Origin of the sequence: Accumulibacter sp., assembly GCF_032229525.1 — a bacterium.
In the GTDB taxonomy this organism is placed as follows: domain Bacteria; phylum Pseudomonadota; class Gammaproteobacteria; order Burkholderiales; family Rhodocyclaceae; genus Accumulibacter.
Window position 1 is genome coordinate 29052 of sequence record NZ_JAVTWB010000107.1, and the last position, 43562, is coordinate 72613.

The following is a 43562-nucleotide window of genomic DNA, read 5'->3' on the forward strand; positions in this document are numbered from 1 at the left end:
CGAGCATGGTCAACCTGGCCGATCCTCACCACGCCGCGCGGCATGGGTCTCTCCGCTGAGACCATGACCTCGGTTGCGGGCAACAAGCGCGGTGTGTGGCCAGTCGCGCGCCCGAACAAACTCATATCTCGTCGGGAAACTCTTCATCCTGAAAGCGCGCACGAATCTCGAGCGCTTCTACCTGCCGGGCGATGAACGCGGCAACACAGTCCGGGTCGAAATGTACATTGGCCCCTTGTTGGAGGAAGGAGAAGGCTTGTTCCGGTTGCCACTGTCGCTTGTACGGGCGGTCGGAGACCAGGGCGTCAAAAACATCGGCTACCGCAACGATCCGACCAAAGAGCGGGATGGCCACTCCCGCCAAACCATTCGGATAACCCGAGCCGTCGAACTTCTCGTGATGCGCGAGAGCAATCGAGGCAGCCGCTTGCAAGACTGTCGATTCACTGCCATCGAGCAGTTCGAAGCCAAGACGCGCGTGCCCCTTCATGATCGCGAACTCCTCCGGCGTCAACTTTCCCGGTTTCAACAGAATGGCATCCGGGATACCGATCTTGCCGATATCGTGCATCGGTGCAGCCTGCAGAATGAGCTCCTGATCGGCCGCGGAAAGGGCCAGCTCGTCGGCGATCAGGCGTGAGAAGCGCGCCATGCGCTGGATATGTGCGCCTGTTTCCGGATCGCGACACTCGGCGGCGCGCGACATGCGAAACAGCAACTCCTGTTCGCGGGCGTATACCGCTGCCGTTGCCTTGGCCACCTCTTCCGCCAGCCAGGAAGCGCGGTCGGCGAGGTGACGCCGGCTGGTATTGAGCGCCAGCATGTTGCGCACGCGGGCGGAGAACTCCATCCGGTCGACCGGTTTGGTCAGAAAATCCGTCGCACCAATGCCGAGCGCCTTGTAGCGCACGTCCTTGTCGTCATTGGCGGTGATCATCAGCACCGGCAGCTCGCCGCGACCAGGGACCTTGCGCAAACGAGCAATGAACTCCAGGCCATCGAGATCGGGCATCATGTAGTCGACAATGATCAGGTCCGGCAGGTTGTCCGAGCACCACTGCAAGCCCTTGGCTGACTCCTGAAAAAGCAAAGCCTCACAGTCGCCCAGTTTGGCGACCAAGGCCTTCAGCAGTACCAGATTAATGTCGCTGTCATCGACAATGGCGATTCGGTTCATTCTGTGCCCTCCCCGCGCTCCCCGCGTTCGGGTGAGTATAGCAAGAGCGCACCTAAGGGATGAACGACCACTCGATCTGATCACTGCGTTCGACGTGCGCCGTCATCGCCCGGCACAGACTGATGAACTCGCGCATTCCTGCGGTCTGAAATTTTCGCTGATGCCAGAGAAAGTGAAAATGCCGCCGCAGGTCAAGTTCTGGTGTTTCGATAGCCACCAGGCTGCCGCGCCGAAAAGCCTCGCGCAGGGCCAGGCGCGAGATGCAACCGATCCCCAGGCCGAACTCCACTGCCCGCTTTATCGCCTCGGTGTGCTCCAGTTCCAGCCGGACTTTGAGCGGCGAATGGTGATGGCGTAGCGCCTGATCAAGCGTCTCACGCGTCCCCGAGCCCGCTTCACGAACAATCCACGATTCCTCGGCCAGTTCGGCCAGCGTTGCCGAGCCCTGGCGCGCCAGCGCGTGCGTGGGCGCACAGAACACCACCAGCTCGTCGGCCACCCACGGTTCGACGACCAGTTCCGGGTGCCGGCAACTGCCTTCGATCAGCCCGAGATCCAGTTCGTGGCGCGCCACCTGATCGACGATCGTCGTCGTGTTGTGCACCTTGAGATGCAGCGTTCCCTCGGGGTGGCGGGTCAGAAAGTCGGCAACGATCAGCGTGGCGAGATAGTTGCCGATGGTCAGTGTCGCGCCAATCCGCAGCTTGCCGTAACCGGCATGGCCTTCGAGTCCACTTTCGATCGCCGCTGCCCGTTCGATCAATTCGACCGCCTGTGGCAGTAGCGCCTGGCCGAGCTCGTTCAAACGCAAGGACTTGCCGAAGCGGTCAAAAAGCTGCGTCTCGTACTGCCGCTCGAGCTCGCCGAGCGCCGTGCTGGTTGCCGACTGTGACAGGGAAAGCTCTTCGGCAGCACGCGAAACGCTCTCATGCCGGGCCACTGCCACAAAGACGCCGATCTGGCGCAAAGTGAATCGCATCTCTATATCTAATGTGCGGATATGTGTTATTCAAACAATCTGTTTTACAAATATAACATGGCGAACTACGATTGCCTCTGTCAACAGGACTCCAAGGTCAAATTCATGAGCACTTTCTCAGCCCAACAGGTTCTTTCGGTTCATCACTGGAACGAAACGCTGTTCAGTTTTCGCACCACCCGCGACCCTGGCCTACGCTTCATAAACGGGCAGTTCGTGATGATCGGCCTGCCGCAGGAGGGGCGCCCGCTGACACGCGCGTACAGCATCGCCAGCGCCAACCATGACGAATACCTGGAGTTTCTGAGCATCAAGGTGCCGAACGGCCCGCTGACCTCGAAGTTGCAGCATCTGGTTGTCGGTGACGAAATCGTCGTCAGCCGCAAGCCCACGGGCACTCTGGTTCTGCGCGACCTGCGCCCGGGCGAGAACCTCTACCTGCTGTCGACCGGTACCGGCCTGGCACCGTTCATCAGCCTGATCCAGGACCCGGAGACCTACGAACGCTTTGACAAGGTGGTGTTGATCCATGGCGTTCGCTGGCAGAAGGACCTTGCCTACAGCGACTTCATCAATCGTGACTTGCCGCAGCACGAGTTTTTTGCCGATCTGGTTCGCGACAAGCTGATCTACTACCCGACCGTGACCCGTGAGCCTTTCCGCAATCACGGCCGGATCACGGAACTGGTCAATAGTGGCCGCCTCTTCTCCGACATCGGCCTGCCGCCTTTGGATCCCGCTCGCGACCGCGCCATGCTCTGCGGCAGCCCGGCGATGCTCAAGGACTGCTGCGAGCTGCTCGATAGTCGTGGTTTCGAGGTGTCGCCACATATTGGCGCGCAGGGTGACTATGTGATCGAGCGGGCTTTCGTCGAAAAGTAGAGCTCTTGTTCGTAGCCACACTCAGCGACGATCGGCATTGACCGCGCTCAAGGAAATACTGGTCGCACGTCCCTACGGCGCGTCGTGTGCTGCGGGCTGTCGAATTTCTTTACAGATGGAGCGGTCGGCAGCCGGAGTAGAGAAGAACATCGTTTTTAATTCATGCGGATACTAATACTGGCACGATAATTGCTCCTTTAGTGTCGCGGACCTTTCCGAGGTCCACACTAAGCGACGGGACAAACACCTGAGCTCGCCGATGGTCACCACTATTGAGGAGTGCCACATGATGATATCAAGACTTGGGAAGTTTGCCCTGCCAACGATGGTGGCGGCTGTACTTGGCGCAGCCAGTGGCAGCGCCGTTGCTGCGCCCTGTCTCACCAACCCCACCGATACCGTCGGCAACCCTGTTTTTGGCGCGACCGTGCAGACCTTTTTGAACCTGGGTATCAGCACGGCTACCACCTGTATTGAAAACAGCGTATGGAGCGATCCGGCCAACTTCGGGCTGGGCACCTACCTCAAGGGCGCGGAGGGTCAGGGCTTTGGCTATGATCCGACGACCTTGGGGCTGTACGACGGTAGTACCACCGGGGTTGGCAACGCCAATGCGCGCGACTTCTACTGGGTGCAAGACACTAGCCCGAACGCCAACCTTAACGGTATTGCTGGCAGCGCGCCCTCAACCGGCATCATCTGGGATCTCGGGGGACAGGCCAATCAGCTTGCTGTATTCGTGTTCGTCGACCACGGCCCGGTGCCTGGCGAGGTGCTCGAAAACACCGCTTGGTTGTCGAACGATCCGAACGCAACCGACGCCGGCTGGACCCAGGCATTGCTGGTGCACGTGTATGGTGGCGGGTGGTCGCCCGATCCCGCCATCGCTGACGGTTTCGTGGCCGTTTACCAACTCCCCAACGCCGCGACCTTCCGTTACGCGTCGGTCACCTGGGGTGGACCCGGTGCAGTTACGCGCGATGGCGATAACGAAATCGACGCGGTCGGCGGTCTTGACTTCAACGGCGGTGGCGTCACCAACGTGCCCGAGCCGTCGTCGCTGGCATTGCTGGGAGTTGCCCTGGCCGGCCTGGTACAGCGGCGTCGTGCGGCGCGGTCCGCTCGCGCGCAGCACCAGTAGAGCACCCAACAGCACACGTCCCGGCTGCTCGAACGAACCCTTCGCGTTCTCGCGAAGGGTTTTTTTGGTGCGCCCAGCATGGGCGCACTCTTGCGGGTGCAAGTCCCGTCGTAAGTTGATCACAGCAAATGAAGTGAAGCGCAACTGCACGGGGGTGACCAAGTGTGGTGAGGACGCGTGCATCGAAGCTGCGAGCCGATGAACAAGAACCGGATAGAAGGCGCTGCGGAGCAGGGCGAGCGGGCACGTAAGCGCGAAGCTCTCGTGATCAAGGCGAAGTGGCGTAGATCCTGCGGTTATGCAGCGAAGGAGTGCGGCCCTTACCTGGGGAGATCTCGCCTTGTGCCTGAAAGGGCGACGGTGTCGAGCCGGAGCGAGAAGGCAGCAGCGGTCGTAGTCGCCCGAGGCGTGGCCGGAGAAGGCCGAGACCAGAGGTGAAGGACCAAACGAGAAGGAGTGTCTAGCCGCATGTTGATGCAGCAGGTATGGCGTCAGATGCCCGCGCAAGCGGGGCGAGTGGGCGTAGCGTGCGGTGAAGCTGCGCGTGATCCTGCCAGCGACCAAGTCTGCGATCCGCGACATGAACGGGCAAACACAGGGTCAGTGCTGCTTTCGACAGCACTGACGAGAGAGAACCTGCGACAGGCACTGAAGCGGGTGCGGGCCAACAAGGGCGCAGCGGGCGTAAGCGGTCTGAATATTGACCAGACAGCAGGTCATCTGGTGACCACGTGGCCGGCGGCAACTGGCACGCGGGGGCCATTGCTTCGTGCGCTACGCCGACGATGCAAACCTGTACGTTCGTAGCCACCGTGCGGGTGAGCGGGCGATGGAATTACTGCGCAGCCTGTAGGCCCACAACTACACTTGACGGTCAATGAGACCATGAGTGCAGTCGCTCGCGGATTCGGGCGCAAGTTCCTCGGTTTCAGCTTTTGGGTGGCCCCCAGGGGGGAGATCACGTGCAAGGTCGCCGCCAAGCTTTTGGCGACGTTCAGGCAGCGAATCAGGCAACTGACTGGCCGTTCTGGCGGTCGCAGCGTGGTTGAAGTGGTGGAAAGACTGCGCCCCCCTGTGGGCTTGGCTGGAAAGCCTATTTCCGGTTGGCGCAAACCCCGCGCATCTGGCAGACGCTGAAGGAGTGGATGCGTCAGCGGCTGCGGGCGGATCCAGCTCAAACATTGGAAACGAGCTCCGACCATGTACCGGGAGTTGAAAGCGCTCGGTGCGACGGCAAGTGCCGCGCGCCAGGTGGCTGGAAACTCACGACGCTGGTGGCGAAACAGCGACCGGCTACTGAAGACCGTGCTGAACATCCCCTACTTTGATCGCCTCGGGGTACCCCGGCTCTCCTGACCTCAACTTCTCGAACCGCCCGGTGCCGGACCCGCATGCCGGGTGGTCTGGCAGGGGCGCAGCCGCGATGGCTACCCCCGATGCCGATTCATGGAAACCCATCGTGATGTCGCCGGTGCGCGCAAGTGGCCGCCACGAACAACCAGTCTCGGGTAGACTTGCGCTTTCCGGACGGCTCGCATCCTGCGTCCACTGACCGCCTGTACCCGCCTGTAGCACTTTCCCACCTCTGGATCGATAAGCAAGACCATGGCTCAATACGTATTCACGATGAACCGCGTGGGCAAGATCGTCCCGCCCAAACGGCAGATCATCAAGGACATCTCGCTCTCTTTCTTCCCCGGCGCCAAGATCGGCCTGCTCGGTCTCAACGGCTCGGGCAAGTCGACGGTTCTGCGCATCATGGCAGGCCTCGACCAGGACATCATCGGTGAAGCGACACCGATGCCCAATCTCAAGATCGGCTACCTGGCGCAAGAGCCAGAACTCGACCCCGAAGCGACCGTCCGCCAGGAAGTGGAATCAGGCCTTGGCGAGGTTTTTCAGGCACAGACCAAGCTGGAAGCGGTGTACGCCGCCTACGCCGAAGCCGATGCCGATTTCGACCAGCTTGCCGAGGAGCAGGCGCGTCTGGAGGCGATCCTCGCCACCGCCGGCTCCGACCTCGGTAGTCAGCTCGAGCTGGCCGCCGACGCCCTGCGCCTGCCGCCCTGGGAGGCCCTGGTCAAGACACTTTCCGGCGGCGAGAAACGTCGCGTCGCGCTGTGCAAGCTGTTGCTCTCGCAGCCCGACATGCTGCTGCTCGACGAGCCGACCAACCACCTCGACGCCGAATCGGTCGAGTGGCTTGAGCAATTCCTGGTGCGCTTTCCGGGCACGGTGGTCGCCGTTACCCACGATCGCTATTTCCTCGACAACGCCGCCGAGTGGATTCTCGAACTCGACCGTGGCCAGGGCATTCCGTGGAAGGGCAACTACTCGAGTTGGCTCGAGCAGAAGGAAGCGCGCCTGGAAACCGAGTCCAAGCAGGAAGCCGGCCGCATCCGGACGATGAAGCAGGAGCTGGAATGGGTACGGCAGAGCCCGAAAGCGCGGCAAGCCAAGAGCAAGGCCCGTCTGTCACGTTTTGAAGAACTGAGCAGCGTCGAATACCAGAAGCGCAATGAAACGCAGGAAATCTTCATCCCGGTCGGCGAGCGCCTTGGCAGCAAGGTGATCGACTTCAAGGATGTCAGCAAGTCATTCGGCGACCGGCTGCTGATCGATAAACTCAGTTTCAGCGTCCCGCCCGGCGCCATCGTCGGCATCATCGGCCCCAACGGTGCCGGCAAATCGACCCTTTTCCGGATGCTGGTGGGCAAGGAACAGCCGGACTCCGGTGAAGTAGAGATCGGCAGCACGGTCAAGCTCGCCTACGTCGACCAGAGTCGTGATTGCCTCGACGGCGACAAGACCGTTTTCGAGGAAATCTCCGGCGGCGCCGACATTCTGACCGTCGGCAAGTACGAGACGCCGGCGCGCGCCTACATTGGTCGCTTCAATTTCAAGGGATCCGATCAGCAGAAGCACGTTGGCCAGCTCTCCGGCGGCGAGCGCGGCCGCCTGCACATGGCCAAGACGCTGATCGCCGGCGGCAACGTCCTGCTGCTCGACGAGCCATCCAACGACCTCGACGTCGAAACGCTGCGTGCCCTCGAAGACGCCCTGCTCGAATTCGCCGGCAGCGTGCTGGTCGTTTCGCACGACCGCTGGTTTCTTGACCGCATTTGCACGCACATCCTGGCCTGCGAAGGGGATTCGCAATGGATCTTCTTCAACGGCAACTACCACGAGTACGAGGAGGAAAAGCTACGTCGGCTCGGCGAGGAGGCGGCGAAGCCCAAGCGCATCCGCTACAAGCCGATTACGCGCTAATCACCGGCGTCCGACCGCAACGTTGGCCGGCGCCCCGGCCCTTGCGGGTGGACGCTTGGCGACGAGCGGAACGATGCCCTGGCGCCGTCGTTCGTGGTTTGCTAAATGCTCATCGATGGCCTTCGGATCAACTCCCGGGCAGGCTCAGGCGGTCCAGTCGCAAGCGCTGGCGCTCATCGAACAGGCGTCGGGCAGCAAAACTGACTGCGACGACGGTGCCGAAACCGGTCCCGCCGGCGATCAGGAACATCACCAGGATCTGGTACTTGACCGCTTCGACCGGCGGCGTGCCAGCGAGTATCTGACCGGTCATCATGCCGGGCAGACTGACGATACCCGCAGCGGACATGGCGTTGATGATCGGAATCAGACCGACGCGGATAGCCTCGTGTCGGCTGTCGGAAATCGCCCGTTGCCAGCTCTGACCAAGCGCCAGCCGGGTCTCGATGATCTGCCGTTTCTGTGCCGCATCCTGGGTCAGGCGATCGAGTCCCAGCGAGATGCCATTCATGGTGTTGCCGAGAATCATCCCCAGCAGCGGTATCGCGTATTGCGGCGCATACCACGGGCTAGTGCCAATCACCAGCACCAGGGCCATCACGGTGACGGTGAATGAAGAGACGAACATTGACAGCGTGCCAACGCCGAATCCCCACCAGCCGATGAATCGGCGTTTCTGGCGTACCATCACCTCCCGCCCGGCGACCACGATCATCACCCCCGCCATCAACGACACCCAGAGCAGATGGACATGGTCGAAAAGAACCTTGAGCACCAAGCCAATCAGAAATAGCTGGATGGTACTGCGGGCAGCCGAGGCGAGCAGTTGTCGCTCGACGCCGAGTCGCATGCGCAGCGACAGGCCCGCGAGGGCCAGGATCAGCAGCGCGGCGACCGCGAGGTCCAACGGGGAAAGGGTGATCACGCTCATCGCAACAGGCTCTGCTCCAAGGTGCCATTGCGCAGGACAAAGCTGCGTTGCGCGACGCGGTCTGCCTGATCGGCATCGTGACTGATCCACAGCAGCGCTGCCTGCCGTTGCCGTCGATAGTCGTCCAGCAAGGCCTCCACCCTGCGCGTGCTCTCCTGGTCGAGATTGCCGGTCGGCTCGTCCAGTAATAGAGCGGCCGGACCCTGCATCAAGGTGCGCAACAAGGCGAGCCGCTGTCTCTCGCCGGTCGAGCATCGGGACACCTCCCAATCGATTGCCGCGTCGGGCAAGCCGAGCTGTTCCAGCCAGGCCGCATTGACGCCCTGGTCGAAGTGGTCGCGAACGTGCTCGGACCACCACTGGCTTTCCGCGACGACCAGGGCGACGGAACGTCGCCAACCCGGGGCAGGCAGGGTCGCGCAGGCGTCCGTATCAAGGTAGGCCTCGCCAAGGTGGGAATCGAGGTCGGCGATCGCCCGCAACAGCAGGGTCTTCCCGCTGCCGGAAGCGCCCAGGATACAGACGCATTCACCGGCGCCGACAGAGAGCTCGATCGGGCCGACATGGCGAGTCCGCAGTTGATGAAGACGAAGGCTGGCCACGACTTACACTCACCTCATCGGGCATTCGATGCACGGGAACGTGAAGGAATAGCTCGCGCAGCCTGGTCTCGATACGGCGTGATGCCGATTGCCACCCGCTGCGCGGGTAGTGAAGTGGTGATTGTAGGGGCAATCGTTGCCATAATGGGTCGAGTTCGGTCGCGGCAGCGTCGATCAAGAGGTGCTGCCCAGCGGCTGTGCTGCGTCGGTGACCAGCGGCGGCGGGTGGACGAAAACAAGCGCGGGAGATGATCATGAAGATCCGGAAGATTCATCACGTGGCCTACCGCTGCGTAGACGCCAAACAGACGGTCGAGTGGTACGGCAGGTATCTCGGCATGGATTTCATTCTGGCAATCGCCGAGGATCAGGTGCCGTCGACCGGGGAACCCGACCCGTATATGCACATCTTCCTCGATGCCGGCGGCGGCAACGTTCTGGCCTTCTTCGAACTGCCGACCCAAGCACCGATGGATAGAGACCGCAATACCCCGGCGTGGACTCAGCACATTGCTTTCGAAGTCGAATCGATGGCCGATCTGTTGGCTGTCAAGCAGCGCCTGGAGGCCGACGGTATCGAGGTCGTGGGGATCACCGATCATACCCTGTTCAAGTCGATCTACTTCTTCGACCCCAGCGGCCATCGCCTCGAGCTGGCCTTCAATACCGCCACGGCGGCGATGATGGACAGGTTGGACGCCGTGAAATGGGAGATGATCGAGGAATGGGCGAAGACCCGAAAGGCGCCGAAACACGCGGCGTGGATGCATGATGGCAGCCATCTCGCCTGATCGCGGCCCGTTTCCCTGCACCGCCGCCAGAACAGAAGATGCCATCCACCGTGCGCTTGCGAGCCTGTTGCCGGCACGCAAAACGAACACGCCTGGTCTGCTTCAGACGTCTTTGACGTCAGCGTTTGCCGAGTCGCCATGCAAGCTTGGGCAGGCATTCGCCTTGACCGGCAAGCGCGATCTTTCTATGCTGTGAAGGTACGCTGCGGTCGCGCAGGCGACCTCGGAACTCACTCACTGACCGAACCATACCAGCATCGACACAAGGGACCATCATGACCAACGAAAACACCACGACCAAGAGAAAACCTGCCGCCAGGAAGACCGAGACCAAGCCAACAACGGCTGCCGCCACGGCTGCCAAGGCGCCGGCGGCTGTCAAAGCAGCGCCAGTCGCCGCCGCCAAGAAAGCACCGGTGCAGAAGGCCGCCCCGGCTGCGACTCAGGCCAACGCCACGCAGAGCGCTACAGCTCAGCGCAGTACGACGGCCGCCAAGCAGGCGACGCCGCCACCGGGTGCCGAGGAACGCTATTGCATGGTCCAGTCGGCAGCCTATTTCATCGCCGAGAAAGATGGTTTTCAAGGCTGCGCCACCGACTACTGGATGCGTGCCGAGCGCGAAGTTTCGGCCCAGCTCGGAGAATCGTAGGCGTAGCATCATGGCCTCTGCGTCGCCGAGTGCCTTTCACCGTTAGGGGATTCAACGTATGCGCAAGCGAGTCATCACCGATGTCCAGAAGGTTGCCGCTCAAGCGACTGGAGACTGGCTGAAGCTTGAAGACCTGGCCGAGGTCGAAATCAGCTCGGAACACAGCGACCATCCCATCGAGTCAGCGCTGGTGCCCGACGGGGGCGTTGGTTGGCGTGCCGCCGTGCCCGGCAAACAGACCATTCGTCTGCTCTTTTCGCCGCCGCAAGCGGTGCGGCGGATTTGGCTCTCGTTTGTCGAATCGACGGTGCAACGCACCCAGGAATACGTTGTGCGCTGGTCGGCCGACGGTGGGCAGTCGTTCCGGGAGATCGTCAGGCAGCAATGGAATTTCAGCCCGGAAGGCGCCAACAGTGAAACTGAAGACCACCAGGTCAATCTTGGCGCGGTGACCGTGCTCGAATTGATCATCACCCCGGATCTCGGTAACGAGCAAGCCTTCGCTTCTCTGGCGCAGCTGCGTATCGCCTGACTATCCGCGCCCCTTGGTGACCCGTTCAGCTGGCTGCGTTCAGGCTCACGTGGTCGCCGCCGCCGGCCGTAAAGCAGGTCACGGCTTCCCGACCGGCATGTGGCGCCAAGCCACTGCGGTAGCTCCAGGGCGTCTGCCGTATCGCCTGTGGGTCTTCTCCGGAGCGCGCGCCCTGCTTGCGCTGGCGCGTTCCGCGCAGTCACACAAGATGCATGTGCACGAACGTCGGACTCGCCAGCTTGATACAATGGCGGATTGACCCTGTCGCAGGCTCCCGACGATGAAACGCAACCGCTTCTCTTCCCGCAAGCGTATTTCTGCTGATGCCACCGAACTGGGTCGCCTGGCGATCGGCCTCGCCGAGTCGGGCAGCAAGCTCGAGGACCTGTTCTGGCAGAACTGCCTTGCCGAAATTCTCAACCGGCTGTTCCAGGACGGTGCCGAGGATGACCTGACCGCCGCGCTCGACCGCCTGTTCGATACCCATGCGATGGCCCATGACGATCTCGCCGACATCGTCGAGTCGCACGCCGAGTCGTGCGTGATGTCGAATCAGGGCCAGGAGTTCGACGTTCTGCTGCTGGCCGTGCCCGTGCTGGGTTGGTCGCGCTTTTCAATCCCGGCTGCCGCGATCCCGAAGAATACGCTGCAGACGCTGAAGGTCCACCTTGGTGCCCATGTTCTGGCTGGCGGAACCCGGCTCGCCGTCGCCGACTACCTCTACAGTCCGGACCAGCTACCACACAGTTTTGTCGAAACCTGGCAATTGATGCAGGAGCTGGGGACGGCCGCACTCGCCGGCACGGACCTCAACGTCAACGCATTGGCCATGCCGGAAACCAACCGCTTCCTCTCCGACACCCGCTACCTGGTCGCTGCCCTGGTCGTTGCGCGCGGCATGCCGCTTTTCCGCTGGAACGAGGTGGACAAGACGACTCGTGAAATAGCCCTCAAGGAATGGGTGCGGCAGGGCGGACCCAGCCTCGAACCGCTGCTCACTGGCTGCGCCTATCAACCGTTGCTGGCTGATGCCTATCACGCTGCTTGCCGAGCCGCCGACAGTGCGTCGCGCCCCTACTCGCTGAATGCCTCGGTCGCCTTTCTGCAAGCCACCCTCAACCTGCAAGTAGAAGAACTGCGCGCCGTGGTTGGCGGCTTCCACGACAAGCGACTCGAAGAGTACCGAATCGGCTTTGGCCCCTGCGACAGCGACGTGATTTACCACGGCGTCGTCTGGCCACTGCTTGGCGTGGAAGATGAAACGACCGATGTCGCCGGCGAAATAGAAACGGTGTTGCGCAAAACCGGCCTCAAGGAAATCAGCGTGCTCGACCAACAGTTTCCCTACGAGTTCTGTGACGACTGTGGCGCCCCCCTCTATCCCAACGTCGAGGGTGAGACGGTACACGCCGAGATGCCGGAACAGAACGACGCGCCCTCGCAGACACTGCACTGAACGCCTACCCGATCCCGCTATGAGCAACAGCGATTTGCTGCAGCGCAGCCTTGCCGCCGTTTGGCACCCATGTACCCAGATGAAGCAGCACGGAGCGGCTGCCGACGCCTTGCCGATGGTCCCGATCGCCAACGGCAAGGGTGTCTGGCTATACGACTTCGATGGCCGGCGCTATCTGGACGGCATCAGCTCGTGGTGGGTCAATCTGTTTGGCCACTGCAATCCGCGGATCAATGCGGCGCTACGCGCGCAGCTCGACGAACTGGAGCATGTCATTCTCGCCGGCTTCACGCATCGGCCGGTGATCGAACTTTCCGAACGTCTCTCGGCACTTTCTGGCGGCGCACTCGGCCATTGCTTCTATGCTTCCGACGGCGCATCGGCGACAGAAATCGCGCTCAAGATGTCGTTCCACTCCTGGCGCAACCGCGGCCGCGAAGAAAAACAGGAGTTCCTCTGTCTGGCCGGCAGCTATCACGGCGAGACCGTCGGCGCCCTGGCCGTGACCGATGTCGCGCTGTTCAAGGACGCCTACGCGCCGCTGATCCGCCCGGCCAGCACCGTGATGACGCCCGATGCACGCCTGGCGGAGGAAGGTGAAACAGCGGTCGACGTCGCCCGGCGCGCGGCCACTGCCCTCGAACGTCATCTCGAACAGCACCATCGCCGCATCGCGGCGCTGATCGTGGAGCCGCTCATCCAGTGTGCCAGCGGCATGGCGATGTACGATCCCGAGTACCTGCGGCTCGCCAGGGGCCTGTGCGACCGCTATGAGGTTCATCTGATCTGTGACGAGATCGCCGTCGGTTGTGGCCGCACCGGCACTTTTTTCGCCCACCAGCAGGCGGGTATCAGACCGGATTTCCTGTGCCTGTCGAAAGGCATTTCCGGCGGTTATCTGCCGCTATCGATCGTGCTCACCACCGACGATGTCTACGCTGCGTTCTACGACGACCGCCTCAGCCGGGGCTTTCTCCATTCCCACTCCTACACCGGCAACGCGCTGGCCTGCAGGGCAGCCCTGGCGACGCTCGACATCTTCGCCGACGACGGGGTGATCGAGGCCAATCGCTCGCTCGCCGCGCATCTCGCCCGCTGTCTGAGTCCCCTGGCCAAGCACCCGCAGGTGCGCCATCTTCGCCAGCGCGGCATGATCGCGGCGTTCGACGTGCTCAGCGATGACCCACAGTTCTCGGAACGCTTCTACCGCCAGGCGTTGGCCAACGAAATCCTGCTGCGGCCGATAGGCAACACGATCTATTTCATGCCTCCCTATGTGATCAGCCACGAGGAATGCGAGTTTCTCGTGGCGCAAGCCATCGCCACGCTCGACGTCGCGCTGCACCGATGATTGTGGACCAACTGCAAAGCGAGCTGGAGGCCCTGCAAGGCGACGGCCTAAGACGCCATCGCCGCACCCTCGAGCTCCCCTGCGGGCCGCAGGCCCGCGTTGATGGTCATCCTCTGCTCAGCTTCTGCAGCAACGACTACCTCGGTCTGGCCAATGACCCGGCGCTGATCGACGCGGCCTGCGCCGGCGCCAGAGCCTGGGGCGTCGGCAGCGGCGCTTCCCATCTGGTCAGCGGCCATCTCGTCCCGCACGCGGTACTCGAGCAGAAACTCGCCGATTTCACCGGCTTCGCCCGCGCCCTGCTCTTCTCAACCGGCTACATGGCCAATCTGGGTATCGTCCCGGCACTGGTCGGGCGCACGGACGCGGTTTTTGCCGACCGTCTCAACCATGCTTCGCTGATCGACGCCGTGCAACTCTCACGCGCTGACAGTCAGCGCTATCCGCACGGCGATCTGGCAGCGCTGGAGCGCCTGCTCGCGGCCAGCTCTGCCCGCCGCAAACTGATTCTCACCGATGCCGTGTTCAGCATGGACGGCGATCTCGCGCCGTTGCCCGGACTGCTCGAACTCGCCGAGCGCTTTGATGCCTGGCTGGTGGTCGACGATGCCCACGGCTTCGGCGTACTCGGCGCACAGGGACGCGGCAGCGTCGCGCACTTCCAGCTGCCGGCCAGCCGGCGCCTGGTCTACATGGGCACCCTCGGCAAGGCGGCTGGCGGGGCCGGCGCCTTCGTTGCCGGTGACGCAACGCTTGTCGAATGGCTACAGCAGCGCGCCCGAACCTGCATTTTCACGACCGCCGGCAGCCCGGCTATCGCTTGTGCGCTGGCCACCAGCCTTGAACTGATCGCTGATGGCGATGCACGGCGTAATCGGCTATGGCAACTCAGCGCGCAGTTGCGCGACGGACTGGCCGACACGCGATGGCAGCTTCTGCCCTCGCCGACAGCGATCCAGCCGGTGATCATCGGCGACAACCACGAAGCCCTGCGCGTCGCCACCGAGCTCTACCAACGCGGCCTGTGGGTACCGGCGATCCGACCACCGACAGTGCCCAGAGGGACCGCGCGCCTGCGCGTGTCGCTGACCGCGGCGCATACACCGGAGCAGGTCGCCCGCCTGATAGACGCGCTGCGAGAGCTCGCGTGATGCAGATCGTCGGCACGGGCCCGGATCTCGCCCTGATCCACGGTTGGGGGCTGGGCAGCTGGGTCTGGCAAGCATTGCTCGAACCCTTGTCAGGTCGCTGCCGGGTACACCTGGTCAACTTGCCCGGCTACGGACGGGCGCCGGCCGATGGTGGCGATTTCGCGGCCACAGCTCGGGCCATGATCAACGCCCTACCCGAAGGGGTGACGCTGTGCGGCTGGTCACTTGGCGCAATGCTGGCAATGCGCGCGGCGCTGCTGGAGCCGGAACGTGTGGCCGGGCTGATACTGGTGGGTAGCACAGCCCGTTTCACGCGACGCGCCGATTGGCCGGCGGCGCAGGCGCCGGCTCTGCTCGACAGTTTCCTGGCCAGCGTCAGACAGCGGCCGGAGCGAGCGCTGCAGCGCTTCGTCGCCTTGCTCGGTCAGGGTGACGCCGAGGCGCGGATGATCACGCGCACACTCCTTGCCGGCCTGCGCCAGGCGCCGGTGCCGGACGCCGAAGTGCTGAGCCGTGGCCTGGAGTGGCTGCGGGACATCGACTTGCGTCTGCTGGTACCAGCCATCGCTACGCGCAGCCTGCTCATTCACGGCGAGAACGACTCGCTGAACCCAGTGGCAGCGGCAAGCTGGTTGTCGCAAGCGCTGCCGAACGCCAGCCTGGAGATTCTTGCGGAGACCGGTCACGTGCCCTTCCTCGCTGACCCGGATCGTTTTGTCCGACTGGTGAACGATTTCTGCCATGCTGCTGCCGCCTAAACCGCGTGTTCGCGAGTCCTTCGAGCGTGCGGCAGCCTCGTATGACGACGCCGCCCTCTTGCAGCGGCAGGTCTGCGAACGCCTGTTGCTGGAGCTCGCACCGTTTCCCGAGCCAAGCCACATTCTCGATGCCGGCTGTGGCACTGGCTACGGCTCGCGCTTGTTGCGCGCGCGCTGGCCCGCGGTGCACATCACGGCGGTCGACTTCGCCACGACCATGCTCGCCGCAGCGCGTGACGATGCCGACATTTGTCTGGCCGCCGACATCGAGGCCTTGCCCTGCAAGGACGATTGCTTTGCTGCCTGGTGGTCCAATTTGACCGTGCAGTGGTGCGATACGGACAGTGTGCTGGCTGAAGCGCACCGCGTCTTGCAACCCGGCGGGCAACTGGCGCTGAGTACGCTCGGCCCCGACACCTTTTGCGAACTGCGCGAGGCCTTCGCCGGCATCGACCGCCACCGCCACACGCTGAGCTTCAGTGAACCGGCTGCCATCAGCGAGGCTCTGTCGCGTGCCGGCTTTTCCGCCATCAAGCTCTACCGGCAGACGATCAACCTGCACTACCCTGATCTGAAGAGACTGCTGCGAGCGATCAAGGAGATCGGCGCCAACTCGGTCGGCGATGGTGCGCGTAGCGGCCTGCTCGGCCGCGGGGCCTGGCAGCAGGTACAGGCGGCCTACGAGCAGCATCGCACGCCAGCCGGCCTGCCCGCGCGCTACGACGTGATTCTCGCCTACGCCAGAAAGTGAGGGAGCACATGCAAGCGGAGCCCGTGCACCACCAGGCCGCCTGGTTCATCACCGGCACCGATACCGAAATTGGCAAGACCTTCGTCGCCTGTGCCCTCTTGCACGCACTGCGCAACGCCGGGCTGAGCGCGGTCGCGATGAAACCGATCGCCGCCGGCTGCGACGATCAGGGACGCAATGACGATGTCGAGCGCCTGCTCGCGGCATCGTCACTGCAGCCACCGCGAGAGTTGGTCAATCCGTACTGCTTCCAGGCCGCAGTCGCACCGCACATCGCCGCCGCGGAGGAAGGACGACGCATCGAGCTGCCGCATATCGCCGCCACTCTCCGGCAACTGCAGGCCATGGCCGACGCGGTTCTGGTCGAAGGTGTTGGCGGTTTCTGCGTTCCGCTCGGCAGTACCTACGACACCGCCGATCTGGCAGCGACGCTCCAGCTGCCGCTGATCCTGGTCGTCGGCATGCGGCTTGGCTGCATCAACCATGCCCTGTTGACCCAGCAGGCAATCGCTGCCCGGGGGCTGACTCTGGCTGGCTGGGTGGCGAATCGAATCGACCCGACGATGTCACGCTTCAGCGAAAACCTGGCCGCTTTGCAGGCACGGCTGACCGCACCGCTGCTCGGCGTTGTCGAACATGGGACGACGCCCGAGCAAGCCGCGCTGATGCTACAAGTGCCCAATGGGGTGCGCCAACCGTAACACGGAGCAAAAAAAAGCCCGACCTGAATGGTCGGGCTTCTCTGCATTCTGAAACGCTACAGCAGACTGCAATCAGGCACGTTCAAAAATCACCGCAATACCCTGGCCACCACCAATGCACATGGTAACCAGCGCGTACTTGCCGCCGATGCGCTGCAGCTCGTAGATCGCCTTGGTGGCAATGAAAGCGCCGGAGCAGCCAACCGGGTGACCGAGGGCAATCGCGCCGCCGTTCGGGTTGGTCTTGACCGGATCGAGGCCGAGAGCCTTGTTGACCGCGATCGCCTGCGCAGCGAAGGCTTCATTGGATTCGACCACATCCATCTGGTCGAGCGTCAGGCCGGCTTTCTTCAGTGCCAGCTTGGTCGCCGGGATCGGGCCTTCACCCATGATCTCGTTCGGCACGCCAGCAACGGCGTAGGAAACCAGGCGAGCGATTGGCTTCTGACCGGCCGCCGCTGCGACATCGGCAGCGGCCAGCACCATGAAAGCGGCGCCGTCGTTGATGCCCGAGGCGTTACCGGCGGTAACCGTTCCGTCCTTGATGAAAGCCGGCTTCATCTTGCCCAGGGTTTCCATCGTCGTCGAGGACTTGACGTGCTCGTCGGTGTCGAAAATGACCTCGCCTTTGCGCGTCTTCATGACGATCGGCACGATCTGCGACTTGAAGCGGCCTTCGGCGATGGCAGCGGTGGCGCGGCGGTGCGATTCGACGGAAAGCGCATCCTGCTCTTCACGGCTAATGTCCCATTTCTTGGCCAGGTTCTCGGCAGTCACACCCATGTGACCGACACCAAAGGGATCGTTGAGCGTCGCGACCATCATGTCGATGGCCTTGGCGTCACCCATACGGGCGCCCGAGCGCATCGCCGGCAGCATGTAAGAGCCACGCGACATGACCTCGACACCCCCGCCGACACCATAGTCCGAGTCGCCGAGCCGGATGTTCTGAGCACTGGTCACAATCGCCTGCAGTCCCGAGGCGCACAGGCGATTGACCGCCATCGCCACCGAGTCCATCGGCAAGCCCGCCTGAATCGCGGCGACGCGAGCAACGTAGGCAAAGCGCGCATCGGTCGGGATGCAGTTACCGACGGTGACGTAGTTGATCTGCTGCGGATCGACACCTGAGCGGGCGATCGATTCTTTCATCACCGCGCCGGCCAGTTCATGCGGTTCCATGTTGGCGAGGGAACCACCGAAGGTGCCAATGGCCGAACGGGCTGCGCTTAGTACAACGACTTCTCTGCTCATGAAGAAACTCCTGTAATTAATCGATCAACCGCCTACCAGACTGGCAAGCCCCAACAAAAGCAACAACAACAACCACACTACGAGTGCTCGCCAAACCAGACCTACGGCACTCTCCATGAAGTCAACATCCGCTTCATCACCGCTACCGATCTCTGCCCGGTCGGCGATCTCGCCGGCTTCGAGTACCGGCCTGCCCAAGCGAACCCCAAGTGCCCCAGCGCCGCTGGCCAGCACGATCCCCAAAGCATCATCCGGCCACTTCTCGGCCTGGGTACGCCAGCAATAAAGAGCATCCTCAAAATTGCCAACGACCGAGAAACTGGCTGCCGTTACCCGCGCAGGCAGCCAGTCAATAATAGCAAAGCTTCGCCTTGCGAAGCTCCCGAAGTCACCATACTCCGGGTCGTCGCGTCGACCCCAGGCATCGGCAAAGAAAGCGCTGGCGCGATACAGGACCGCGCCACAAGGGCCTGGCAACAGAAGAAAACACAGCAGCACGCCGAATACGTGGCGATGCGACGCGCAAAGGGCCTCCTCGATGGCCAGTCGGGCAACATCGGAGGAGGAAAGACCCTCGGCCGGATGGCCGCGCCACTCGGCAAGCAGTGCACGCGCACGTACGACCTCGCCCATGCGAAGCGCCAGCCGAATGTCAGTATAATGGTGACTGAACTGTCGGAAACCCATCGTCAGGTAGAGAACGAACACGTTCCAGATCCAGGCGAGGAGCGGGTTGAGGTAGGCCAGCACCGCAGCGATGGCGCCGGTAACGAGCACCAGCCCGCCGACGCCAATCAGCCAGGCGATGATTCCATGCTGGCGCCCTCCCGCGTTTAGGCGGCTCTCGAGGAAGCTGGACAGTCGAGCTAGCGGCACATGGACAAATCGACGGTAAGGTAGCGGCCGTAGCTGCTCCAGCAGCAGAACGGCAAGCAGGGAAAAGAGGCTCATCCCGACGTCCTGCTTGAGGGGCGCGGTGGGTGTTTGATGGTTCGCACTCACTCATTGGTCAATCGGGCACCATACCATAGTTCACCGGGGCTTGCAGGACGTGCCCCTCTGTCGCGAGCTGGCTCTGGCGCTTGTAGGAAGCTTTTCAGAATGGAACTGTCGTCGGTATTCAGCAAGACTGCGAAGGGTTTCGAGGAGATCTCGACGCGAGCCCATCGTCTGCCCTCACGAGTGCGCGCAATGCTGATCATGATTGACGGCCAGCGCACGGGGAACCAGTTGCTGGCGCTCAGCACGTCGACTGTGGACGGGAAGAAGCATCTCGCAGCACTACTGGATGGTGGCTTCGTCCGGGTACAGTTGACGTCGACCAGCGCAAACGCTGACCGACCGGCGTTACCAGACGAGGATATCAGTCTCGCCAAGAGCTATGTGATCCGCAGTTTGCACGAGTTGCTGGGTGCTAACGCGCATGGACTGGCGGCAGAGATTGATAAAACGACCACGCCGGACGAACTGCGGCAGCATTTCGGCAAGCTGCAAGCCGCACTTGGCGCTGCTGCCGACCAGAAAAAAGCGGCACAATTCCTCGAAAAAGTGGCGCTGGTACTCGATTAACGAGAGGCGATCTCAAGAGCTCGGTAGAGGGACATGATGATCCCGGCCGTTGCGCCCCAGATGAAGTAATCACCGTAAGGCATTGCGTAATAGTGACGCAGCTTGCCACGGTAATGAAGCGAGTGCTGCTGGTGGTTGGCCGGATCCATCAGGAACGACAGGGGAACCTCGAACGCCTCGGCGACTTCGAATGCGTCGAGGCACAGGTCAAACGGTGGTGTCACCATGGCCACGACCGGTGTGACACGAAACCCGGTACTGGTACGGTATTCAGGCAGGTAGCCGACAATTTCCACGTTCGCTGGTGACAAGCCGATCTCCTCAGCCGTCTCGCGCAGGGCCGTATGGGCCGGCGACGAGTCCGCTGACTCGCAACGGCCTCCCGGAAAACTGATCTGCCCCGGGTGATCTTTCAAATGCGCCGTACGCTGGGTCAGCAGTACGGTTGGCTCACCCATGCGCTGCACGATCGGGAAGAGCACCGCCGCCGGCATCAGTTCCTCGTCCCCGACCCCGTCTTCGAGCACGAAGGAAGCAGGTGATGGCTCGGCCAGCAAAACCTGTCGCAGAAGATCGAGATCGACAGCGCTGCTGGCAGCGGCTGGCGGCGGACCCGACAGAGCTTCAGCTGCTGACGACACAGTCGCCTTCCTTCTCGATCTCTGCATGGACTGCGGCAAGGGCGTCGCGCAGTGTCTCGTCGGGCAGGGCATTGATCGTGGTGGCCACCAGATCTGCCGACTTCACCGCGCCGAGCGGCAGAAGACGGCTGTCCAGAGACGCAATCAGTGCGGCAGTCGCGCCGACCACCTGGAGCAGCGACTGCCGCTCACCCATCAGAATATCGAGCTCGCGGCTCAACATGCTCACTCTTTCGCTGTGCTGACGCATGATAACTACTCCTAGTAGCGCTTCCTGAGGGTCATTGTCTGACCATCACGCTGCATCTCCAAACGGTTCAAGAACGTCATCCCGAGCAAGGCGACCGGCATGTCCTGTTGGTGTACCAAGGCATCCACACCATGCACGACAATCTCGCCGACACGTACGGTATCGAGTTTGACGCGGGAGACCGCCGCTACACCATTGGCCGTGTTGACCATCCCCGGCTGCCCTTTGCTGGCATCAATGCCGACCCGGCGCGCATCGCTCGCGCCTAGCGAAACCATGGTGGCACCGGTGTCGACCAGAAAGCGAACAGTCGTTCCGTTGACGTTTCCGGTGGTCACGAAATGACCACTCCCGTCAGCGGTCAATACCGCCCGACCGCCGCCCGGCTCTGAAGCCTGCGAGACGACGTTCTGACCGACACGCAGCACACGTTTCTTTCCTTGCGTCTCGATGGTCGCCGTATCACCGCCGACCGATAGCACTCTGACGCCTTCGGTGGTTTCTGTGCCAACTACCACCGTTCGTGGTGCGCCGCCGTCGATGCTGAGCAAGGCCTTGCCTGGAAACACGCCCGCCAACCCGACGTCGACTGCGTCGACTGACGCGCAAACAAGCACCAAGCTCAGTGCCATAGCCTGCCGACACCGTGCGCAGCTACGCTGCCCGTCAACTCTCGCGAAACACCAACGGCTCATTCCGCCCCCTTCCCTTGCCTCCCGCATCTAGCCATGAGAAGTTCAATGGATCAAGGCATTCTGCCACGTTTCACCAGCGATGCCCGCTTCTCAGCGTAGCGCCGCCTGACGAAAGACGCTGCGCTCGACAAGCCAAGCCAATCAGGCGGGATGAGGATCCAGGGAGAAGGACCGGTACGCCTGTGTCAGACAGGCACACTGGCCGCAAGGCGCTTTCAGTAAGCCGCCGTCAGCCTACGTGGCCGATGCTCCCCCGGATGTCGCTGAAGCTGCAGGTATGGTGCAGGCAAATCCGCTGTGCCGCGCCGGGCGCGCGGCGATCAGCGAAAGACGAGAACGGGGATTTTCGAGTGAGTGAGGACCTTGTGGGTTTCACTACCCAGCAGCAGTGCGCTGATCCCGCGACGGCCGTGCGAAGCCATGAAGATCAGATCGCAGCCCGATTGAGTCGCACCATCAATGATCGCCTGATAGGGGATGTCACTGGTCAGGGACAGTTTATCCACCTTGACGCCAGCGTTCTGGCACAGTTCGACGACGAAGTCGAGAACCTGTTGGGCCTGCTGCTCGGCCAATTCGGCGAACTTCTCGGGTGTCGTCGGATCGATCAGGGCGCCTTCGCCGTAGTAGCTGACCGGGTACTCCGGTTTGGCGAAGAACGCCGTAATGCGTGCACCTGCCTCCTTGGCGAACGAGACCGCGCGGCGCGCCGTTTCCTTCGAAAGATCGGAACCGTCGACAGGAACAAGAATGTGCTTGAACATGGTGTCTCCTTCACATGATGCTAGGGACCAACTATAGATACGAAGCATCCCATTGATCTTGATTAAAATCAAACTACCGACGGGGCGGCGGGCAAGGCCGCTGACCACACGGCGTCACCGAGTCTCGCTTGAAGGCCAAAGCTGGAGCGACACCCTGGGACAGCCACGCCCGCTTACGCTTGAGAAATATCATTAAGTGGCGACAGGACTTCTTCGCCAAACCACCGCCCAAGGTCGGGCAATAGGCTCGGCTGCAGAAGCAGAGTGCCGTGACCGTCATTTTCTTGCTGGCAAACCGTGCGCTTCCCGCACGATCTATTCATGAGTTTCGTTTTGATGTCGATCAACGCTCAAGGTTTAGCGGCGACTGACAATGGCGACACTAATTCGGTGAGGTGATTCATGCACGCGATCACGGACTTCATGAGCGATGATCATCGGTCTTGCGACGACTTTCTGGCAGCAGTCGAGCAGGCCGTGGCAAACGGCGCCTGGGAACTGGCCCAGACCGGGTTTGCTCGCTTTCGCGACGCTCTGCTCAATCATTTCACCGCCGAAGAGTCCGTTCTCTTCCCCGCCTTTGAACAGCGAACCGGTATGTATCTTGGGCCCACGCAAGTCATGCGCGGAGAACATGCGCAGATGCGGCAGCTGCTCGCCGCCGCCGAATCGGCGCTGGCCGAGCATGATGGCCACGAGTACGTCGGCCACGCGGAAACGCTGTTGATCATGATGCAGCAGCACAACGTCAAGGAGGAAAACGTCCTCTATCCGATGTGCGACCAACAACTGGCCGACCAGGTCGAGACCTTGCTGCCGCAACTGCAGGGGCAACTCACCGGTAACGAGAAGGCCCCGGCATGACGCAGGACAAGGCCGATATCGTCCTGGATGCCCGCGGCCTTGAGCCACCGGAGCCGATGGTGCTCACCATGGAAGCACTCGATCGCCTCGGTCAGTCGGAGAAACTTCTCGTTCTCCTTCCTCGCGAGCCTTACCCGCTCTACCGGGCGCTTGAACTGAACGGCTTTTCCTGGCAGACCGAGTTCCAGTCGGACGGCACGGTGGAAGTGCTGATACGGCATCAAACACGGTAATGCAGGCCCTGTTATCGTTCGACCAGGCACCTCCGTTTGCCGCTCCGCTCCGCTTTTTCATCACCGCGCCACTATTTGCCATCCTCGGCGCCCTGCTCCTGCTGTGGACCGGTCCGGATTTGTTTGCCTCGCGCTGGACGGGTTCGGCGCTGGCGCTGACGCATCTGATCACCGTCGGATTCATGTTGCAGGTGATGCTCGGCGCAATGCTCCAGATTCTCCCGGTGGTGGCTGGAGCGAACATCTCGCGACCGCTGTTGATAGCCACACTGGTCCACCTGGCCATCGCCATCGGGGCGCTATTGCTGGCCGCGGGCTTTCTGAGCTATCAGCCCCTTGCTTTCAGGCTGGCCGCACTCGCTATCGGCAGCGGCGTAGCGCTCTTCATTGTCGCAGCCGGCCACGCCTTGTGGAGCGTTTCGTCGACCAATCCGACCATTCGCGGCCTGAAATTGGCGTTGATCGGATTGAGTGTGACGGTCTGCCTCGGCATGCTGCTGGCCATATCCCTGGACGGATCGCTCCAGCTGCCGCTAATGCAACTGACGTCGATTCACCTTGGCTGGGGCTTCTTCGGCTGGAGCGTCGTTCTGGTCGCAGCGGTCGCTTTCGTGGTCGTGCCGATGTTCCAGATGACCCCGGCCTACCCTGAATGGTTTGGGCGTTATTTCTCCTGGTCTGTGCTTACTCTTCTGTCCTTGTGGAGCATCGCTGACACCGCCGGCTGGCAATGGCCTGCCACCGTACTGGTCGGCGCGGCAGTGCTGACAGTTGCCATCTTCGCCGCGCTGACGCTGCGCCTGCAAAGCCGCAGCAAGCGCGCCCGCTTCGACGCGACCCAGCACTACTGGCGTCTGGCAATGTTGTGCACACTCACCGCCTGCGCCCTGTGGCTCGCCGCTCGCAGCGTGCCAGCGCTCGCCGAACGTCCCGAGTGGCCGTTGCTGTGCGGCGTCCTGGCTTTGTTTGGCGGCTTCATGTCGGTGATGATCGGCATGCTCTACAAGGTCGTCCCCTTTCTCGTCTGGTCACATCTGCAGAACCTCGCTCGCGGGCGAATGATGGCGCCGAACATGAACAAGGTGATCGCCGGACAGCAGGTCGACCGGCAGATGTACGCACATTTCGCGGCTCTGGTACTGCTACTGGCGGCGACAATTTGGCCCATCTTGTTCACCTATCCCGCCGGATTGGCGCTGCTGCTGGCCAACGCATGGCTACTGCGCAACCTGCTCGGCGCCCTCTCGTTCTACCGGCACCACCGGCTGAAGATCGCAGCGCTGGCTCCAGCTGTGGCAATGGAGCGGTGAGAACCAAGCCACGCTCGATTGATGCTTTCCCGTACGCGAGGTCGGCGTTACGCTGAATGCGCCAGAACAGCCGGACGGGAGCGGCGGGCGGATTTCATCGCCAGCTTTGCGTCAACGAGCCCTCAGACGAAGGTCACGATGATTTACCTGATGTTGAAATACCTGCACGTAGGCACTGTCGTTCTCAGCGGCGCCGGCTTCTTCCTGCGCGGTCTCTGGATGCTCAGGCGGTCCCCATGGCTGCAGCGACCCATGGTGAAGGTAGTACCGCACATCGTGGACACCCTCCTGCTGGCCAGTGCCATCGCCATGGCCGTGATCAGCGCCCAGTATCCGTTCGCTGTCGACTGGCTGACCGCGAAACTGATCGGTCTGCTGGTCTACATCGGTTGCGGGACGATGGCCCTGAAACGGGGGCGCAGCCAAAGGCAGCGAGCGCTCTTCTTTGTCGCCGCCCTGGCCGCATTTGCTTACATCGTATCGGTCGCGCTAACGCGCAGCCCGCTCGGCGTGGTGGCCTGGATCAGTTGAAGCAGCCGTCTCCGAAGCCGTGCGAACTGTCAGCTACGCTGGTGCGACATGAGCTTGCGCAGGCCCGCGGTATTGAGAATCCGGATTCTTCTTTGATGAACGGAAAGCAGGCCCTCGTCCTGAAAGCGCGAGAAAGCGCGACTGACCGTTTCCAGCTTCAGGCCGAGATAGCTACCGATCTCGTCACGCGACATCCGCAGGTTGAATTCGGCCGGCGAGTAACCGCGGGCCTTGAAGCGCTGCGAGAGATTCAGGAGAAAGGCCGCCAGACGTTCCTCGGCGCGCATGGTGCCGAGCAACATCATTACCCCGTGATCGCGAACGATTTCGCGACTCATCACCTGGTGGAAGTGATGCTGCAGGGTAGGGATTTGTCGGGACAGGCCTTCGAGGTGCGAGAAGGGAATGGCACAGACTTCGCTGTCTTCGAGGGCTATGGCGTTGCAGGAGTGTACTTCGTTGCTGATGCCGTCGAGGCCAAGCAACTCGCCCGTCATCTGGAAACCGGTGACCTGATCGCGACCATCTTCGATCAGCACGTCGGTCTTGAAAAAACCGCTGCGCACGGCGTAGATCGATTCGAAGCCCTGGCCGGCGCGATACAGGTAGTCACCGCGCTTGAGGCGTCTACGCGTCGAAACCAGTTCGTCCAGCTTCTTCAGTTCCTCCTGCTCCAGGCCGATCGGCAAACAGAGTTCGCGCAGATTGCAGTTCGAACAGGCGGTCTTCACGAGCTCAAACGCCAGTCTTGCCGTCGTCGCATTGGTAGACATGGGCGTCCTTTTCACTAAACTCTGCGTTTGATCCACGTCAACCCGATTACTTCAGCGCGGTCCGATAATGCACGCAACACACAATGTAATGGAAACATGAACTCTGTCGCCGGCAACTTCGTCTTTGATCCGCAGATCATTCGCCGCTTCGACATCAACGGGCCCCGCTACACGTCCTACCCGACAGCGGACCGCTTCGTTGAAGCCTTCGGCCCGGATGCGCACCAGCTGTGGCTCGGGAAGCGCAATATTGGTGCCGTCAGCCGGCAACTGTCATTGTACTTCCACATTCCCTTCTGCAACACCATCTGCTATTACTGTGCGTGCAACAAGATCATCACCAAGGATCATGGTCGTTCGGCCAAGTATCTGAAGTACCTGGCGCGCGAACTGGCTCTGCAGAGCAGCTATCTCGAGGGTGGTGATCAGGAAGTGGCGCAGTTGCACTGGGGCGGCGGTACGCCGACCTTCCTCTCGCACGAAGAAATGCGCCAGTTGATGGCAGCCACACGCAAGCACTTCAAGTTGATCGAGGGCGGCGAGTATTCGATCGAAGTCGATCCCCGGAAAGTCGATCGTGCGACCGTCGAACTACTCGGCGAACTGGGTTTCAACCGCATGAGTGTCGGTGTGCAGGATTTCGACCGCAGCGTGCAACAGGCTGTCAATCGCATCCAGAGCGAGGAAGAGACCTGCGCCGTGATCGATGCCGCACGCGGGTGCGGCTTCAAGTCGATCAGTATCGACCTGATCTACGGCTTGCCGAAACAGACAGTGATGGGCTTCAGCCACACGCTGGACCGCATCATTGCGGTCAGCCCGGATCGCGTCTCGATCTACAACTACGCGCACCTGCCCAGCCTCTTCAAGCCGCAGCGGCGGATCCAGGACGCCGATATGCCGAGCGCCGATGCGCGCCTGCAGATCCTTGCCCTGGCCATCCGCAAGATGACCGAAGCGGGCTACGTATACATCGGCATGGATCACTTTGCCAAACCCGACGACGAGTTGGCCGTAGCCCAGCGACAGGGTCGCCTGCACCGCAACTTCCAGGGTTATTCGACGCATTCCGACTGTGACCTGCTCGCTTTCGGCATCTCGTCGATCAGCAAGGTGGGACCGACCTACTGCCAGAACGTAAAAACGCTCGACGAATACTATGATCTGCTCGACAGCGGCACGCTACCCGTCTACCGCGGCATCGAGCTGAATGCCGACGACCTGCTGCGGCGGTCGATCATTCAATCGCTGATGTGTCACTTCGAGCTATCGATCGAGTCGATCGAAATTGCCCACCTGATTGAGTTCAGGAAATACTTCGCCACCGAGATCGACGACCTCCGGGAGATGGCAGATGCCGGTCTGGTGCGCGTCGACGACAAGTGGATCAGCGTTCTGCCGCGTGGGCGGATGCTGGTGCGGGCGATTTCCATGGTTTTCGACCGCTATCTGCGCGCCGACCGACAGCGTACCCGCTACTCGAAGGTGATCTGAAGCAAGTGCCCGGGCGACCGGCGACAGGCAAGGAGTAGAATCGTGACTCCTCCTGCCCGGCGTTCGCGCCTGCCCCGATGCCTGAATCGAGTTATCTCGCCCTGTTGCTGGTCGGTCTGCTGGGAGGGTCCCACTGCGTCGTCATGTGCGGCGGAATTGTCGGCGCTCTCTCGATGGGGAGTCCGGCGCGTGCCGGGCTGCACCTGGCTTACAACGCGGGACGCATCATCAGCTATGCGACGGCCGGTGCCATTGCCGGCGCGCTGGGGGAAGCGAGCCTCGCCTTGTCTGGACAGTTGCCGCTACGCAGCATCCTTTACCTGTTCGCCAACCTGATGCTCATTGCCCTCGGCCTCTATCTGATGGGACTTACCCGGGCGCTGGCGCTGCCCGAACGTCTGGGGCACAAGCTGTGGCGCCATCTGCAACCGCTGACCCGGAATTTTCTACCGGCGGTGACAGTGGCCCGGGCTTTTCCACTCGGCTTGCTGTGGGGCTGGTTACCCTGTGGCCTGGTCTACAGCGCGCTGGCGACTGCAACGACCAGTGGCTCAGCTGTGCACGGCGCCGGCCTGATGCTCGCCTTCGGTGCTGGCACCTTGCCCAATCTCCTGCTTGCCGGTTTGTTTGCCACCCGCCTGCAGGCCTATGCGCGCATTCCGGCTATCCGTCTGGGGTCCGGGCTGCTGATCCTTGGCTTTGGCGTCTGGGGACTGATCGGGCTGGCCCGCCTGGTTTTTTACCCCTGGGCAAGCGCCAGTTGATAACACGCATCTGCCCACCGCCATTTCCGCGACGATGACTGAACAGAGCACGATCTCCCAGCGTCTCGATTTGCCTGTTACCGGCATGACTTGCGCCGCCTGTGCGATGCGTATCGAGAAAGTCCTGAACCGTTTGCCGGGAGTCGTTGCCACTGTCAACCTGGCCAGCGAACGCGCGCGAGTCGACCTTTTGTCGACCGCAAGCACGCCGCAACAGGTCATTCAGGCAATCGAGAAAGCCGGCTTCAGCGTGCCCCCACGTGCTCTCGAACTGGCCATCGACGGGATGACTTGCGCGGCCTGTTCGACGCGCCTGGAAAAACTCCTCAACCGACTCCCGGGCGTAGAAGCGGTGGTCAACCTGGCCACCGAGCGGGCACGTGTGCGCTATGTGCCGGGCGTCGCCGATCCAGCCCTGCTGATCGCGGCCGTGGCACGCGCGGGTTTCGTCGGGCGCTTGGCCGATGATCACTCGCGCGCGGAAGAAAAGGCGAGAAAAGTAGCCACCGAACAAGCCGAATTGCGCCGTTTCTGGATCGCCGCTGTACTCACTCTGCCGCTCGCCGCTCAGATGCTGACCATGTTCGATGGCAGCGCGCAACACCACCAGGATCTCTTGCCGCGCTGGCTGCAACTCGGACTGGCAACACCGGTGCAATTCTGGATCGGCTGGCGCTTCTACGATGGCGCGTGGAAGGCTCTACGCGGTGGCGGGGCAAACATGGACGTCCTGGTCGCCCTCGGCACGACTATGGCCTACGGGTTTAGCCTGGTCGTCACGGTGTCGGGTGCCGCCGACCTGCACGTCTATTTCGAGGCGTCGGCGGCAGTGATCACCCTGGTCCTGCTTGGCAAGTTGCTCGAGGCACGTGCCAAGGCCCGGACCACCGATGCCATTGAGGCCCTCGTTCGCCTGCAGCCCAAAACCGCGCGCGTCGAGCGCGATGGCCAGCTGATAGAACTCGACGCCGCCCTGCTCATCCCGGGCGATGTCTTCATTGTCCGCCCTGGCGAAAACCTGCCGGTCGATGGCGAGGTCATCGACGGCGCGTCGAGCGTCAATGAAGCCATGCTCACCGGTGAGAGCATGCCGGTTGCCAAGCAAGCGGGAGAGCGCGTGTTCGCAGCGACGGCTAACGGTGACGGTATGTTGCGCTGCCGCGCAACGGGCGTCGGTGAGCACACCCTGCTCGCCGGGATCATCCGTATGGTCGCCGAAGCGCAGGGCTCCAAAGCGCCCGTGCAGCGACTCGCCGACCGCATCTCGGCGATCTTCGTGCCCATAGTCTGCGCTGTCGCCTTATGTACCTTGCTCGGCTGGTGGGCCTTTAACGGCGACTTCAGCACGGCGCTGGTCAACGCGGTGGCGGTGCTGGTGATTGCCTGCCCATGCGCACTCGGGCTGGCGACACCAACGGCGATCATGGTCGCGACCGGACAGGGCGCGTCTGCCGGTATCCTGGTCAAGAACGCCGAAGCACTGGAACAGGCCGAGAAGATCCGCATCCTGGCGGTCGACAAGACCGGCACGCTGACGCGTGGCGAAGCGGTGGTCACCGACCTGATTCCCTTGGCCGCGTCGGCTGATGAAGCACTGGCACTGGCCGCCGGCCTGGAGCAGGGATCCGAGCATCCGCTGGCCAAGGCGATCCTCAACCATTCACAGGCCAAGGGTCTCGCGCTGCCGACCGTTGAGCAGTTCCGTGCGATACCCGGTCGGGGAGTGGAGGGTCTAATCGGCGGACGTTCGCTGCGCCTCGCTGCGCCCGGCGGCTTCGCCGACATTGTCCTGCCAAGCGAATCGATCGCCGCCCTGCAGCGCGCTGGCAAGACCGTGGTGGTCCTGGCTGAATGCAGCCGCCCCGGCAGCAACACCAGCGCTGGCGAAACGGACGTCGCATTGGCGCTGTTGGCCATCGCTGATCCGCTGCGCATGACCTCGCGGGCCGCCATCAGCCGGCTGAAGGCAATGGGCATTCGCGTGGTGATGCTGACCGGCGACCATGCCGCAACGGCCGCAGCGATCGCCGCCGCGGCAGGAATCGACGATTTTCGTGCCGGCATACTCCCCGGCGACAAAGCCGCAGCAGTCAACGAGCTGAAGACCGGCGACGCAGTCGTGGCCATGGTTGGCGATGGCATCAACGACGCCCCGGCGCTGGCGGCGGCCGATGTCAGCTTCGCCATTGGTGCCGGATCGGACGCCGCCATCGAAGCTGCAGACGTCACACTGGTGCGTGGCGATCTGAACGGGATCGCTGACGCCATCCTGCTTTCGCGTGCGACGCTGCGGAAAATCAGGCAGAATCTGTTCTCCGCGTTCATCTACAACGTGCTCGGCATACCGCTGGCGGCGTTTGGCATGCTCAATCCGGTCATTGCTGGCGCGGCGATGGCCATGAGTTCGGTCTCGGTGGTGTCCAACTCGCTGCTCCTCAAGCGCTGGCGCGCTGGTAACCGCTGATGTCTGGTACAGCGCTCGGCAAGTCCGCAGCTGAAACAAGCAATGGGAATACAGATGGAAAGAATTGTGATCGGTGTGACCGGAATGCGTTGCCAGGCTTGCGTCAAGAGTGTCAGCGCCGTACTCGAGGCACTGCCCGGGGTTGAGCAGGTCGAGGTGGCCCTGGAGGCGGGAGAGGCCAGCATCACCTACGACCCGAGCCTGGCCACCGGCGCCGACTTCCGCGGCGCAATCGAAGACGCGGGCTTCGACACCCACTGAAGTGCTTTGCCGGTAACGCTTGGCCACATCGCCGCCGTCGTGCCCCGACCCTACTGTCTACCTGAATGTCATGCCCAGAAAAACGCCAAAAGTTGTCGAGCTTGCTGCTCCCGAAGTCACATCCACCGAGTCGGTCAGACTAACGCAGTTCTCGCACGGCGGCGGCTGCGGATGCAAGATCGCACCAAGTGTGCTCGAACAGATCCTTGCCAAGACCGCGCCAGCCTTCGTCCCGAAGCAACTGCTGGTCGGCATCGAGACCAGTGACGACGCAGCCGTCTATCAGCTGAACGCCGAACAGGCCCTGGTGGCGACCACCGATTTCTTCATGCCGATCGTCGACGATCCTTTCGATTTCGGCTGCATCGCGGCGACCAATGCCCTCTCCGATGTCTATGCCATGGGTGGCGTGCCCTTACTGGCACTGGCGGTGGTCGGCATGCCGGTGAGCAAGCTGCCGCTCGAGACCATCAAGCGGATTCTTGAGGGCGGCGAGTCGATCTGTGCGAAAGCGCGTATTCCGATTGCCGGCGGACACACCATCGACTCCGTCGAACCGATCTACGGTCTCGTCGCCATCGGTCTCGTCCATCCCGATAACCTCAAACGCAACTCCGGCGCCAGACCGGGCGACAAATTGATTCTTGGCAAGGGGCTGGGGGTTGGCTTTTACAGCGCGGCGCTGAAAAAAGGCATGCTGTCGGCGAGCAGCTACGCGTCGATGATCGCGTCGACCACGCAGCTCAACACGCCGGGGCGGGCACTTGCCTGCCTTGCTGGCGTGCATGCGATGACTGACGTCACAGGCTTTGGTCTGCTCGGTCATCTGGTCGAGATCTGCAAAGCGTCCAGGGTCTCGGCGGTGATCGATTACGCGGCACTGCCGGTGTTACCCCACGCCCTCGACTACGCGAAAGATGGCTGCATTACCGGTGCGTCCGAGCGCAACTGGGCGAGTTACGCAGCGTACGCAACGCTTCACAAGAAACAGTTCGGTGACCTCGAGCGCGCGCTGCTGACCGATCCCCAGACCAGTGGCGGCTTGTTGATCGCCTGCGCACCGGAAGTAGTCACCGAAGTCCTGTCGATCTTCCTGCAGGAGGGCTTCGATCACGCAACGGTAATCGGCGAGGTGTCGGCCGGAAAGCCGCAGATTTCCGTCGTTAGGAGCAAACCCGACTGACGAAATCAGCCCGATGGACGGGTTTTCGTTCGCTCGGCAGCGCGCTCAATCGAGGATGTACGACACCAGCCCGTCCGCGAGCTTGGGTTCAAACCACGTCGACTTCGGCGGCATCACCAGCCCGGCATCGGCGACTGCCATCAAATCTGCCATATGGGTCGCATACATCGAGAAAGCAACGGCCATTTCGCCACTATTCACCCGCCGTTCGAGCTCGCCAAGGCCGCGCATGCCACCGACAAAATCGATGCGCGTATCGCGGCGGAGATCGGTGATCCCCAGCAGTGGATCGAGAATCTGCTCGGCGAGTACGGAGACATCGAGGCGGCGCACCGGGTCGGTCGGCGAGACCCTTCCCGGCAGCGCCTCGAGCCGATACCACCGCCCACCAAGATACATGCCGCAGACGCCAGCCCGCTCAGGCGTTACCGGGCTGACCGAGAGAGTGATCGTGTAGCGCTCGCCCACCGCCGCCAGAAACCCTTCCTCCGTCAGTCCGTTCAGGTCCCGCACCACACGGTTGTAATCCATGATCAGCATCTGCGCTGCGGGAAAGATCACCGCCAGGAAGAACTCGGCGCTGCCCCCTGCGTCCGCTACGTCCGCTACGTTCGCCTTCCCACGCCGGGCTGCCGCGACCCGTGAGGCTGCCGCCGAGCGATGGTGACCGTCAGCGATGTAGAGCGAAGGCATGCCTTCAAACAGCTCGCCGATGCGCTCGATGGTCTGGCCATCATCGATCATCCAGAGCGTATGTCGGATGCCATTGTCGGCCGTCACGTCGGCGACCGGCAGGGTCTCGGTGGCTTGCGCGAGTAGGCGCTCGACTGCCGGGTTGTCCGCGTGGGCCAACAAGACCGGGCCGGTCTGCGCATTCAAGGCTTCGATCTGGCGTACCCGGTCGTCTTCCTTGTCGGGCCGGGTGAATTCGTGCTTGCGGATCCGGTTGCTGTCGTAGGCGGCGACAGAGGCGACAGCCACCAGCCCGGTCTGGACGTGCTCGCCCATGACCATTCGATAGGCGTAATAGCAGCGGCGCCCATCTCGGCACAAGACGCCAGTGTCGATCATGCGCTGGAAGTTCTCGGCTGATCGGGCATAAACCTCGGGCGCATGGTGATCGACATTTGGCGGCAGGTCGATCTCCGCCTTGGAGACATGCAGGAATGATAGCGGTTTGCCGATCGCTGCCTTCCGCGCCTCTCCGCTGGAGAGTACGTCATAGGGCGGCGCCGCAACGGCGGCGGCATCCGTGGCGCGCGGGCGAAGGCCGGCGAAAGGGCGAATCAGACAAGAACCAAGGGACAAGGGGCATTCTCCTGTGGAAGTTTGTTTCTGCAAGCGACAGTCGCCGAAGCCCATGCGCACCAATGGCGTGTCGCGAGCTGGCACGCCAAACCACGCAACAGTGGGTCCGATGGTCACAGTGGATCAGTGGTCGTGAAAGTGGCCTGTGCTTCCCAAGATTATAGCTCGCTTGCCCTCGCCGGCCGCGGATCGGACCCCACTTGGCGCCATCCCGCCCTGCTCTCGCCGAGACCTGGCCGGCAGGACTGCTGGACTGCGGGACTCTGCGCATCGTCGGAACAACAAGGCTCCGGCCCGCGCTATCTGCACATACGCTCAGATGCTTCGGTAAAGTGCCTCATAGCGCACTGCGGAGTCGTCCCAGGAGAAATTCTGCGCCATGCCATACAGCTGGAGTTGACGCCATGCGGCGGCGTCGCGGTAAAGTGCACAGGCCTTGCCGATACGCGCGGCGAGCTTGCGGCTACTGGCATCGTCGAAAGTGAAGCCATTGGCGACACCCGCTTTGAGGCTTTCCGGGGTGGCATCCACCACCGTATCTGCCAAGCCGCCAACCTGTCGCACGAGTGGCAGGGTGCCGTAGCGCAGCGCATAGAGCTGTGTCAGACCGCAGGGTTCAAAACGCGACGGAACAAGCAGGATGTCGGCGGCGGCCATGATGCGATGCGACAAGGCTTCATCGTAACCAAGATGGACCGAGACGGCGTCGGGATGAGCGCCGGCCGCCGCGCGGAACGCGGCTTCGATATCGGCCTCGCCACTGCCGATGACGACCAGTTGAGCGCCCTCCGCCAGCAGCGCGGGCAAGGCACCGAGAACCAGATCCATCCCTTTCTGCGCGGTCAGTCTGCTGACAATCGCGATCAGTGGTGTCTTGGCGCGGCAAGCAAAACCGAGAGCTGCCTGCAGTTTGAGCTTGCAGACCGTCTTGCCACGGAGGTGTGTAGCGCTGAAGTGCTTGGGTAGCGCGGCATTCGTGCTCGGATCCCAGACTGAATAATCGACGCCATTGAGAATGCCTGACAGGTCGCTGCCCCGGCCTCGCAGCACGCCATCCAGCCCCCAACCGAACTCCAGCGTACAAATTTCCCGCGCGTAAGTCGGGCTAACGGCGTTCACGCGCTTGGCATGCACCAGCGCCGCCTTCATAAACGACAAATGCCCGTGAAATTCGATCCCGCTCTGGTTCGCACCGGAGATCTGCAGACCAAGATCAGCGTGATGGTCAAGCGGAAACAGACCACGGAAAGAGAGATTGTGAATGGTGAACACCGTCGCCGTCGTCAGCGCCGGATTCTGTGCAATGTAGGCAGGCGCCAGGCCGGCGTGCCAATCATGTGCGTGAACTACCTCCGGTTGCCAGTGTCGATCCAGTTCCCCAGCCGCCAGATGGGCGGCGACCCAGCCAAGGAGAGCAAAGCGCCGATGGTTATCACTCCAGTCGCAACCGTCCGGGCCAAGATAAGGATTCCCGTCGCGCCGGTAAAGAAAGGGCGCATCGATGACGTAGGCCAGCAAGCCGCTTTCCGGCAGGCGCCCCAGTCGCAGCGTAATCACCGCTGCGCCGAAGGCCGGACCAAAGCGAATTACCCGCTTGAGGTCGATCACGCCATTGAGAATCGCCGGCATCCCCGGCAACAGTACGCGCACGTCGAGCCCCCGCGCGGCAAGCGCTGCTGGCAACGCTGCCACGACGTCGGCGAGGCCACCGGTTTTGACCAGTGGATAGATTTCGGCGGCGACGTGCAGGATGCGCACGGATCTAGTTTCTTCGAGGCCTCAGGTGAGCTGCTCGAGCATCTTGCGGGTGATCAGCGTAATCCCGTTATCGCTATAACGGAAGCGGCGTGCATCGTCATCCGGGTCTTCGCCGACGACCATGCCCGGTGGTATCTCACAATCGCTGTCCACAACGCAGCGGCTGAGGCGGGCTCGCGAGCCAATGGTCGTGTTGGGCAACAGGACCGACAGGTTTACCCGGGCATAAGAATGGACGCGACAACTGGAGAACAGCAGCGAGCGGTTAACCTCGCCCGATACGATACAGCCACCAGACACGGTAGACTCGACGGCCGTGCCGCGCCGGTCCAGATGATTATGGACGAACTTGGCGGGTGGAAGCTGCTGTTGATGGGTCCACACCGGCCAGTTGGTATCGTAGAGATTCAAAGCCGGCACCGTGGCGGTCAGATCGATGTTCGCATCCCAGTAGGCATCGATCGTCCCGGCGTCTCGCCAGTAGTGCTCGCGGACCGGTTCATCGGGCGCCGTCACGCAGCTGCGCGAGAACGAGTGCGCTACTGCACAGCGGTTCGCCACCGCATGAGGAATGATGTCCTTGCCGAAGTCATGGTTGGAATTCTCGTCGGCAATGTCGCGTGCCAGCTGGGCATACAGGTACTTGGCGTTGAAAATGTAGACACCCATGCTGCACAAGGCCATGTCCGGGTTGCCCGGCATCCCTGGTGGGTCGGCAGGCTTCTCGATGAAGTCAGTAATCAAGCCATTTTCATCGACTGCCACGATGCCAAAACCACTGGCTTCCTTGCGTGGGACCTCGATACAGGCAACGGTGCATTCGGCGCCGCTCTCGACGTGGTCGACCAGCATTACCCCGTAGTTCATCTTGTAGACGTGGTCGCCGGCCAGAATCACCACGTATTCCGGTGCCGGCGTGTAAGTCTCGAGGATGTCGATGTTCTGGTAAACCGCGTCGGCAGTACCTCGATACCAGGATTCCTCGTCTATCCGCTGCTGCGCGGGAAGTAGATCAACGAATTCGTTGACTTCACCATGCAGGAAACTCCAACCGCGCTGCAGGTGGCGCAGCAGGCTGTGTGATTTGTACTGGGTCACTACGCCGATGCGCCGAACCTGCGAATTGACGCAGTTCGACAAGGCGAAATCGATGATCCGGAACTTGCCGCCGAAGTGAACCGCCGGCTTGGCGCGACGATCCGTCAGTTCGTGTAGTCTGCTGCCGCGCCCGCCAGCAAGCACCAAGGCAATCGCCTTGCGCGACAATTGGAATGTCTTCCGGTCAACCATTTCTTATCCCCTTTTCAAGCTCAATTCACTGCACCTGACGGCGCCAGCAGGCGTCGCCGCCTTCTAGCTGATCACATCGGGGCCTTTCCTCCCGGTGTTCGCCGCAATCTGCGCCACCGTCTCGGCAAGGCCGACGAGCGGCGCGAGTGCTTCCTGCGTGGGCACTTCGTGCTGGCCGGGATCAGCGACATAGCGTTCGAGATAGACGCGCAGCGTGGCGCCTTCCGTGCCCGTACCCGATAGGCGGAAGACCACCCGCGAGCCATCCTCAAGCAGGATACGAACGCCCTGACGCTCCGAACGCGAACCGTCTACCGGGTCGGTGTAAGCAAAGTCATCGGCCGCGGCGATGCGCAGGCCATTGCACACGGAGCCCGCCAGTTGCGGCAGGCGGGTACGCAAGTCGTTCATCAGGCGATCCCCGGCTGCCGTGTCGATGCCCTCGTAGTCGTGACGAGAGTAGACGTTGCGGCCGAAATGCCGCCAGTGCTCGCGAACGATCACATCGGCCGGCATCTCCCGCACGGCCAGGATATTGAGCCAGTAGAGGACCGCCCACAGGCCATCCTTCTCACGCACGTGGCTGGAGCCGGTGCCGGCGCTTTCCTCGCCGCAGATGGTCGCCTTGCCGGCATCGAGCAGCGAACCGAAGTACTTCCAGCCGGTTGGCGTTTCGTAGCAGGGGATAGCCAGCTCTTTGGCGACACGATCGACGGCACAACTGGTCGGCATCGATCGCGCCACGCCGGCCAGTCCGCTGGCGTAACCGGGAACCAGCGCGTAGTTGGCGGCGATCACCGCCAGGCTGTCGCTCGGGCTGACGACGAAATCGCGGCCAACGATCATGTTGCGATCGCCGTCGCCGTCCGAAGCCGCGCCGAATGACAGACCGGAGCGGCTATCGGCCAGTGCTGCGACCAGTTCGGCAGCATAGACCGGGTTCGGATCGGGGTGACCACCGCCAAAGTCCGGCAGCGGCGTTCCGTTGACCACCGTGCCCACTGGTGCGCCAAGACGGCCTTCGAGAATCGCGTGCGCATAGGGACCGTTGACCGCATGCATGGCGTCAAAACGCATGCGAAAATCCGGACGCGCCAGCAAAGCAGCAATGCGATCGAAGTCAAACAACGACTCCAGGAGTTCGGCGTAATCAGCCACCGGATCAAAGACGCTGACGATCATCTCACCAATACGAAGCTCGCCCATCCGGCTCAGATCGATGTCCGGAGCCTCGACGGTGCGGTAGGCGCTAATCTCCTGCGTGCGCTGATAGACGGCGTCGGTAAAGCCCTCGTTGGCCGGGCCACCGTTGCCCAGGTTGTACTTGATACCGAAGTCGCCATCGGGACCACCCGGGTTGTGGCTCGCTGACAGGATGATGCCGCCGAAAGCCTGCCATTTGCGGATGACGGCGCTGGCTGCCGGGGTCGACAGAATGCCGTCCCGGCCAACCAGCACGCGGCCAAAACCGGCGGCCGCCGCCATACGCAGGATGGTCTGGATGGCGACATCGTTGTAGTAGCGACCGTCACCGCCAAGGACCAGCGTTTTTCCCTCCTGGCCGGACAGGGTGTCGAAAATTGCCTGGACGAAATTCTCCAGATAGCGCGCTTGGCGAAAAACGGCAACCTTCTTCCGCAGCCCGGATGTCCCCGGCTTCTGGCCGGCAAAAGGGGTGCTGGAAACACTGACTACCTTCATGTTCATTTCATGCCTCGTTGCAAATTGAACGCCCGGGCCCGATGGCGGAGCGAAACAGATTCATGCCAGATGTTGCCTGGTGTATGCCAGCAGTCCGCGCGTCGAAGCATCGAGCTTTTCCGCCAGCAGAGGATCGGCGATGGCAGGCAGGATGCTGCTCGCCACCGCCTTGCCCAACTCGACGCCCCATTGGTCGAATGAGTTGAGCCCCCAGATGATTCCCTGCACAAAGACCTTGTGCTCGTACAGCGCAATCAGGGCACCTAGCGTTTGCGGGTCAAGACACGACAGCATCAGGGTGGACGACGGCTGATTGCCGACAAACACCTTGTGTGGCAGCAGTTGCTCGAGCGCCGCGGGCGACATGCTGCGGCTGAGTTCACTGCGCGCTTCGTCCGCCGTCTTGCCGAACGCCAGTGCCGCGCTCTGCGCGAAGCAGTTGGCGAGCAGCGCCTCCTGATGTCCGGGTAGCGGAAAGTCCGAACGGGCGGCGGCGATGAAATCGCAAGGTACCAGTCGCCCACCCTGATGGAGTAGCTGAAAGAAAGCGTGCTGACCATTGTTGCCGAGTTCGCCCCAAACGATGGGGTTCGTTGCATGATCGAGCGGCTGGCCATCGATACCCACGGATTTCCCGTTGCTCTCCATTTCAAGCTGCTGCAGGAAGGACGGGAGATACTTGAGCGACTCGTTATAGGGCAGGACCGCGTTCGTCGTTGCGCCCAGGAAATTGGTATTCCAGATGCCGATCAGGGCCATCACCACCGGCAGATTGCGCTCGAAGGGCGTGTTGCGAAAGTGCTCGTCCATGCGCTCGGCGCCAGCGAGGAGATCGGCAAAAGCCTGCGGACCAATGGCGATCATCAGCGCCAGACCGACCGCCGACCACAGCGAAAAACGCCCGCCAACCCAGTCCCAGAGCGGAAACACCGCATCCTCTCGGATACCGAAGCCGACCGCGCGCTCGGGCTTGGCGGTCAGCGCGGCGAAATGCTGGGCGACCGCAGCCGCATCGCCCAGGTTGGCCACCAGCCAGTCACGAGCAGTCTGTGCATTGAGCATCGTTTCCTGCGTGGTGAAGGTCTTGCTGGCCACGAGGAACAGTGTCGTGCGCGGATCGAGAGTTTGCAGCAGCGGCGCCAGCTGGGCACTATCGAGGTTGGAGACGTAATGCACGTCAAGCGTCGGATGCGAGAGTGAGCGTAGAGCGTAACCAAGCATCTTCGGTCCGAGGTCAGAGCCGCCGATACCGATGTTGACCACATTGCGAATCGGCAGGCCGGTGAAGCCAAGCGCCTGCCCTGAGCGAATGCGGTCGGCGAAGGCAGCCATGCGCTGGCGCGTGGGCAGAACCTCCGACATGACATCGAAATCGGCACTGGGAAAAGGTGCGCTCGATCGCCGCAAGGCCACGTGCAGCACCGAGCGATCTTCGCTGACGTTGATTTTCTCGCCCCCGAACATGCGAGCCGTCGACTCGGCCAGCCCGGCTTCCCGAGTCAACCCGAGCAGCAGGTCAAGCGTCGTCGAATCCATGCGTTGTTTGGAGAAGTCGAAGAAGATTCCTTCGAAGCTTAGCGAGAGCGCGGCAACACGATCGGGATCGCTGGCAAACAGTTGTCTGAGATGCACTGGCGAGAGTGATTGCCGGTGCGTTTCGATAGCCTTCCAGGCGGCTGAGGCGGTGATGGTCATGGTCGATATGGGCTCATTGATGAGTGGTCAGGCCGTCGGCAAACAGGCCACAAAGTGGGTTTGCGACGAAATATGACAAGGTATGCTGTTCCGGTTATCAGCTTGCCAGAATGCTCGGAAGAACGCAAAAAAGAATGGACAGTAGCAGGGTTTCCAGAGCTATTTCTGAGCCATTTCCAGAGCTGTTTACGCACCACATGCTGGTCTATATAGGTAAGCCAGGCGACCGGCGTGCGCGGGGAACGATGGCTACCTGTTCAGACAGGTAGCCAGCCAAGAGCAGAAAGTTCACGGCAGACGATGCGCTGCTGGAAGCAGTTCAGCCGGTACGGGCTCGCAGGCTGGCGGCGAAGGGCTTGTCTTCCTCGGCAATATGGCGTTCGAACCAGTATTCGGTATAGCGCAGGAAGGAATGTACATTCCGCGTACCGTCAACCACTTCAGCGAAGGCCTTTCGTAGCGTATGCAGGTTCTCCTGGTGAACCCTGGCGTGATCGACGAAGTCGACGTCCAACTGCAACGCCAAGCGTTCTTCGCTGGCGAAGTGCCACTGCAGATAATCGAGCAAGCTAGCAAATTCGTCGAGGGATGCGGGTCCGCTGCCGTACGATATTGCCTTCAGCGCCTCGATCCGGCGAAAGATCTCTTCGTGCTGGACATCAATCTCCGGAATATCGATCAGCAATGCCTCCGGTAACAAGCCGGTGAGGTTGCTCTCCATGACAAGGCTCCGCAGGTAGTCGCTCGATTCTGGTAATACAAGCAGTATAAAAGGGGAATCGCAAAGTACCAGTTAAATCGGGCGCATTCAGGCAAAAACACCATGCAGGAACCATCCCGCCTGGCAACGAAAAATCCATAACCACTCAGAGCGTAGCGAAATGGCGACGAAGTAGTCGCGACGGACATCACCGAGCGCACCTGGCTCGGCGGCATCCCACCAGCCACTTTCGATGCGCTCGGGTCCGGCAAGCAGTCGCAAAGAACCGCCACACTGCGGCCGACCGTCAAGCTCGCACAGGGCCTGCGGCCTGGCTAAAAGCCACACAGGACGTGGAGCGGGTTCGCCATCCGACATGGCTGAGGCGGCGAGCAGGCTGGCCGATGATTTTTCTGCGGCCAGCGGCCTGGGGGGGACTCGCCGCGAGGCTTTCTCGGGACGGTGCTCGGCCACTGCCGCGAGCGCATGCACCTTGCCGTCGCCAAGGCGTGCCTGCAAACGTTCGACCAGCATCGCCATCGAATCGCCGGTAGCGCCCTCGCCGCGTTCGCTGAACAGGCTGGCCGGTCGCCCGGGCAGCGATTCCGCCGCCTTGGTTCGCAAGCTGATCAGTTCGACAGCGGCGGGCAGTTGAAGGCGCTGCAGTTGCTCGATGAAGACTCGGGCGATCCGTTCGGCGTCACGCGTGGCGCCGGTAAAGCAGAGGGCCAGAACAGTTGCCGGTCGCTGTTGGGCGCCGCGCTCGTGTTCAAACTCGAAGCAGCATTCACTGATGCCACCACCACGGGCGGTGAGCCAACCACACAAGCTGGCAATCAGGCGACGCCCGGCAAATCCGAGAGCCATCGCATTCTCTACCCGCGTCGGCAATTCGAGCCGCTCGACAAAGTGCTCCGGAAAAACAAAACGTGGCCGGGGATCTGGCAAGCTGCCGAGCGCACGCGCCAGATCGGCGGCAAAACCGGCGCCGAGTCGAAGAGCCAGGCCGGCGCGCGGCAGGCGAAGCACGTCAGACAGCAAACGCGCGCCAAAACTGCTGAGCCGCGCGTGGTTCTGTGGTGAAAAATCGAGAGCTGTCAGCGACAAGCTACCCAAGCGGCGGGGTAGTTCATCGGCGTCCAGGCAAGCTTCATCGTCGCCGGCCAACGCCAGCCATTGCGCGGCGAGTGGCGTTGGCGCCATGGCCGCTTGTGGTGCAAAACCCTGCTCGCTACAAGCAGCCACGACGCGCTCGAAAATCGCCGCAGCACCGCCGAAAAGACGCAGCGAGCCGGCCACCTCCAGTAGCAGCATATGGGGTGAAACCAGGCAGATTTCCGAAGTGAAACGCCCTGCCCAACAGGCAAGCCGGGTCAAGGCCGCCTGCTCGCGCTCGCTATCGCGTTCCTGCACGGCCAGGGCGGGAAGCAAGGCCCACGCCTCGGCCAGCCGCAGTCCGGGCATCACGCCAGCCGACGTCGCCGCATGGTCAGCGACCACGACACGTTCACGGCTGACAATGGCGCTAGGCGATAGCAGGCTGGGAAAGACTTCGAGCGGCAGACGCGGCAGGTAGAGGACAAGCCAGAGCATCACTCAGGCGTACCGGGCGTTGAATGACAATGGGCAAGGGCGCTGACCGTGCGCCACCTCGGCGTTTAAGGAGACGAACAATGAGTCGCTCACCCTCCCCTTCGAGCGCCAGGCGCAGCGGTGCCGGCGAAGACTGGCTGGCGCAGGCAGCCGGACGAAAAACGAATAGCAGCGTACGACTGCTCTCGGCAGCAAGCTGTAGGCGACGAAGCGACGTTGTCTGCACTTCGGGCAGCCAGGCGACGACGGCGCCAACGCCATCGGCAGCGAGTGCGCGTTCACAAGCCCAGGTGGCATCACGGCCGGGAGCGCTGGCAACCAGCAGCCGCGACAGATCAAGACCGCTCTCATGAAACGCCGGGGCATGCAATGGGTGCGGTGGTGCAACACAAACGATCCAGGCGAGTTCATCGCTCGAAAGCCGCGCCAGGGCCGGCAGTAGCAGGCTCAATTCGCCAATGCCGCGGCACAGCGGCAAGATTTCGGTCAGGCCGCCACGCGGCCAGCCGCCGCCGGGCAGCTCGCGGTCAAGCTCGGCAAAGCCCGTCGGCACGCCAGGCAGCGGTGCTCTGGCCAGCGTATCGCCGCGCCAGACATCGGGACGGTCAAGGACTTGCGTGAGCGTCAGGGAGGAAGAAATGGTCAAGGCCAAACCGCACTCACATCGTCTCGCTGCCGCGGATCACTCCGACAGCAATGCCTTCGATGGCCAATGTCTGCGCTTCTGAATCAACGACGATCGGCTCGAAATCGGGGTTCTCGGCAATCAACTGGACAATACCGCCCTGCTGACGGAAACGCTTGACCGTCACTTCGTCATCGAGCCTGGCAACGACAATCTGGCCATTGCGCGCTTCATTGCTGCTGTGCACGGCGAGCAGGTCGCCCTCCATAATGCCGGCGTTGATCATCGACAAACCCCGCACGCGCAACAGAAAATCGGCACGTGGGCTGAACAGGCTGGCATCGACCGTATAGCGGCGCTGCACGTTTTCCACCGCCAGAATCGGGCTACCGGCAGCCACGCTACCGATCAGCGGCAGACCCAGTTGTTCGACCAGACGGATGCCGCGTGCCGAGCCTGGTTCGAGCACGATGATGCCTTTTTTGGCGAGCGCCTTGAGGTGCTCCTCCGCGGCATTGTGCGAAGCAAATCCGAAGGCATTGGCAATTTCGGCCCGGGTCGGTGGTGCGCCAAGGATTTCCAGCGTGTTACGGATGAAGTCGAGTATTTCCTGTTGTCGCGGGGTAAGCGGGGCAACTCTGGTCATGATCGTGAGCTCCTGTCGTCGATACTGTAGTTTTATACAGTTTTCGAAGAAAAGGCAAGCAGCACGACCGCAG

42 protein-coding genes and 1 pseudogene are annotated in these 43562 nt (G+C 62.1%); 23 read left to right on the plus strand and 20 right to left on the minus strand.

What is annotated here, in order from left to right; genetic code table 11:
• Positions 1-121: 121 nt before the first annotated feature.
• The gene (locus tag RUW20_RS06820) at positions 122-1177 is read right to left on the minus strand and encodes an HD domain-containing phosphohydrolase (RefSeq protein ID WP_313951447.1); all 1056 of its coding nucleotides are present in this window, start codon (positions 1175-1177) and stop codon (positions 122-124) included.
• A 52-nt stretch (positions 1178-1229) separates the two neighbouring features.
• Positions 1230-2156: a LysR family transcriptional regulator gene (locus tag RUW20_RS06825; protein WP_313951448.1), complete on the minus strand. Its 927-nt coding sequence runs from the start codon at positions 2154-2156 to the stop codon at positions 1230-1232.
• 105 nt (positions 2157-2261) lie between these two features.
• Here RUW20_RS06825 and RUW20_RS06830 point away from each other — a divergent pair, with 105 nt between their 5' ends.
• The 4 genes and pseudogenes from RUW20_RS06830 to ettA all read left to right on the plus strand — a co-directional run bounded on the left by RUW20_RS06830 (position 2262) and on the right by ettA (position 7449).
• A complete protein-coding gene (locus tag RUW20_RS06830; protein WP_313951449.1) occupies positions 2262-3038 on the plus strand; it encodes a ferredoxin--NADP reductase in 777 nt (258 codons plus the stop codon).
• 325 nt (positions 3039-3363) lie between these two features.
• Positions 3364-4179 carry a PEP-CTERM sorting domain-containing protein gene (locus RUW20_RS06835; RefSeq protein WP_313951450.1) on the plus strand — a complete coding sequence of 272 codons (816 nt, stop codon included), beginning with the start codon at positions 3364-3366 and terminating at the stop codon, positions 4177-4179.
• Positions 4180-4647: 468 nt separating this feature from the next.
• A pseudogene (locus tag RUW20_RS06840) lies at positions 4648-5535 on the plus strand (group II intron maturase-specific domain-containing protein).
• 249 nt (positions 5536-5784) lie between these two features.
• A complete protein-coding gene (ettA, locus tag RUW20_RS06845) occupies positions 5785-7449 on the plus strand; it encodes an energy-dependent translational throttle protein EttA (RefSeq protein WP_313951451.1) in 1665 nt (554 codons plus the stop codon).
• 127 nt (positions 7450-7576) lie between these two features.
• Here ettA and RUW20_RS06850 read toward each other — a convergent pair whose 3' ends face one another.
• Both RUW20_RS06850 and RUW20_RS06855 read right to left on the minus strand, forming a co-directional pair.
• On the minus strand, positions 7577-8380 hold the full coding sequence (locus RUW20_RS06850; protein ID WP_313951452.1) for an ABC transporter permease: 804 nt from the start codon (positions 8378-8380) through the stop codon (positions 7577-7579).
• Entirely contained in the window at positions 8377-8982 is a 606-nt protein-coding gene (locus RUW20_RS06855) for an ATP-binding cassette domain-containing protein (RefSeq protein ID WP_313951453.1), read from the minus strand. The genes RUW20_RS06850 and RUW20_RS06855 overlap by 4 nt, the downstream gene beginning before the upstream one ends.
• Before the next feature lie 254 nt (positions 8983-9236).
• Between RUW20_RS06855 and RUW20_RS06860 the strand changes: the two genes are divergently transcribed.
• The 9 genes from RUW20_RS06860 to bioD all read left to right on the plus strand — a co-directional run bounded on the left by RUW20_RS06860 (position 9237) and on the right by bioD (position 17123).
• Positions 9237-9773 carry a VOC family protein gene (locus RUW20_RS06860; RefSeq protein WP_313951454.1) on the plus strand — a complete coding sequence of 179 codons (537 nt, stop codon included), beginning with the start codon at positions 9237-9239 and terminating at the stop codon, positions 9771-9773.
• A 275-nt stretch (positions 9774-10048) separates the two neighbouring features.
• Positions 10049-10423 (plus strand): DUF2934 domain-containing protein, encoded by a 375-nt coding sequence (locus RUW20_RS06865; RefSeq protein WP_313951455.1) that lies wholly within the window; start codon positions 10049-10051, stop codon positions 10421-10423.
• A 58-nt stretch (positions 10424-10481) separates the two neighbouring features.
• Positions 10482-10955: a carbohydrate-binding protein gene (locus RUW20_RS06870; RefSeq protein ID WP_313951456.1), complete on the plus strand. Its 474-nt coding sequence runs from the start codon at positions 10482-10484 to the stop codon at positions 10953-10955.
• 280 nt (positions 10956-11235) lie between these two features.
• A complete protein-coding gene (locus RUW20_RS06875; RefSeq protein WP_313951457.1) occupies positions 11236-12411 on the plus strand; it encodes a DUF2863 family protein in 1176 nt (391 codons plus the stop codon).
• Between the two features lie 19 nt (positions 12412-12430).
• Positions 12431-13762 carry an adenosylmethionine--8-amino-7-oxononanoate transaminase gene (locus tag RUW20_RS06880; RefSeq protein ID WP_313951458.1) on the plus strand — a complete coding sequence of 444 codons (1332 nt, stop codon included), beginning with the start codon at positions 12431-12433 and terminating at the stop codon, positions 13760-13762.
• Positions 13759-14913, plus strand: coding sequence for an 8-amino-7-oxononanoate synthase (gene bioF, locus RUW20_RS06885; protein ID WP_313951459.1), 1155 nt, complete (start codon positions 13759-13761; stop codon positions 14911-14913). Before RUW20_RS06880 ends, bioF begins: the two co-directional genes overlap by 4 nt.
• Entirely contained in the window at positions 14913-15671 is a 759-nt protein-coding gene (locus RUW20_RS06890; protein ID WP_313951490.1) for an alpha/beta fold hydrolase, read from the plus strand. Before bioF ends, RUW20_RS06890 begins: the two co-directional genes overlap by 1 nt.
• Positions 15655-16422: a malonyl-ACP O-methyltransferase BioC gene (gene bioC, locus RUW20_RS06895; protein ID WP_313951460.1), complete on the plus strand. Its 768-nt coding sequence runs from the start codon at positions 15655-15657 to the stop codon at positions 16420-16422. The genes RUW20_RS06890 and bioC overlap by 17 nt, the downstream gene beginning before the upstream one ends.
• Before the next feature lie 8 nt (positions 16423-16430).
• Positions 16431-17123 carry a dethiobiotin synthase gene (gene bioD, locus RUW20_RS06900; protein ID WP_313951461.1) on the plus strand — a complete coding sequence of 231 codons (693 nt, stop codon included), beginning with the start codon at positions 16431-16433 and terminating at the stop codon, positions 17121-17123.
• A gap of 72 nt (positions 17124-17195) precedes the next feature.
• Here the strand turns inward: bioD and RUW20_RS06905 are convergent, their stop codons facing one another.
• Together RUW20_RS06905 and RUW20_RS06910 are read right to left on the minus strand one after the other, a co-directional pair.
• The gene (locus tag RUW20_RS06905; protein WP_313951462.1) at positions 17196-18377 is read right to left on the minus strand and encodes an acetyl-CoA C-acyltransferase family protein; all 1182 of its coding nucleotides are present in this window, start codon (positions 18375-18377) and stop codon (positions 17196-17198) included.
• 24 nt (positions 18378-18401) lie between these two features.
• A complete protein-coding gene (locus RUW20_RS06910; RefSeq protein ID WP_313951463.1) occupies positions 18402-19328 on the minus strand; it encodes a CobD/CbiB family protein in 927 nt (308 codons plus the stop codon).
• A 150-nt stretch (positions 19329-19478) separates the two neighbouring features.
• On the opposite strand from RUW20_RS06910, the gene RUW20_RS06915 reads away from it, so the two are divergent.
• A complete protein-coding gene (locus tag RUW20_RS06915) occupies positions 19479-19946 on the plus strand; it encodes a hypothetical protein (protein ID WP_313951464.1) in 468 nt (155 codons plus the stop codon).
• Here RUW20_RS06915 and RUW20_RS06920 read toward each other — a convergent pair.
• From RUW20_RS06920 to RUW20_RS06935, 4 genes are all read right to left on the minus strand, one after another.
• A complete protein-coding gene (locus RUW20_RS06920; RefSeq protein ID WP_409559323.1) occupies positions 19943-20587 on the minus strand; it encodes a CoA pyrophosphatase in 645 nt (214 codons plus the stop codon). The genes RUW20_RS06915 and RUW20_RS06920 overlap by 4 nt on opposite strands.
• Positions 20571-20837, minus strand: a complete 267-nt coding sequence (locus tag RUW20_RS06925; protein WP_313951465.1) for a hypothetical protein — start codon at positions 20835-20837, stop codon at positions 20571-20573. Before RUW20_RS06925 ends, RUW20_RS06920 begins: the two co-directional genes overlap by 17 nt.
• An 11-nt stretch (positions 20838-20848) precedes the next feature.
• Entirely contained in the window at positions 20849-21469 is a 621-nt protein-coding gene (locus RUW20_RS06930) for a TIGR02281 family clan AA aspartic protease (RefSeq protein ID WP_313951466.1), read from the minus strand.
• A 383-nt stretch (positions 21470-21852) separates the two neighbouring features.
• A complete protein-coding gene (locus RUW20_RS06935) occupies positions 21853-22296 on the minus strand; it encodes a universal stress protein (RefSeq protein WP_313951467.1) in 444 nt (147 codons plus the stop codon).
• 402 nt (positions 22297-22698) lie between these two features.
• Here RUW20_RS06935 and RUW20_RS06940 point away from each other — a divergent pair, with 402 nt between their 5' ends.
• The 4 genes from RUW20_RS06940 (at position 22699) to RUW20_RS06955 (ending at position 25234) form a co-directional block, all read left to right on the plus strand.
• Entirely contained in the window at positions 22699-23160 is a 462-nt protein-coding gene (locus RUW20_RS06940) for a hemerythrin domain-containing protein (RefSeq protein WP_313951468.1), read from the plus strand.
• Positions 23157-23393 (plus strand): DUF2249 domain-containing protein, encoded by a 237-nt coding sequence (locus RUW20_RS06945; RefSeq protein ID WP_313951469.1) that lies wholly within the window; start codon positions 23157-23159, stop codon positions 23391-23393. Before RUW20_RS06940 ends, RUW20_RS06945 begins: the two co-directional genes overlap by 4 nt.
• Positions 23393-24703, plus strand: coding sequence for a hypothetical protein (locus RUW20_RS06950; protein WP_313951470.1), 1311 nt, complete (start codon positions 23393-23395; stop codon positions 24701-24703). The genes RUW20_RS06945 and RUW20_RS06950 overlap by 1 nt, the downstream gene beginning before the upstream one ends.
• A 138-nt stretch (positions 24704-24841) precedes the next feature.
• Positions 24842-25234: a SirB2 family protein gene (locus RUW20_RS06955; RefSeq protein ID WP_313951471.1), complete on the plus strand. Its 393-nt coding sequence runs from the start codon at positions 24842-24844 to the stop codon at positions 25232-25234.
• A 29-nt stretch (positions 25235-25263) separates the two neighbouring features.
• Here RUW20_RS06955 and fnr read toward each other — a convergent pair whose 3' ends face one another.
• Positions 25264-26007 carry a fumarate/nitrate reduction transcriptional regulator Fnr gene (gene fnr, locus RUW20_RS06960; protein ID WP_313951472.1) on the minus strand — a complete coding sequence of 248 codons (744 nt, stop codon included), beginning with the start codon at positions 26005-26007 and terminating at the stop codon, positions 25264-25266.
• 96 nt (positions 26008-26103) lie between these two features.
• Here fnr and hemN point away from each other — a divergent pair, with 96 nt between their 5' ends.
• The 5 genes from hemN (at position 26104) to selD (ending at position 32173) form a co-directional block, all read left to right on the plus strand.
• Positions 26104-27501: an oxygen-independent coproporphyrinogen III oxidase gene (hemN, locus tag RUW20_RS06965; RefSeq protein WP_313951473.1), complete on the plus strand. Its 1398-nt coding sequence runs from the start codon at positions 26104-26106 to the stop codon at positions 27499-27501.
• 77 nt (positions 27502-27578) lie between these two features.
• On the plus strand, positions 27579-28265 hold the full coding sequence (locus tag RUW20_RS06970; RefSeq protein ID WP_313951474.1) for a sulfite exporter TauE/SafE family protein: 687 nt from the start codon (positions 27579-27581) through the stop codon (positions 28263-28265).
• Positions 28266-28299: 34 nt separating this feature from the next.
• Entirely contained in the window at positions 28300-30729 is a 2430-nt protein-coding gene (locus tag RUW20_RS06975; protein ID WP_313951475.1) for a heavy metal translocating P-type ATPase, read from the plus strand.
• 54 nt (positions 30730-30783) lie between these two features.
• Positions 30784-30990, plus strand: coding sequence for a heavy metal-associated domain-containing protein (locus RUW20_RS06980; RefSeq protein ID WP_313951476.1), 207 nt, complete (start codon positions 30784-30786; stop codon positions 30988-30990).
• Between the two features lie 70 nt (positions 30991-31060).
• Positions 31061-32173, plus strand: coding sequence for a selenide, water dikinase SelD (selD, locus tag RUW20_RS06985; protein ID WP_313951477.1), 1113 nt, complete (start codon positions 31061-31063; stop codon positions 32171-32173).
• A 45-nt stretch (positions 32174-32218) separates the two neighbouring features.
• On the opposite strand, the gene RUW20_RS06990 is transcribed toward selD, so the two are convergent.
• From RUW20_RS06990 to lexA, 9 genes are all read right to left on the minus strand, one after another.
• Entirely contained in the window at positions 32219-33481 is a 1263-nt protein-coding gene (locus RUW20_RS06990; RefSeq protein WP_313951478.1) for a DUF1015 domain-containing protein, read from the minus strand.
• 315 nt (positions 33482-33796) lie between these two features.
• Positions 33797-35239 (minus strand): glycogen synthase GlgA, encoded by a 1443-nt coding sequence (gene glgA / locus RUW20_RS06995; protein WP_313951479.1) that lies wholly within the window; start codon positions 35237-35239, stop codon positions 33797-33799.
• A gap of 21 nt (positions 35240-35260) precedes the next feature.
• Positions 35261-36529 (minus strand): glucose-1-phosphate adenylyltransferase, encoded by a 1269-nt coding sequence (gene glgC, locus RUW20_RS07000; RefSeq protein ID WP_313951480.1) that lies wholly within the window; start codon positions 36527-36529, stop codon positions 35261-35263.
• Positions 36530-36592: 63 nt separating this feature from the next.
• Positions 36593-38230 (minus strand): alpha-D-glucose phosphate-specific phosphoglucomutase, encoded by a 1638-nt coding sequence (locus RUW20_RS07005; RefSeq protein ID WP_313951493.1) that lies wholly within the window; start codon positions 38228-38230, stop codon positions 36593-36595.
• A gap of 60 nt (positions 38231-38290) precedes the next feature.
• A complete protein-coding gene (gene pgi, locus RUW20_RS07010) occupies positions 38291-39925 on the minus strand; it encodes a glucose-6-phosphate isomerase (protein ID WP_313951481.1) in 1635 nt (544 codons plus the stop codon).
• A gap of 319 nt (positions 39926-40244) precedes the next feature.
• Positions 40245-40646 carry a hemerythrin family protein gene (locus RUW20_RS07015; RefSeq protein WP_313951483.1) on the minus strand — a complete coding sequence of 134 codons (402 nt, stop codon included), beginning with the start codon at positions 40644-40646 and terminating at the stop codon, positions 40245-40247.
• 87 nt (positions 40647-40733) lie between these two features.
• Positions 40734-42218, minus strand: coding sequence for a DNA polymerase Y family protein (locus RUW20_RS07020; RefSeq protein WP_313951484.1), 1485 nt, complete (start codon positions 42216-42218; stop codon positions 40734-40736).
• Positions 42151-42864 (minus strand): translesion DNA synthesis-associated protein ImuA, encoded by a 714-nt coding sequence (gene imuA / locus RUW20_RS07025; RefSeq protein ID WP_313951485.1) that lies wholly within the window; start codon positions 42862-42864, stop codon positions 42151-42153. Before imuA ends, RUW20_RS07020 begins: the two co-directional genes overlap by 68 nt.
• A 13-nt stretch (positions 42865-42877) precedes the next feature.
• Positions 42878-43489, minus strand: a complete 612-nt coding sequence (gene lexA / locus RUW20_RS07030; RefSeq protein WP_313951486.1) for a transcriptional repressor LexA — start codon at positions 43487-43489, stop codon at positions 42878-42880.
• Between the last annotated feature and the right edge of the window lie 73 nt (positions 43490-43562).

Bases quoted from the DNA above. Each gene is read 5' to 3' on its own strand.
- bioC (WP_313951460.1), top strand. From the start codon at position 15,655: ATGCTGCTGCCGCCTAAACCGCGTGTTCGCGAGTCCTTCGAGCGTGCG.
- RUW20_RS06865 (WP_313951455.1), top strand. From the start codon at position 10,049: ATGACCAACGAAAACACCACGACCAAGAGAAAACCTGCCGCCAGGAAG.
- fnr (WP_313951472.1), bottom strand. From the start codon at position 26,007: ATGTCTACCAATGCGACGACGGCAAGACTGGCGTTTGAGCTCGTGAAG.
- RUW20_RS06860 (WP_313951454.1), top strand. From the start codon at position 9,237: ATGAAGATCCGGAAGATTCATCACGTGGCCTACCGCTGCGTAGACGCC.
- RUW20_RS06915 (WP_313951464.1), top strand. From the start codon at position 19,479: ATGGAACTGTCGTCGGTATTCAGCAAGACTGCGAAGGGTTTCGAGGAG.
- RUW20_RS06825 (WP_313951448.1), bottom strand. From the start codon at position 2,156: ATGCGATTCACTTTGCGCCAGATCGGCGTCTTTGTGGCAGTGGCCCGG.
- pgi (WP_313951481.1), bottom strand. From the start codon at position 39,925: ATGACCATCACCGCCTCAGCCGCCTGGAAGGCTATCGAAACGCACCGG.
- RUW20_RS06930 (WP_313951466.1), bottom strand. From the start codon at position 21,469: ATGGCACTGAGCTTGGTGCTTGTTTGCGCGTCAGTCGACGCAGTCGAC.
- glgC (WP_313951480.1), bottom strand. From the start codon at position 36,529: ATGGTTGACCGGAAGACATTCCAATTGTCGCGCAAGGCGATTGCCTTG.
- RUW20_RS06910 (WP_313951463.1), bottom strand. From the start codon at position 19,328: ATGAGCCTCTTTTCCCTGCTTGCCGTTCTGCTGCTGGAGCAGCTACGG.
- RUW20_RS06940 (WP_313951468.1), top strand. From the start codon at position 22,699: ATGCACGCGATCACGGACTTCATGAGCGATGATCATCGGTCTTGCGAC.
- RUW20_RS06880 (WP_313951458.1), top strand. From the start codon at position 12,431: ATGAGCAACAGCGATTTGCTGCAGCGCAGCCTTGCCGCCGTTTGGCAC.
- bioF (WP_313951459.1), top strand. From the start codon at position 13,759: ATGATTGTGGACCAACTGCAAAGCGAGCTGGAGGCCCTGCAAGGCGAC.
- RUW20_RS07020 (WP_313951484.1), bottom strand. From the start codon at position 42,218: ATGCTCTGGCTTGTCCTCTACCTGCCGCGTCTGCCGCTCGAAGTCTTT.
- RUW20_RS06890 (WP_313951490.1), top strand. From the start codon at position 14,913: ATGCAGATCGTCGGCACGGGCCCGGATCTCGCCCTGATCCACGGTTGG.
- RUW20_RS06820 (WP_313951447.1), bottom strand. From the start codon at position 1,177: ATGAACCGAATCGCCATTGTCGATGACAGCGACATTAATCTGGTACTG.
- RUW20_RS06970 (WP_313951474.1), top strand. From the start codon at position 27,579: ATGCCTGAATCGAGTTATCTCGCCCTGTTGCTGGTCGGTCTGCTGGGA.
- RUW20_RS06925 (WP_313951465.1), bottom strand. From the start codon at position 20,837: ATGCGTCAGCACAGCGAAAGAGTGAGCATGTTGAGCCGCGAGCTCGAT.
- ettA (WP_313951451.1), top strand. From the start codon at position 5,785: ATGGCTCAATACGTATTCACGATGAACCGCGTGGGCAAGATCGTCCCG.
- RUW20_RS06875 (WP_313951457.1), top strand. From the start codon at position 11,236: ATGAAACGCAACCGCTTCTCTTCCCGCAAGCGTATTTCTGCTGATGCC.
- selD (WP_313951477.1), top strand. From the start codon at position 31,061: ATGCCCAGAAAAACGCCAAAAGTTGTCGAGCTTGCTGCTCCCGAAGTC.
- RUW20_RS06950 (WP_313951470.1), top strand. From the start codon at position 23,393: ATGCAGGCCCTGTTATCGTTCGACCAGGCACCTCCGTTTGCCGCTCCG.
- RUW20_RS06835 (WP_313951450.1), top strand. From the start codon at position 3,364: ATGGTGGCGGCTGTACTTGGCGCAGCCAGTGGCAGCGCCGTTGCTGCG.
- lexA (WP_313951486.1), bottom strand. From the start codon at position 43,489: ATGACCAGAGTTGCCCCGCTTACCCCGCGACAACAGGAAATACTCGAC.
- RUW20_RS06850 (WP_313951452.1), bottom strand. From the start codon at position 8,380: ATGAGCGTGATCACCCTTTCCCCGTTGGACCTCGCGGTCGCCGCGCTG.
- bioD (WP_313951461.1), top strand. From the start codon at position 16,431: ATGCAAGCGGAGCCCGTGCACCACCAGGCCGCCTGGTTCATCACCGGC.
- RUW20_RS06905 (WP_313951462.1), bottom strand. From the start codon at position 18,377: ATGAGCAGAGAAGTCGTTGTACTAAGCGCAGCCCGTTCGGCCATTGGC.
- hemN (WP_313951473.1), top strand. From the start codon at position 26,104: ATGAACTCTGTCGCCGGCAACTTCGTCTTTGATCCGCAGATCATTCGC.
- RUW20_RS06955 (WP_313951471.1), top strand. From the start codon at position 24,842: ATGATTTACCTGATGTTGAAATACCTGCACGTAGGCACTGTCGTTCTC.
- RUW20_RS06975 (WP_313951475.1), top strand. From the start codon at position 28,300: ATGACTGAACAGAGCACGATCTCCCAGCGTCTCGATTTGCCTGTTACC.
- RUW20_RS06870 (WP_313951456.1), top strand. From the start codon at position 10,482: ATGCGCAAGCGAGTCATCACCGATGTCCAGAAGGTTGCCGCTCAAGCG.
- RUW20_RS06830 (WP_313951449.1), top strand. From the start codon at position 2,262: ATGAGCACTTTCTCAGCCCAACAGGTTCTTTCGGTTCATCACTGGAAC.
- RUW20_RS06980 (WP_313951476.1), top strand. From the start codon at position 30,784: ATGGAAAGAATTGTGATCGGTGTGACCGGAATGCGTTGCCAGGCTTGC.
- RUW20_RS07005 (WP_313951493.1), bottom strand. From the start codon at position 38,230: ATGAAGGTAGTCAGTGTTTCCAGCACCCCTTTTGCCGGCCAGAAGCCG.
- RUW20_RS07015 (WP_313951483.1), bottom strand. From the start codon at position 40,646: ATGGAGAGCAACCTCACCGGCTTGTTACCGGAGGCATTGCTGATCGAT.
- RUW20_RS06935 (WP_313951467.1), bottom strand. From the start codon at position 22,296: ATGTTCAAGCACATTCTTGTTCCTGTCGACGGTTCCGATCTTTCGAAG.
- RUW20_RS06945 (WP_313951469.1), top strand. From the start codon at position 23,157: ATGACGCAGGACAAGGCCGATATCGTCCTGGATGCCCGCGGCCTTGAG.